Annotated in this window: 45 protein-coding genes (1 of these 45 running past the window's edge); 18 read left to right on the top strand and 27 right to left on the bottom strand. The window is 63.5% G+C overall.

Annotated elements, in window-relative coordinates; genetic code table 11:
- The 4 genes in view from JYP50_RS02710 to asnB are tightly spaced (at most 41 nt apart) and all read left to right on the top strand, a layout consistent with a single transcriptional unit that may run on beyond the window.
- On the top strand, nt 1-431 hold the 3' portion of the coding sequence (locus tag JYP50_RS02710; protein WP_206558939.1) for an ABC transporter ATP-binding protein. Its footprint begins 1,321 nt before the window's first position; the window shows 431 of its 1,752 coding nt (coding positions 1,322-1,752); its start codon lies beyond the left edge, outside the window; it ends in the stop codon at nt 429-431.
- A gap of 41 nt (nt 432-472) precedes the next feature.
- Nucleotides 473-904: an adenylyltransferase/cytidyltransferase family protein gene (locus JYP50_RS02705; RefSeq protein WP_206558938.1), complete on the top strand. Its 432-nt coding sequence runs from the start codon at nt 473-475 to the stop codon at nt 902-904.
- 4 nt (nt 905-908) lie between these two features.
- Nucleotides 909-2,342, top strand: coding sequence for a CDP-glycerol glycerophosphotransferase family protein (locus JYP50_RS02700; protein ID WP_206558936.1), 1,434 nt, complete (start codon nt 909-911; stop codon nt 2,340-2,342).
- A gap of 2 nt (nt 2,343-2,344) precedes the next feature.
- Nucleotides 2,345-4,276, top strand: a complete 1,932-nt coding sequence (gene asnB, locus JYP50_RS02695) for an asparagine synthase (glutamine-hydrolyzing) (RefSeq protein WP_206558935.1) — start codon at nt 2,345-2,347, stop codon at nt 4,274-4,276.
- A 50-nt stretch (nt 4,277-4,326) separates the two neighbouring features.
- Here the strand turns inward: asnB and JYP50_RS02690 are convergent, their stop codons facing one another.
- From JYP50_RS02690 to JYP50_RS02670, 5 genes are all read right to left on the bottom strand, one after another.
- Nucleotides 4,327-5,490: a CDP-glycerol glycerophosphotransferase family protein gene (locus tag JYP50_RS02690; RefSeq protein ID WP_206558933.1), complete on the bottom strand. Its 1,164-nt coding sequence runs from the start codon at nt 5,488-5,490 to the stop codon at nt 4,327-4,329.
- Nucleotides 5,491-5,499: 9 nt separating this feature from the next.
- On the bottom strand, nt 5,500-6,594 hold the full coding sequence (locus JYP50_RS02685) for a glycosyltransferase family 4 protein (protein ID WP_206558932.1): 1,095 nt from the start codon (nt 6,592-6,594) through the stop codon (nt 5,500-5,502).
- Nucleotides 6,595-6,667: 73 nt separating this feature from the next.
- On the bottom strand, nt 6,668-7,435 hold the full coding sequence (locus JYP50_RS02680; RefSeq protein ID WP_206558931.1) for a class I SAM-dependent methyltransferase: 768 nt from the start codon (nt 7,433-7,435) through the stop codon (nt 6,668-6,670).
- 11 nt (nt 7,436-7,446) lie between these two features.
- Nucleotides 7,447-9,456, bottom strand: a complete 2,010-nt coding sequence (dxs, locus tag JYP50_RS02675; RefSeq protein ID WP_206558930.1) for a 1-deoxy-D-xylulose-5-phosphate synthase — start codon at nt 9,454-9,456, stop codon at nt 7,447-7,449.
- 37 nt (nt 9,457-9,493) lie between these two features.
- On the bottom strand, nt 9,494-10,237 hold the full coding sequence (locus tag JYP50_RS02670) for a hypothetical protein (protein WP_206558929.1): 744 nt from the start codon (nt 10,235-10,237) through the stop codon (nt 9,494-9,496).
- Between the two features lie 143 nt (nt 10,238-10,380).
- On the opposite strand from JYP50_RS02670, the gene JYP50_RS02665 reads away from it, so the two are divergent.
- Nucleotides 10,381-11,610 carry a GGDEF domain-containing protein gene (locus tag JYP50_RS02665; RefSeq protein WP_206558928.1) on the top strand — a complete coding sequence of 410 codons (1,230 nt, stop codon included), beginning with the start codon at nt 10,381-10,383 and terminating at the stop codon, nt 11,608-11,610.
- A 56-nt stretch (nt 11,611-11,666) separates the two neighbouring features.
- Here JYP50_RS02665 and JYP50_RS02660 read toward each other — a convergent pair whose 3' ends face one another.
- Nucleotides 11,667-12,071: a S4 domain-containing protein gene (locus JYP50_RS02660; protein WP_206558927.1), complete on the bottom strand. Its 405-nt coding sequence runs from the start codon at nt 12,069-12,071 to the stop codon at nt 11,667-11,669.
- Nucleotides 12,068-12,742 carry a GMP/IMP nucleotidase gene (gene yrfG, locus JYP50_RS02655; RefSeq protein WP_206558925.1) on the bottom strand — a complete coding sequence of 225 codons (675 nt, stop codon included), beginning with the start codon at nt 12,740-12,742 and terminating at the stop codon, nt 12,068-12,070. The genes JYP50_RS02660 and yrfG overlap by 4 nt, the downstream gene beginning before the upstream one ends.
- A 125-nt stretch (nt 12,743-12,867) precedes the next feature.
- Here yrfG and cysQ point away from each other — a divergent pair, with 125 nt between their 5' ends.
- From cysQ to JYP50_RS02640, 3 genes are all read left to right on the top strand, one after another.
- The gene (gene cysQ / locus JYP50_RS02650) at nt 12,868-13,704 is read left to right on the top strand and encodes a 3'(2'),5'-bisphosphate nucleotidase CysQ (RefSeq protein ID WP_206558924.1); all 837 of its coding nucleotides are present in this window, start codon (nt 12,868-12,870) and stop codon (nt 13,702-13,704) included.
- A 101-nt stretch (nt 13,705-13,805) separates the two neighbouring features.
- Nucleotides 13,806-14,054: a YdcH family protein gene (locus JYP50_RS02645; RefSeq protein WP_206558923.1), complete on the top strand. Its 249-nt coding sequence runs from the start codon at nt 13,806-13,808 to the stop codon at nt 14,052-14,054.
- A 252-nt stretch (nt 14,055-14,306) separates the two neighbouring features.
- Nucleotides 14,307-15,215 carry an MBL fold metallo-hydrolase gene (locus JYP50_RS02640; RefSeq protein WP_206558922.1) on the top strand — a complete coding sequence of 303 codons (909 nt, stop codon included), beginning with the start codon at nt 14,307-14,309 and terminating at the stop codon, nt 15,213-15,215.
- A gap of 3 nt (nt 15,216-15,218) precedes the next feature.
- On the opposite strand, the gene JYP50_RS02635 is transcribed toward JYP50_RS02640, so the two are convergent.
- Together JYP50_RS02635 and JYP50_RS02630 are read right to left on the bottom strand one after the other, a co-directional pair.
- Complete coding sequence (locus JYP50_RS02635; protein ID WP_347136711.1) at nt 15,219-15,683, bottom strand: methylated-DNA--[protein]-cysteine S-methyltransferase; 465 nt, start codon at nt 15,681-15,683, stop codon at nt 15,219-15,221.
- The gene (locus tag JYP50_RS02630; RefSeq protein ID WP_206558921.1) at nt 15,680-17,086 is read right to left on the bottom strand and encodes an AlkA N-terminal domain-containing protein; all 1,407 of its coding nucleotides are present in this window, start codon (nt 17,084-17,086) and stop codon (nt 15,680-15,682) included. Before JYP50_RS02630 ends, JYP50_RS02635 begins: the two co-directional genes overlap by 4 nt.
- Before the next feature lie 192 nt (nt 17,087-17,278).
- Here JYP50_RS02630 and JYP50_RS02625 point away from each other — a divergent pair, with 192 nt between their 5' ends.
- A complete protein-coding gene (locus tag JYP50_RS02625) occupies nt 17,279-18,574 on the top strand; it encodes a sterol desaturase family protein (protein ID WP_206558920.1) in 1,296 nt (431 codons plus the stop codon).
- A gap of 8 nt (nt 18,575-18,582) precedes the next feature.
- On the opposite strand, the gene JYP50_RS02620 is transcribed toward JYP50_RS02625, so the two are convergent.
- The 4 genes from JYP50_RS02620 to JYP50_RS02605 all read right to left on the bottom strand — a co-directional run bounded on the left by JYP50_RS02620 (nt 18,583) and on the right by JYP50_RS02605 (nt 23,376).
- Nucleotides 18,583-19,125: a YaeQ family protein gene (locus tag JYP50_RS02620; RefSeq protein WP_206558919.1), complete on the bottom strand. Its 543-nt coding sequence runs from the start codon at nt 19,123-19,125 to the stop codon at nt 18,583-18,585.
- Nucleotides 19,126-19,379: 254 nt separating this feature from the next.
- The gene (fadA, locus tag JYP50_RS02615) at nt 19,380-20,555 is read right to left on the bottom strand and encodes an acetyl-CoA C-acyltransferase FadA (protein WP_206558918.1); all 1,176 of its coding nucleotides are present in this window, start codon (nt 20,553-20,555) and stop codon (nt 19,380-19,382) included.
- A 180-nt stretch (nt 20,556-20,735) separates the two neighbouring features.
- On the bottom strand, nt 20,736-22,883 hold the full coding sequence (gene fadB, locus JYP50_RS02610) for a fatty acid oxidation complex subunit alpha FadB (RefSeq protein ID WP_206558917.1): 2,148 nt from the start codon (nt 22,881-22,883) through the stop codon (nt 20,736-20,738).
- Between the two features lie 232 nt (nt 22,884-23,115).
- Nucleotides 23,116-23,376, bottom strand: a complete 261-nt coding sequence (locus tag JYP50_RS02605) for a hypothetical protein (RefSeq protein ID WP_206558916.1) — start codon at nt 23,374-23,376, stop codon at nt 23,116-23,118.
- 262 nt (nt 23,377-23,638) lie between these two features.
- On the opposite strand from JYP50_RS02605, the gene JYP50_RS02600 reads away from it, so the two are divergent.
- Nucleotides 23,639-25,876: a TonB-dependent receptor gene (locus JYP50_RS02600; protein ID WP_206558915.1), complete on the top strand. Its 2,238-nt coding sequence runs from the start codon at nt 23,639-23,641 to the stop codon at nt 25,874-25,876.
- Here JYP50_RS02600 and JYP50_RS02595 read toward each other — a convergent pair.
- A complete protein-coding gene (locus JYP50_RS02595; RefSeq protein ID WP_206558914.1) occupies nt 25,860-26,927 on the bottom strand; it encodes an AraC family transcriptional regulator in 1,068 nt (355 codons plus the stop codon). The two genes, JYP50_RS02600 and JYP50_RS02595, sit on opposite strands and share 17 nt — an antisense overlap.
- Before the next feature lie 201 nt (nt 26,928-27,128).
- Here JYP50_RS02595 and JYP50_RS02590 point away from each other — a divergent pair, with 201 nt between their 5' ends.
- Nucleotides 27,129-28,688, top strand: a complete 1,560-nt coding sequence (locus JYP50_RS02590) for a hypothetical protein (protein ID WP_206558913.1) — start codon at nt 27,129-27,131, stop codon at nt 28,686-28,688.
- Nucleotides 28,689-28,774: 86 nt separating this feature from the next.
- Here the strand turns inward: JYP50_RS02590 and JYP50_RS02585 are convergent, their stop codons facing one another.
- Complete coding sequence (locus JYP50_RS02585; protein ID WP_206558912.1) at nt 28,775-30,454, bottom strand: GMC family oxidoreductase; 1,680 nt, start codon at nt 30,452-30,454, stop codon at nt 28,775-28,777.
- 477 nt (nt 30,455-30,931) lie between these two features.
- Complete coding sequence (locus JYP50_RS02580) at nt 30,932-33,430, bottom strand: TonB-dependent receptor (protein ID WP_206558911.1); 2,499 nt, start codon at nt 33,428-33,430, stop codon at nt 30,932-30,934.
- 269 nt (nt 33,431-33,699) lie between these two features.
- Here JYP50_RS02580 and JYP50_RS02575 point away from each other — a divergent pair, with 269 nt between their 5' ends.
- The gene (locus JYP50_RS02575) at nt 33,700-35,451 is read left to right on the top strand and encodes an amidohydrolase family protein (RefSeq protein ID WP_206558910.1); all 1,752 of its coding nucleotides are present in this window, start codon (nt 33,700-33,702) and stop codon (nt 35,449-35,451) included.
- Nucleotides 35,452-35,457: 6 nt separating this feature from the next.
- Here the strand turns inward: JYP50_RS02575 and JYP50_RS02570 are convergent, their stop codons facing one another.
- From JYP50_RS02570 to JYP50_RS02560, 3 genes are all read right to left on the bottom strand, one after another.
- Nucleotides 35,458-37,032 carry an inorganic phosphate transporter gene (locus JYP50_RS02570; protein WP_206558909.1) on the bottom strand — a complete coding sequence of 525 codons (1,575 nt, stop codon included), beginning with the start codon at nt 37,030-37,032 and terminating at the stop codon, nt 35,458-35,460.
- Between the two features lie 150 nt (nt 37,033-37,182).
- Nucleotides 37,183-38,037 (bottom strand): PA2778 family cysteine peptidase, encoded by an 855-nt coding sequence (locus JYP50_RS02565; protein ID WP_206558908.1) that lies wholly within the window; start codon nt 38,035-38,037, stop codon nt 37,183-37,185.
- A gap of 138 nt (nt 38,038-38,175) precedes the next feature.
- Nucleotides 38,176-38,547: a PA2779 family protein gene (locus JYP50_RS02560; protein ID WP_206558907.1), complete on the bottom strand. Its 372-nt coding sequence runs from the start codon at nt 38,545-38,547 to the stop codon at nt 38,176-38,178.
- Nucleotides 38,548-38,713: 166 nt separating this feature from the next.
- On the opposite strand from JYP50_RS02560, the gene JYP50_RS02555 reads away from it, so the two are divergent.
- The 4 genes from JYP50_RS02555 (at nt 38,714) to JYP50_RS02540 (ending at nt 44,738) form a co-directional block, all read left to right on the top strand.
- Nucleotides 38,714-40,222 carry a thymidine phosphorylase family protein gene (locus JYP50_RS02555; protein ID WP_206558906.1) on the top strand — a complete coding sequence of 503 codons (1,509 nt, stop codon included), beginning with the start codon at nt 38,714-38,716 and terminating at the stop codon, nt 40,220-40,222.
- A 79-nt stretch (nt 40,223-40,301) separates the two neighbouring features.
- Nucleotides 40,302-41,495: a cation:proton antiporter gene (locus JYP50_RS02550; RefSeq protein WP_206558905.1), complete on the top strand. Its 1,194-nt coding sequence runs from the start codon at nt 40,302-40,304 to the stop codon at nt 41,493-41,495.
- Nucleotides 41,496-41,566: 71 nt separating this feature from the next.
- On the top strand, nt 41,567-43,984 hold the full coding sequence (locus tag JYP50_RS02545; protein ID WP_206558904.1) for a Lon protease family protein: 2,418 nt from the start codon (nt 41,567-41,569) through the stop codon (nt 43,982-43,984).
- Complete coding sequence (locus JYP50_RS02540) at nt 43,977-44,738, top strand: hypothetical protein (RefSeq protein WP_206558903.1); 762 nt, start codon at nt 43,977-43,979, stop codon at nt 44,736-44,738. The genes JYP50_RS02545 and JYP50_RS02540 overlap by 8 nt, the downstream gene beginning before the upstream one ends.
- Nucleotides 44,739-44,768: 30 nt before the next feature.
- Here JYP50_RS02540 and JYP50_RS02535 read toward each other — a convergent pair whose 3' ends face one another.
- From JYP50_RS02535 to JYP50_RS02525, 3 genes are all read right to left on the bottom strand, one after another.
- On the bottom strand, nt 44,769-46,181 hold the full coding sequence (locus tag JYP50_RS02535) for an MBL fold metallo-hydrolase RNA specificity domain-containing protein (RefSeq protein ID WP_206558902.1): 1,413 nt from the start codon (nt 46,179-46,181) through the stop codon (nt 44,769-44,771).
- 209 nt (nt 46,182-46,390) lie between these two features.
- On the bottom strand, nt 46,391-47,539 hold the full coding sequence (locus JYP50_RS02530; protein WP_206558901.1) for a GGDEF domain-containing protein: 1,149 nt from the start codon (nt 47,537-47,539) through the stop codon (nt 46,391-46,393).
- Between the two features lie 196 nt (nt 47,540-47,735).
- Nucleotides 47,736-49,028 carry a putative porin gene (locus tag JYP50_RS02525; RefSeq protein WP_206558900.1) on the bottom strand — a complete coding sequence of 431 codons (1,293 nt, stop codon included), beginning with the start codon at nt 49,026-49,028 and terminating at the stop codon, nt 47,736-47,738.
- Between the two features lie 282 nt (nt 49,029-49,310).
- On the opposite strand from JYP50_RS02525, the gene JYP50_RS21940 reads away from it, so the two are divergent.
- A complete protein-coding gene (locus tag JYP50_RS21940) occupies nt 49,311-49,442 on the top strand; it encodes a hypothetical protein (protein WP_277602409.1) in 132 nt (43 codons plus the stop codon).
- An 83-nt stretch (nt 49,443-49,525) separates the two neighbouring features.
- Here the strand turns inward: JYP50_RS21940 and JYP50_RS02520 are convergent, their stop codons facing one another.
- The 5 genes from JYP50_RS02520 to JYP50_RS02500 all read right to left on the bottom strand — a co-directional run bounded on the left by JYP50_RS02520 (nt 49,526) and on the right by JYP50_RS02500 (nt 56,846).
- Nucleotides 49,526-49,717: a hypothetical protein gene (locus tag JYP50_RS02520; RefSeq protein WP_206558899.1), complete on the bottom strand. Its 192-nt coding sequence runs from the start codon at nt 49,715-49,717 to the stop codon at nt 49,526-49,528.
- A 101-nt stretch (nt 49,718-49,818) separates the two neighbouring features.
- Nucleotides 49,819-51,111: a ribonucleotide-diphosphate reductase subunit beta gene (locus tag JYP50_RS02515; RefSeq protein ID WP_206558898.1), complete on the bottom strand. Its 1,293-nt coding sequence runs from the start codon at nt 51,109-51,111 to the stop codon at nt 49,819-49,821.
- A gap of 59 nt (nt 51,112-51,170) precedes the next feature.
- Nucleotides 51,171-54,065 carry a ribonucleoside-diphosphate reductase subunit alpha gene (locus tag JYP50_RS02510; protein WP_206558897.1) on the bottom strand — a complete coding sequence of 965 codons (2,895 nt, stop codon included), beginning with the start codon at nt 54,063-54,065 and terminating at the stop codon, nt 51,171-51,173.
- Nucleotides 54,066-54,756: 691 nt separating this feature from the next.
- Nucleotides 54,757-55,671, bottom strand: a complete 915-nt coding sequence (argF, locus tag JYP50_RS02505) for an ornithine carbamoyltransferase (RefSeq protein ID WP_206558896.1) — start codon at nt 55,669-55,671, stop codon at nt 54,757-54,759.
- A 20-nt stretch (nt 55,672-55,691) separates the two neighbouring features.
- Nucleotides 55,692-56,846 (bottom strand): aspartate aminotransferase family protein, encoded by a 1,155-nt coding sequence (locus tag JYP50_RS02500; RefSeq protein ID WP_206559100.1) that lies wholly within the window; start codon nt 56,844-56,846, stop codon nt 55,692-55,694.
- A 310-nt stretch (nt 56,847-57,156) separates the two neighbouring features.
- Here JYP50_RS02500 and grxD point away from each other — a divergent pair, with 310 nt between their 5' ends.
- Nucleotides 57,157-57,504 carry a Grx4 family monothiol glutaredoxin gene (gene grxD / locus JYP50_RS02495; RefSeq protein WP_206558895.1) on the top strand — a complete coding sequence of 116 codons (348 nt, stop codon included), beginning with the start codon at nt 57,157-57,159 and terminating at the stop codon, nt 57,502-57,504.
- The last annotated feature ends 167 nt before the right edge of the window (nt 57,505-57,671 follow it).

The following is a 57,671-nucleotide window of genomic DNA, read 5'->3' as shown; positions in this document are numbered from 1 at the left end:
ACCTGGCTGATGCAAGCATTAAGGAGAATATCGCATTCGGGGTCCCGCTGCCTGATATAAATATGCCACGCGTCGAGCGCGCCGCAAGAGCAGCCCAGCTACATGAATTTGTATTGAGTGAGCTTGAGGCCGGCTATGACACTATGGTTGGTGACCGAGGTGTACGCCTATCGGGAGGGCAGTGTCAAAGGGTAGGTATAGCTAGGGCTCTCTACCGGAATCCAGTGATATTGCTGTTAGATGAAGCGACTAGCGCGCTTGACGGAGAAACCGAAGATAGTCTGGGGGCCTCTGTGAGAGAACTGTATGGAATGAAAACGATAGTGTTGATAAGTCATCGTGAAGCTTCGCTAGTGCAATGTGATGAGCTAGTCGATATACAGTACGAAAGAAAGGGTAAAAGGCATCCTCTTATTACTCATCAGCGTTGAATTGAGTGTTTTCGAGAACTTGAATTTATCGGAGGAAAGAAATGATAGTTGGCTACACAACAGGGGTTTTTGACCTATTTCATATTGGGCACCTGAATATTCTCAGAAATGCCAAAGCAATGTGTGATCGACTAATTGTAGGTGTCACCGATGATGAGTTGTTGATGGCTTATAAGAAAAAAAAAGCTGTAATTCCCTTTGAGGAGAGAATGGAAATCGTTCGAAGCATTGATTGTGTCGATGTTGTTATTGCCCAAGAGCAGATGAATAAATTTGAGGCTTGGGAGAAGCTAAGGTTTGACGTTATGTTTGTCGGGGATGATTGGTATAGAACAGAGAAGTGGGAAGTGATTCAAAGAAAATTTGACTCAGTTGGCGTCAGGGTTGTGTACTTTCCGTACACAAAAACCACGTCCTCAACAAAGATAAATGAAATATTAGAGGAGCGTAGGGGGGGCGATAATAAGGAATAGAAAAGTGATCGTTAAGTGCTTTGGCAATAGGAAGTTTTTTCCGGCGTATAGTTCTATAGAGGAGCGAAAACTACTAGCTTCAAACTATGCTTGGCTTGCTGTCGTTGGTGCAATGTGTGGTTGCCTTGTTGCCAATGTTGTAGAGATCCCGATTTATTGGGGTGGCTTCTTGGGCTTTTTAGTATGTGTTCTGTTTATATTCGCCTATGGCGCGACGTCTTTGTATTTGTTGCGTGTGCCTGTAGCACTACTTAACTTGCCTCTATACTGCGTGTCGTATTTTGTGCCAAAAAATCAGCGTCTTTGGCTGTTTGGTTGTCGTCAAGGGGTTGCCTATGCTGAAAATTCGCGATATCTGTTTGAGTGGATTTGTCAGAGGAATGTGGGTATTGATGCATGTTGGGTTACAAAAAGTCGAATTGTTTTCGAGAAACTTCAAGAGCGAGATATGCCGGTTGTTATGGCTTATTCTCTACGTGGTTATTGGATGAGTATGAGAGCTTCATGCGTATTCATGTCTAATTTTCGGCGAGCAGAATCGGACTACAATGACTACGTGACTAGCCCATCTACAATTAAAATCCAGTTGTGGCATGGCTCTCCGTTGAAGCGAGTTGGTGTTCAGCGTCCTGTTTATATTCAAAGCTATTTATTGAGGCTGCTCGCAAAGCTCTACTACGTTGCTTTTCCGTTCTACAAAAATCGTACTTCGTGCCACAAGATGTTAGCCGCCTCACCTAAGGTGGCAGATAATTTAAGCGCCTCATTTAATCTTGAGGTAGAGAATATTTGGATATTAGGATATCCGAAAAACGATCTCTGGTTGCAGCGTGCAGCTTTGAAATCCAACGATCATATTTCTGCGACTAATGTCGTATATATGCCAACTTGGAGGCTTCAGGGTTTAAAGATTTTTTCAGAATATGGCTTTGATCCTGATGAGTTAAACACCCTATTCAGTAGAAATGGCGTCCATTTTTACTTCAAGCTACATCATTTCACTCTAGAAGAGATGGCGATATCTTTTTCTGAAATAGATCTATATTCGAACCTACATATACTTCGATCAGAGGATGTATATGAAGAGCTGGACAGATTTGATGTGCTAGTAACCGATTATAGTAGCGTTCTTTTTGATTATTTGTTGACTGATAGGCCGGTCGTGTTTGCGCCGTTTGATCTTGATAAATACTCCAATTCTGACCAGGGATTTTACGAAGATTATCTTTCACTCGTCCCAGGTCCTGTCGCGTATAATTGGAGATCTCTCGCGAAATCTATTGTTGAGATAGTAGAGGATGACCACTACTCAGAGAAAAGACAGGACATCTGTAAGCGCTACAATTTGTATTTAGATTCCGGTAGCAGCGAGCGTCTGGTGGGGGCAACTCGAGATCTAATAAGCCAAGAAAGAAAGCCCAAGGTGGCATATCACTAGCAATGTGCGGAATTCAGGGAATTGTTGATTTTTCTGGCTCAGAAAGTCAGTTGTTGAGTAGAGCGGTTTTCGATGAGGCACTTCAGATGCAGGCTCATCGAGGGCCGGATGGCTCGGGAATCTATCAGTCTAGCGAGTGTCTTTTAGGGCATCGTAGACTGAGTATTATCGATTTAGATCAACGATCTAACCAGCCAATGTGTTGTAATGATAGGTACATTATAGTTTTTAATGGCGAAATATATAATCACAAAGAACTGAGGTGTGATTTGGAAGCTCGTGGTGTATGTTTTACTACACAGAGCGATACTGAGGTGCTATTGCATGGGTTAAGAGTTGAGGGGGTTGATTTTGTTCAGAAGTGCATAGGAATGTTTGCTTTTTGCTATGTTGATAGAGAGCTAGGTGAGGCTCACATAGTAAGAGATCGTTTGGGCGTTAAGCCGCTGTACTATAATGTAGATGGTTTTCGGGTGAGCTTTTCATCCACGACTGCTTCTCTTCGTAGAATATGTGACGCTGGAAACCTTTCTGAAGAAGCCCTGTCTTCCTATTTGTCCTTTCGTTATCCCATCGGAGACAGAACTTTTTTTGGTCAGGTGAAATGCTTGCAGCCTGGCTATCGTCTTGTTGTCAAAAAAAACAAAGTCGAAAAAGTGTGTTATTGGGATCCTTTGTCGTTTGCTAGGGGGCGATTAGACGATAAAGGAGAGCGATACTATCGTGAGCATTTGGCACGTTTAATACAGAGTTCGGTTCGCTACCGATTGATATCTGATGTGGCTGTCGGAGCCTACCTTTCGGGTGGCGTTGATTCTAGCGGAGTCGTAGCTACTATGGCCGCACTTTCCGGTAGTAATATCAATACATTTACCATTGGATATGATGAGTCCGGGTTTAATGAATTTGAGTTTGCTCGTGATGTGGCTGAGAAGTATCAAACCAATCACCGCGAGATTATCCAGAGTTCTGATGATTTTGCGTCGAGTATGCGGGAACTTATTCGTCTTAAGGGAGCGCCTTTGTCCGTCCCCAACGAGGTGCCAATCTGGAAGCTTTCCACTGAACTTAAACAACACGTATCGGTTGTGCTTTCCGGGGAAGGGGCAGATGAGTTGTTTATGGGCTACGGCCGGCTATTTCGGTCTGCATTTGATTATGAGCGTATGTCGCCAACTTATAAGTGGTCTTGTCTGAAGAATCACACCACATTCATGCAAGCAGCAATGGCTTACTATGGTCGGGTCACTTTTGATGAAGAAGTAGATCATTTCTTATCTCGTTATAGCTACACTTCGTTCGCTGATAAGCAGAGATTTTTATCTTCCCAATTAGACATAGGGAAAATCGAGTCGTCTCTTAGGGAAGAGTTTGCTAGCTGCTTTAAAGAACTTGACGGTAAAGTTTCATATGAGGAAAAGATATCTTATGTATTTTTAAAACATCATTTGCCTGGACTACTTCAGCGTCTTGATAATGCAACTATGGCTGCAAGCGTGGAAGGTAGAGTGCCTTTTGTTGACCATAGAGTTGTAGAGTTTGCCCTAAATATCCCTGCACACTACAAACTTCGGTGGCGAAAAGGGTGGTCCAAGGAGGCGTGCGAGCCTTTCTTGTCGGATACGATTAGCGAGAAGTTTGATACTCCAAAGTACTTGCTCAAAAAGGTTTTTCAATCATCGCTAAGCGAATCTATTCTGTATCGACGTAAAGTTGGTTTTCCTGTGCCACTGCATAATTGGTTTCGCGGGGATTTCAGGCAATTCGCTAAAGACACATTACTTTCGAACGAGGCTAAGGGAAGGGGGATATATAACAGTAAAGAAATTGAGAAATGTGTTTCAAGCAGTGCGATCGAAAACGATCATCGTACGGCAATGAACATATGGATGCTTATGAACGTGGAAATCTTCTGTCAAGAGCATCTGAGCTGAGCCCTAGTGCTTACCAATAGCTGTAAACCTATAAGTTCGCAAATTGAGTATTAGTCTTGTAATAGCCGAATAAGTCGTGTTATCTGTCGTTGGCTTACATTGCCGTACGTGTTCTGTCCATAAACTGCAGCCAAAGCTTTGGAGTATGTTCGTCCGTATTTTTTGGTGAATTTTTTCGGTGAAGTTAGTAGCTTTCCTAGTTCAGTAGTCAGCTCTTTTGTACTTTTAACAATGCAGCCTACTCTAAATTCGTTGTTTAACGTGAACCCATTGCGAAATGGGTTGGGGATATCAAGAAAAACTGTTGGGCGTTCAAGCGCTAAATAATCAAATGCAATTGATGACCAATCACAAATCAGGGCGTCGCTCTGTAGTAACAGTTCTTCGGTATCTTCATAGTCTCTCATTGAGCAAAAAGCCACATTTTCAATGTGGTAAGGCTGTATACTAGTGTTCAGATGGCCCCGAATTACCAGTGTGGCATTGTGGTTTTTGCAGGTGTTTGCTAGCGCCCTATTAAACGAATTCTGGCTCTCCCCAAAAGGGAACAGTGTCCTACCTTTCTCATCTTGCTGCCAAGTGGGGGCGTAGAGAACAATGCGTCTGCCTTTCTGGATCCCTAAAAGAGTGTGAATGTCATCCTTTGGCGGATCGCGTCGAAACAGTTTGTCGGCACGAGCATAACCGAGTGGAATCACTTTCTTGGGGGGAAAGCCAAATTTTTCTATGTAAATTTTTTTCAGTAGTGGTGATGATACCCACACTTCGTCATATTGGTGTTGCAGTTTAAAATCCTTAGGGTCAAAGCCTTTAAACGGAATCCCATGCCATACGTCGATAAAGCGTATGTTAGTTAGTCGAAGAAGTGGTTGCATGGCATGCAGTCCATGATCGGTGATCATCGCCTGGCAACGTGTAGATCTGATCATGTCGATTAAGCGGTAACAGCGTAAAACGTTGACTTCATTCTTTTCCAGGCCCCGTGCATAAGAAGGATCTAATGCAAGAAAGAACATATCCATGCTTTCTTGATGGCTTTTTTTCCATTCTTCGTAAAGTGCAAGCAAATTTCCGGATAGCTGGTGGCCGTAGAGTATAACTAGTGGCTTATGATTTCGACGGGGGAGTTTTCTAGTGCTGACGCCGATCAGTGTATAAACGCCTTGCAGCGCAAGTAACAGCCAGTGTATGGGGTTTCGGGGGTTTATCTTCATATCGAGGTTTCAGCGCCCAGCTTTTCTTCCTCTAGTGCTTTCTACCTGGTTGCGAAGCTCTCTATTGAACTGTGCCCAGGTAGAGTGGCTGGAGTTTTCATTGCAGTTGTAGTGCTGTTTATCTGGGTCTCGCAGGGTGTCAGTTATGGCCCTTTTAAATGCGTTGTAATCTCCAGCCGCTACTAACTGTCCGTTTTGCTTGCCTACTGCATCTGATACTCCCCCAACGTCAAACGCCACGGTCGGAGTGCCATAAGAGGCAGCTTCAATCGCCACCATGCCAAACCCTTCCACGTCGCCTGGAATGTCCAGTACCGGAAAGATATGAACGCTGGCGGTGGCATAGCTGGTATTAAGCTCGTCGTCGCAGACCTGTCCAAGAAACTGCACCCGGCTTCGTTGTTCCGGTGTGAGTAAGTCAAGATTGTGTAATACCTTAGCTTTTTCTCCGGTACTGTTGAGGGCGTCGCTGGCGTCATCGCCGACTATTAGAAGAAGTGCCTCTGGATGTTCCTCTAGAATGCCAGGCAGGGCATTGGTGATGAATAGGGAAAGCCCTTTTCGCTCGGTCATGCGCCCGACAAACAGTAGACAGAGCTTGTCTCCCAGGCGGTGTTTTGTACGGAAGGCTTCCACGCGAGAATGTGCGGCCGGGTCGGGTGGGTGGCAGCCGGGGTTAATAACCGTCATTTTATTCTGTGGGATATCGCGTTCGGCAGCGAGTCGGCAGGTGTTCCGGCTATTGGCAAAAATACGGTCGGTCCGGCGAATGCTTGGAATGAATATTCCCTGGTAGATACGGCTAGGTGCGATCACGTCGAGCCCATGAAGAAATACCGCAGTACGTACCCTGAAGACTTTTTTCAGAAGGACAAGATTGGGGCCGACAAGACCACTGCCGCCAATAATGATACTGAATTTCTGCTCCCTGCAAATCCGGATAGCTTTAAGCGATGAGATTAGAAGAAATCCAAGCAGGGAACTCGGAGCTTCCCGCACGTTGACCGACTTGGGCAAATATTGGCTACAGCCTTGGGGTCCGATTACCGATACGTCCGCATACTCCGCAAGCCCGTGAACCACTTCGTGCATCATGCGTTCCATGCCGCCTACTAGTGGTGGTAAGTTGCGAGTAATCAGTAGCACATTGGGACGCTGTAAGAAATCTTTAGTCACATTAGGCCATGTTATTATTTTCGGGACGCTGTAAAAGCCAGATATGGGGCGTTGCCCACTTGGCTAAATTGGCAATGCTATTTGCTAGCCGCCACTTCAACGAGCGCGGCGTTAACATGTATTCGACGCCGAATACCTCGGGAGTTTCAATAACGCGTGCAGAATAGTCGTGCAAAACAAAGTTATCGCATAGTCGCTTTAGTGACCAGTAGCCGAGATGTTTTTCGTGGTAGTGGTAACCCTTGCCTGTGATCCGCATATAACGGTCAGCCAGCCATTGCGGTAAGAGCGAAAGGAAGGGCAGGCGATGATGTGGTTCCATCAGCATGATCTTGTTGTTACCCGAGAAATAACAGAATCCGCCGGGCTTTAGCACACGATATATTTCTTCGAACAAGGTGCCTGCGTCAGGTACATGTTCGTAAACGTGGGAGCACACTACCACGTCGAAGTGTGAGTCGGGGAATGCAAGGTTCATGGCGTCACCTTGCTGATAGACGAGATTGGGCTTGTTGAACTGCATCTGTGCGAAGGCCATGGCCGGATCGTCAATATCGATTCCGGTTACGTGGCCAAAGTAGTTCGCCAGGTGATTGTCGATGATACCACTGGAGCTGCCGACATCCAGCAGGCTAAGGTGGTCAAGTTTCTGGGTCTGCAAAAAGTGCTGGCAAACTTTAACGATCGTGTTGGCTTTGCGTTCACGGCCCTGGATGTCAAAAACGCTGGGTTTAAGCTGCGAATAGTTGTATTGGTAGGCCCGTTCCATGGGCTGTGTGACTAGGGACGATGGATTCCCGCATTCGCGGGAATGGCGTTGGCCGTCGAAGTGGGGCTGCTGACGGTTGGTGAATCCGGCGACAGGGGTGGCCGAATGAATTCGGCCCTACAGGACTGGCGTGGCATGCCGCGAAACTGGAGGATGGCCTGTTTGATGCCCTCTGCGCTCATTCCTGCATCGTTGTGTTGTTCTGTTTGCGAACTGTGGTCAATGAACTGGTCTGCAATGCCCATTGTCAGCAGGGGAGTGTCAAATCTTGCCTTGTGCAGGTATTCACCCACCGACGATCCTGCGCCGCCGGCGGTGGCATTGTCTTCGATCGACACCAGCAGTTCGTGCTGTGTGGCCAGCTCCATAATCAGGGCTTCGTCGAGTGGCTTCACCCACCGCATATCCACCACCGTGGCATTCAACGCCTCCGCCGCCTCCATGGCCGCGGGCAGCACGGTGCCAAAGCTGAGTATCGCCACCCGCTCCCCCCGCCTCACGGTCACCGCCTTGCCAATCTCCATCCCCGTCATCTCATTGGCGATAATCGCACCCGGCCCGGTTCCCCGTGGGTAGCGTACCGCGCTGGGGCCCTCGTGCCGGTAGGCGGCGTAGAGCATCTGCCGGCACTCGTTCTCGTCGGAGGGCGCGCCGATGACCATGTTGGGTATGCAGCGCAGGTAGCTGAGGTCGAAGGCGCCGTGGTGGGTGGGGCCGTCCTGGCCCACCAGGCCGGCGCGGTCGATGGCGAAGGTGACGTCGAGGTTCTGCAGGGCGACGTCGTGGATGAGTTGGTCGTAGCCGCGTTGCAGGAAGGTGGAGTAGATGGCGACCACCGGCTTGAGGCCGTCGCAGGCCATGCCGGCGGCCAGGGTGACGGCGTGCTGCTCGGCGATGGCTACGTCGTAGTAGCGATCCGGGAAGCGCTTGGCGAAGTCGACCATGCCGGAGCCCTCGCACATGGCGGGGGTGATGCCCACCAGGCGCGGCTCTTGTTCGGCCATGTCGCACAGCCAGCGGCCGAACACGTCCTGGTATTTGAGCTTTTTGGGCGCCGCGGGTGGCAGGGCGGGTTGCGGGCCCTTGGGCTTGGCTTCGATTTTGTTGATGGCGTGGTAGCCCACCGGATCGCGCTCGGCGGGAGCGAAACCCTTGCCCTTCATGGTGCGGATGTGGAGGAACTGGGGGCCCTCCAGGTCTTTCATGTTTTCCAGGGTATGGATCAGCTGGGGCAGGTCGTGGCCGTCCAGGGGGCCGATGTAGTGCCAGCCCAGCTCCTCGAACAGGGTGCCGGGGGCGACCATGCCCTTCATGTGTTCCTCGGTGCGCTTGGCCAGTTCCCAGGCGGGGCGGATTTTCTCCAGTACCCGCTTGGAGCCCTCGCGCAGGGCGATGTAGGTCTTGCTGGCCCAGATCTTGGCGAAGTAGGTGGCCAGCCCGCCGCGGTTGTGGCCGATGGACATCTGGTTGTCGTTGAGGATCACCAGCATGTTGGGTCGCTCGTGGCCGCCGTGGGCCAGGGCCTCAATGGCCATGCCGCCGGTGATGGCGCCGTCGCCAATCACCGCCACCACCTTGCGGTTCACGCCCTGCTGCCGCGCGGCCAGGGCCATGCCCATGGCGGCGGAAATGCTGGTCGAGGAGTGTCCCACGCCAAAGGTGTCGTACGCGCTCTCGCTGCGTTTGGGGAAGCCCGCCAGTCCGCCCGCCTGGCGCATGGTGTGCATCTGCCCCATGCGCCCGGTGAGGATCTTGTGGGGGTAGGTCTGGTGACCCACGTCCCATACGATGCGATCCTCGGGGGTGTTGAAGACGTGGTGCAGCGCCACGGTGAGTTCCACCACTCCCAACCCGGCACCGAAATGGCCGCCGGTCTGGCCCACGGTGTAGAGCAGGAAGGCCCGCAGTTCCTCGGTGAGAACCTGCAACTGGTGCTCGCTGAGTTCGCGCAGGGAGCGGCCCTGGTCGATGGCATCCAGGAGGGGAGTCTGGGGCCGGATGATGGGAATGTCGGATATCATGCCGGGATTCTAGCGCAAAATTGCCCCCGGGTGGGTGTTAGCGAGCCGTGGAAATCGGGTAATCCTGCGGAAAATCGGCCGCCAGTTGCCGTTCCAGCAGCAGGCTCAGGCGCAGGTAGCCGGCGTTGTTGAGGTTTACCCCGTCGCTGCGGAAGTTGGCCGGGTCGGGGGTGCCGTCGGGGCCCGCGAGCAGGGGGTTGGCGTCGAGCAGGCGCAGGCCGGGCTGCTCACCGGCCCAGGCGCGTAAACGGCGGCCAACTTCGTCGATCTTGTCATGGTCCGCGGGGTAGAGGGTGGTTTTAATCGGGCTGAACACGTAGAACAGGCGCTGGCCGTCGTGGCGGCTGTCGAGGGCGACCAGCTCCCCGATGGCCCGCGCCAGTTCACCGGCGGACTTGGCGTCCCTGACCTGGAATTCGCTGTTGCCGGGTAGTAGCACCACGACCGCCGGCCGGTAGAAGCCCACGAGTCGCTCGTGGTAGTGGGTGAGGTCGTTCACGGTGGCATCGCCGAGCGCGCGCACCAGCACCGGCCGGTGGGCGCTGAGGGTCTGCAGGTCCCGCCATAGCGCCACCCGGCGACCGCCGATCACCACGATGGGGTTTTTGGGCAGGGACGCGCGTTCATCCTGCTCGATATAGGCGTCCATTTCGCCCTGCCAGGCGGTCGGGGAGCTGTTCAGGGTGGCCGCGGTTTCCCGGGAGACCAGGATCACCAGGTGTATCAACGGCAAAATCAGTAACACCACACAGAAAGTGCGGATGGTTTTCCAGGAGTACATCTCCGGGCCCCGGTCTGGTTCTTGGCCGCAGTGTGTCGGAATTGGCGAACCCTGGCAATTGCGCTGGCGCCGCCACTGTGACCGGGTTCTCACCTTTTCGGGGGTGCATGGGCTCATTCTCGACATCGGTGTAGCATTGGCAGATGATCTACCAGCGCCACATACCGGCCGAAGAGCTGTTTGCCTCCCAGTTGGAGATGCTCATGCTCAACGGCCGCATCGCCACCATCAGCGCCAATATGCTGGGGGTGCTGGCGACCATCGCGCTGTTTTGGCAGTTCATCCCGGTCACCTACCTGCTGCTGTGGGCCTGCCTGGTATTGATCATGCTGCTGTTCCGCTCCCTGTACATGAGCAATGCCCTGGTGGAGCGGCGCTTCCTCGACCGGCCGCGCCGGGTCTACTGGCAGCTCCTGCTGGGCGCGGCGGTGACCGGGGCGGTCTGGTCCTCGGCCTACGTCGTCGCCACATATCTGGTGCCCGAGACCCTGCAGTACGTGTTCCTGCTGCTGATATTCATGGTGATCACCCTGTCGATGGGGGTGACGCTCGCGCTGCGCGAGTATTTTATCGCCCACCTGTTCACCTCCCTGTGGCCCATCGCCTGGTGGTGCCTGGCTCACTATTGGGAGCAGGAGCACAATCTGCTGGTGGGTTTGTTTACCCTGGGCGTGTGTGCGGTATTACTGGCGGTGAGCAACCGGGTGTACCTGTCCTTTCGCAGCATGATCGCCCTCAACTGGGAGCGCGAGACCATGGCCCGCGAGCTGGGGGATATCACCAGTTCCCTGCGCGACCGCAACCGCCAGCTGCGGGACGCCCGGCGCCAGCTGACCGATCTCGCCAACGTCGACGAGCTGACCGGCCTAGGCAACCGCCGCGTGGTCAACAAGGTGCTGCGCGAGGAGATCAATCGCGCCCGCCGCAATAACAGCCAGCTGTCGGTGGTGATGCTCGACGTGGATTACTTCAAGAACTACAACGACACCTACGGCCACCCCGCCGGGGATGTGGTGTTGCAGAAGCTGGCGGACCTGATGCAGCGCGCCACGGCCCGGGCCGGCGAGGTGGTGGCGCGCTACGGCGGCGAGGAATTCATCATTATCCTGCCGGGGGCGAACGAGCATGCGGTTCTGCGCACCGCCGAACGCCTCAAGGACACAGTGCTGGAGGAGCGGATCGAGCACAGCACCTCGCAGATTGCCCAGTGCATCACCATCAGCCAGGGAGTGGTGACGCTGCATCCCGGCAGCCAGCTGGAGCCGGCAGACCTGATTATTATGGCCGACCGCGCGCTCTACCAGGCCAAGGATGCCGGCCGGAATGCCATCGCTCACTACACGCCGGAAACCGACGACGCCCGCGCCGGCTGACGCGCCGGGCATTGCCACGCCGCGAATAGCGGCCCACCCGCCCCGGTGGGCGCGGCTCAATCCCCGGGGGATTCCTTGAAGCGGTGGATTTGCCGCCGTTGTTTTTTGCTGGGCCGGCGCGCGGGGCGCTCTATCATGCCCCCGGCGGCCTTCCTGGCGGCGGCTTCGGACTCCCGGCGCGCCACTGAATCCTCTGTTTCCCGGTACAGGGCCTGCGCCTCGGGGGCGCCCCGGCGCTGGTCCGACAGGGCCTCCACCCGCACCTCCTTGAGTTCCCAGCCCTGGCGGATCTGCAGGTGGTCGCCGACGGCGATTTCCCTGGAGACCTTGACCCGCTGGCCCGCCAGCTGCACCTTGCCCCCCTCGATAGCGGCCTTGGCCAGGCTGCGGGTCTTGAAAAACCGCGCCGCCCACAGCCATTTGTCCAGGCGCAGGCGGGCGAGTGGCGCGGCCTCGTTCACGTTGCCATCCGGCGGGGGGCGCCCGGCATGATTTCGTCGAAGTGGTGAATGCCGGGGAAACGCGTGTCGATGCGCTTTTGGCGCTGGCTGTCGGGCTGCAGCAGGGTGAGGAGGTGGGCGATGCCGTAGGTATGGGCCGAATCGAGCACCGACTCGGTGTCGTCGATCAGTAATGTGCGCGACGGGTCGAAGGGATGAAGCGCCTGCAGGGCGTGCCAGAAGGCCTGCTCTTCCTTCGGCGCCCGCAGCTCGTGGGAAACCACGATGCGGTGGAACCAGTCGGTGATGTCCACCTGTTCCATCTTGATGTCCAGGGTCTTGCGGTGGGCGTTGGTGACCATTACCACATCGCGCGGTCCCTCGCGCAGGGCCTTGAGGAAATCCAGGGCGTGGGGCCGCAGGCTGACCATGTGCCGCAGTTCGCGCTTCAGCGCGGGCAGGTCCATGTCCAGCTGCGCGGTCCAGTAGTCGAGGCTGTACCAGTCCAGGGTGCCGGTGTTGTCGCTGATGCGCGCCAGCAGTGCCTCGCTCGCCTCCTGCTCCGGGATGTTATTGCGGCGCGCGTACTCCCGCGGCACGTGCTCCATCCAGAAAAAGTTGTCGAAATGGAGGTCGAGCAGGGTGCCGTCCATATCCAGCAGTACGGTGTCGATGCTGTCCCAGTTGATCATGGCGGGGCTCGGGAGGTAGTGATCAGGTGGCGTATTATGCCGTTTTTTGCCGCCGGCTGCAGCGTGGGGCCAGCGGGCCGGCAGGGGGAGTGGTATAGTGTGGACTCTATTCGACAGGACCGCCCGTGCAGCCATTGAGATCACTGATTCCCCCTCTCGTCGCGCTGTGCCACGAGGCCGGCGAGGCCATCTGCGGGCACTACCACGCGCCCGGCGAAGTGAAGGTCAAGGCCAAGCAGGACGATTCGCCCCTGACCCGGGCCGATCTCGATTCCCATCACATTCTGCTCGACGGGCTGCGGCGGCTGACCGGCGATGTCCCCGTGCTGTCGGAGGAGTCCACTCCGGAGCACAAGGCGCGGCGGCACGAGTGGCGGCGCTACTGGCTGGTCGATCCGCTCGATGGCACCAAGGAGTTCGTGGCGGGCACCGGCGAATTCACTGTCAATGTCGCCCTGATCGACGATCATCGGCCGGTGCTGGGCTTGCTGTACCTGCCGCTGCAGCGTTTGGCCTATGCGGGCCTGCCCGGAACCGGCGCGTGGCGCTATGCCCGGGGTGACAACGGTGAGTGGCGCGCGACCACGATGACTACCCGCGCGCTGTGCGAGGGCGCGCCGTTGGTCGTGCTGGCCAGCCGCCGCCATCGCGGCCGTGAGCTGCAGGGCTGTCTCGAATGGCTGCAATCCCACTGGGGGCCGATCGAGCGCCTGAACAGTGGCAGCGCGCTAAAATTCTGCCAGCTCGTCGAGGGGGCCGGGGACTTCTATCCCCGCTTTTCCCCCTGCTGCGAATGGGACGTGGCGGCGGGGCAGGCCCTGCTGGAGGCCGCGGGCGGGACCCTGCTGGGCCTGGATGGCCAGCCCCCGCGCTACAATACCCGGGACACCCTGCTGAGCCCGCATTTTCTCGCCATCGGCGATGCCGGGCACCCCCTTTGGCGGCGCTACCTGGCCGCCTAGCGCGGCCGGCCCGGCCCGCGGGCGTCGCTTGTGCCGGTAATCCAACTGGGTATAGAGTGTCGCCTTGGCCTTAACGGTCGATCACTGGAGTCGTGATGAACATGAGAGAGCCCCCCGGAAGCGATAGTCCTGACGATCGCGAGGAGGCTGCCAACGAAGTGATAAGCCCCGCCATGCGCCTGCAGGACCTCGTCGCCCGGCATCGCGCACTGGACAACAGGATCACCGAGATGTACAGCCACCGGTCGCAGAACCAGATCCTGTTGCAACGCCTGAAAAAGGAAAAGCTGCGGCTCAAAGACGCGATCGAGCGGCTCAAGGACGAACTCATTCCGGATCTCAACGCCTAGTGGACAGTTGAAAAACACCCTGCGAGACGGCGCGCATCCGTTATACACCGCTGCTCGCTAATTCCCCCATTACCGCGCGGGCGGTGGTCCCCTATGCTGGAGTTCATCGCCGTCAACGGCAAAATGCAGCCCCACCCTTCGCGGGGTCGAGGCGGCACTTTCCCGCCTGGACGGACGCTGGCTAGGCAGGGCCGGCGGGTGGCGGTATCCTTCCGGCTTGGCCCGCCGACAAATCGAACAAAGGGAACAGCCATGCGCAACATCCTTTCCGCGCCGTGCGCGACGCTCGCCGCCGTGCTCGCGGCCGCCAGTCCGGCTTTCGCTGAAACCGCCAGCACGCCGGAGGTGGCGATGTCCAAACTGCCCGCGCCCCTGCACCTGTTGCAGGGCAAGGGAGGCAACGTGGTGGCCTCGGTGGGCGAGGACGGCGTACTGATCGTCGACGACGACTATACCGAGTACGCGCCGGCCTACGACCGGGCCCTCAACGGGTTGGCCGGCGAGGGCGAGGGCACCCCCCGCTTCGTGATCAATACCCACTGGCATTTCGACCACACCGGCGGCAACACCTACTGGGGCGAGCGCGGCGCGGTGATCGTCGCCCACGACAACGTCTACCGGCGCATGTCCACCCGCCAGGAAATGAAGGCCCTGGATCGGGTGATCGAACCCAGCCCGCGGCCGGCGCTGCCGGTGGTGACCTACGGCGATTCGGTGGCCCTGCGCTTCAACGGTGGCGCGGTGGAAGTCCAGCACTACCCCCGCGGGCACACCGACGGCGACAGTGTGGTGTATTTCGTGGAGCAGAACGTGGTGCACATGGGCGACCACTTCTTCAAGGATCGCTTCCCCTTTATCGACCTCGGTTCCGGCGGCAGCGTTCGCGGCTATTTGAACAACGTGACCGCGGTACTGCAGCGCATCGACAACGACACCGTAGTGGTGCCCGGTCACGGTAGCCTGGCCAACAAGGCCGACCTGGAGCGTTACGCGGGCATGCTCGAGGCCACCGCCACCCTGGTGGTCGAGCGCCTGGAGGACGGCGCCAGCGTGGACGATATCGTCGCCCGGGGACTGGGGCAGCGCTGGTCCAGCTGGGGCGCGGGCTTCATCGACGAGGCCACCTGGATCCGTACCGTCGCCTCGAGCGTGAAAAAATAAGCGCTACAGGGCGCCCTCCATCGTCAGCAGTTGCCGCTTGATGGCCAGCCCGCCGGCAAAACCGGTGAGGGTGCCGTCGCTGCCCACCACCCGGTGGCAGGGCACCACAATGGGCAGGGGGTTGCGGCCGTTGGCGGCGCCCACCGCCCGCACCGCGCGCTCGCGCCCGATGTGCACGGCAATGTCCCGGTAGCTGCGCGTTTCGCCGAAGGGGATTGCCTCAAGCGCCCGCCACACCTGTTGCTGGAAAGCGGTGCCGCCGGCCGCCAGGGGCAGGTCGAAGTGGCGGCGCCGGCCGGCGAAGTACTCCGCCAACTGTCGGGCGCCGGCGCTCAGGGCGGGGTCTTCCCCGGTAGCGGGGGGCGCGGCCCCGCGGTGCATGCCGGGGAAGCGGATCTCTAGCAGGGCCGTGCCGTTGGAAACCAATTGCAGGGGGCCGATGGGGCTGTCTACGGTCAGGGTATTCACAGGCTTCTCCACAACAGGTTGGCGGCGTAGGCGCGAAAGGGGTGCCACTGGGAAGTCGCGGTTTCCAGCGACTCCCCGGCAGTTTCCAGTGCCTCCCAGGCGCGGACCAGGCCCAGGTCGCGCCGGGGAAAAACATCCGGGTCGCCGAGGCCGCGCATGGCCACCATGGCCAGGGTCCATGGTCCGATCCCCGGCAGCTGGCCGAGGGCCTCCAGCAGGGCCGGGGGCTCGCCATTGGCCAGCAGGCGACAGGCGGCGCGCAGGCTGTCGCGACGCCGGCCGGGCATGGCGAAGTGGGTATCGTCGAGGGCGGCGATGGCTGCTGGCGGCGGGAAAGCGCCGGTATTGCCGCAGGCGACCGCCAGGCGCGCGCACACGGTACGGGCGGCCTGGATACTCACCTGCTGGCCGATGATGGCGCGGATGGCGGCCTCGGTGGCGGACCAACACAGGGGGGAGCGAACCCCCGGAAACCGGCTCACCAGTGGCGCCAGGGCATCACTGCGCCGCAGGGTTTCGGCAATGACTTCCGGGTTGGCGTCCAGGTCGAACATGCGCCTGACCCGGGCCACGACGGGCATGAGGTTGGCCGCGCGCGGCAGGTCCAGGTTCAGGGTCAGGGCGTGCTTGTTGGGCAGTGGACTCACGGTGAGTTCGCCGCTCGCGCCATCGCAGTCGATCCGCCGGCGATAGGCGCCGGCGCTCACTTCCTCCACGCCGCCCACCGCGTGGCGGGCAAAGAAGTCAATGACACCCTCCCAGTCGTAGGGCGGCCGGTATTGCAGCTGCAAGGTGATCCCGCCGGCCGGTGCGACGCGCTGGCGTCGCAGCGCCGAGGGCGGTACCCCGAAGCTGCCGCGCACCGCGCTGTTGAAGCGGCGCACACTGCCGTAGCCCGCGGCAAAGGCGATATCGGTCATGTCGAGATCGGTCTCCACCAGTAATTGTTTGGCAAACAGCAGGCGCCGGTTTTGCGCCACCGCCAGCGGCGATATCCCCAGTTCGCGCTGGAACAGCTTGCGCAGGTAGCGCTCGCCGACGCCGAGCCGGGCGGCGAGCTCCCCCAGCCCGGCTTCGTTCAGGGCCCCGGCGTTGATCAGGGCAAGGGCCCGGTTCAATGTGGTGCTACTGCCCTGCCAGGCGGGGCTGCCGGGGGCCGCCTCGGGCCGGCAGCGCAGGCAGGGTCGAAACCCCGCTGCCGCGGCCTGGCTGGCCTCGCGGAAGTAGCGCACGTTTTTCTCCGCCGGCTGCCTGGCGGGGCACACCGGGCGGCAATAGATGCCGGTGGTGCGCACCGCCAGGAAGAATTCGCCGTCGAAGCGCGGGTCTCGCGACAGGCGCGCCCGGCGGCAGGTTTCGGGGTCGGGCAGTTGCTGGTCGGTGTTGGTTGCTGCGCTGTTCATGGGGCCACTATAGTCCCGGCCCGGGGCCGGCACTAGCCAAAATCGGCCCTCAATGGCGGCCCTTAACCGGCTGTTGAAAAACACTCTGCCAGAGCGACGCCTTCAGTTTGCGTTCATCCCGGTCAGCCACGATACTGGGTGGACCAATTGCAAGGAGCTGGGTGGGCGAGTCGCCGTCCGCCGCACTGTGCCGTGAATCTTGTTGTCTACGCTGTACCGTTTTTTATCCTGGCCATGCTGCTGGAGCTGGGCTACGGCATTGCCCGCAAGCGCAATACCTACCGCCTCAACGACGGGATCAGCAGCCTGTTCCTGGGTACCCTGAGCCAGGCGCGGCGCTTTGTCACCCTGGGGGTGGGCGGCTATTTCTACTACCTGGTCACCGAGTACTTCTCCCTGCCGCTGATGGACGCGAGCCACTGGTTCACCTGGGTGCTGGCCATGGTGCTCTATGATTTCTGCTACTACTGGCTGCACCGGCTGGGTCACGAGCGCACGATCCTGTGGGCGGCCCACGTGGCGCATCACCAGAGCGAGGACTACAACCTCACTACCGCCCTGCGCCAGACCAGTACCGGTTTCCTGCTGGGCTGGGTGTTCTACATTCCCATGTACCTGTTGGGGATTCCCGCCGAGGTGGTGGTGACCGTGGGCTCGCTGAACCTGATCTACCAGTTCTGGGTGCACACCGAGCACGTGCCCAAGCTGGGCTGGTACGAGTGGATCTTCGTCACGCCCTCCAATCACAGGGTGCACCACGCGCAGAATGACATCTACATGGATCGCAACTACGGCGGCCTGTTTATCATTTGGGACCGGTTGTTCGGCACTTTCCAGGAAGAGTTGGACGAGGAGCCGCCGGTCTACGGCATTCGCGGTCCCCTGCGCAGCTGGAACCCGTTGCGCGCGCTGACCCATGTCTACACCGACATGGCCCGCGACAGTTGGCGCGCCCGCGACTGGCGCGACAAGGCGCGGGTGTGGTGGGCGCGCACCGGCTGGCGCCCGGCGGACGTGGCGGCGCGCTATCCCCGGGAGAAGCCCGACCTGAGCCGTTTCAGCAAGTACGATCCCGCGATTGCGCCCGCCGTGGCCTGGTACGCCTTCTTCCAGTTACTGGCAGTGGTGGCGCTGCTGCACTTTATGCAAAACAGCGAATTCAGCTATCCGCAGGGCGTGGTGTTGTGGGCGTTAATGCTGGCCACCACCGTCACCACAGCCTGGTGGCTGGAGGGTTCTGAGGGGGCGCGACGCAGGGATTGGCTGCGCCTGGCCGCGACAGCCGGCATCCTGCTGCTGGGCTGGCACGGCGGCTTCGATCCGGGGGCCCTGCTCGCGGGCCTTGGCTACCTGGTGCTGAACGCCCTGTTCATGCCCTGGCTCCGTGCTCCCCGGCCGCAAGCGCCCGATAAGGGGTCAGAGCCCTTTTCGGCGGACAGTGAACCGCTTTCCCCGGCGGACCTGGGGCGGCCGCCGCACACTGCCTGATTCCGCGCTCAGTCCCCGGGCACCAGCACCTGCGGTGTCGCCACCGCGGAGTGATCGCCGTTGTCGAGGTAAAGCGTCCCCCCGGCGATGCTGAGGGTCAGCGCGGTATTGCGCTCCATCAAAGCGGATGCCGCTTGAATTTCCTCCCAGGGCAGTTGTATGACCCGTAGCCGGGGCAGGGCGGCGATATCACTCCCCTGTTTGTCCCACCAGGTGCTTGCACTCTTGCCGTAGGCCAGCACACTCACTCGCCCCGCCCGCCCACAGGCTTTGCGCAGGCGCGCCTCTTCCGGCTGGCCGACCTCAATCCAATGTGTGATTTCACCACTGTCACTGTGTTGCCACAGGTCGGGTTCGTCGGTGCTCGAAAGGCCGCGGGTAAAGGCCAGCCCCGGTTCGGCATGCAAGCCGAAGGCCAGTACCCGGGCGGTGAGCCGCTCCAGGGTCTCCGAGGGGTGACGGGCCAGGGTCAGCGGGTAGCTGTCGTAATGATCGCGATCGCTGTCCGCAAGGGTGAGCTGGATCTTGTAGATAGTGGGCTTGAGGGCCATAACGAGGGGGCACCACGGGAAAAAGCGGTATTGTACCAGTGCCTGTTGGAATGGGGTCAGAGCCGAATGGCACTTGCTTAAGTCAAAAACAGGGTATTTTGCCCGCTGTAGGGTCGAATTTATTCGACCAAAAGAGGCGCTCACGGCATCAATGGCCGAATAAATTCGGCCCTACAACGGTTAAGTAAGTGCCATTCGGGTCAGAGCCCTTTTCCGTGATAAGAGGAAAAGGGCTCTGACCCCTTATTGGCGGGTTATACCCGTTCGATGACGGTGGTGATGCCCTGGCCCAGGCCGATGCACATGGTGGATACGCCCAGGGTCAGGTCGCGGTCCTGCATCACGGTGAGCAGGGAGCCGGTGATGCGGGTGCCGGAGCAGCCGAAGGGGTGGCCCAGGGCGATGGCGCCGCCGTGGACGTTGACCTTGTTGTCCATGTCGTCCAGCAGCTCGAGGTCCTTGAGCACCGGCAGGGCCTGGGCGGCGAAGGCCTCGTTCAGCTCCACCATCTCGATGTCCTTGATACCCAGGCCGAGTTTCTTCAGGGCCTTCTGAGTGGAGGGCACCGGGCCGTAACCCATGATGGACGGGTCCACGCCCGCCAGCGCCATGCCCTTCACCCGCGCGATCGGGGTCAGGCCCAGGGCCTGGGCTTTTTCCGCGGACATCATCAGCATGGCGGAAGCGCCGTCGGTGATCTGCGAGGACGTGCCGGCGGTGACCGTGCCGCCCTTGGGGTTGAAGGACGGCGTGAGCTGCGCCAGGCCTTCCAGGGTGGTGTCCGGGCGAATGGTTTCGTCCCGCTCCACCAGGGTCAGTGCGCCGCTGGCGTCGTGGCCTTCAACGCCGATGATTTCGCGGTCGAACTTGCCGGCCTCGGCGGCCTTGTGCGCCAGCTGGTGGGAGCGCATGCCGAACTGGTCCTGCTGCTCGCGGCCGATGCCGTGCAGCAGCGCCAGGTACTCGGCGGTCATGCCCATCATGCCCGCGGCCTTGGCCACGTTCAGGCCCAGGCGCGGGTTGATGTCGACATCGCCCATCATTGGCACGTGGCCCATGTGCTCAACACCGCCCACCAGGTACACATCGCCGACACCCGCCTGGATATTGGCGGCGGCGGTGTGCAGTGCGCTCATGGAGGAACCGCACAGGCGGTTCACGGTCTGGGCCGGAATGGTGAAGGGCAGGTCGGCGCGCAGCACCAGCAGGCGCGCCAGGTTCATGCCCTGCTCGCCGCGCTGCAGTACGCAGCCCCAGATCAGGTCGTCGATCTCGGCGGGGTCCAGTTGCTCGTTGCGCCCCAGCAGGCCCTTGATCACGGCCGCGGACAGGTCGTCGGCGCGCACGTTGCGGAAGCAGCCGTTCTTGGAGCGGCCCATGGCGCTGCGGGCGTAGTCGACGATAACGGCGTCTCTTGGATTCAGACTCACGGTAGTTCTCCTCTCGGTGCGAAGGGTTCGCTCGTTCCCCTCGTCATTCCCGCTTAGGCGGCGGCCGGTCTTCCGGTAGTCCGCCATTGCGGGATCCAGTGTCTTGTAGTGTGCCCCGCAGTGTCATTCCCGCACAGGCGGTGGTTCGCCATTGCGGAAGGACACTGCGGGCGCGATCCCTTAGTAGTACGTTTCGCCGGCGGCGAGCTTGGCCTTCATGCCCTCGGTCAGCTCGTACACCTTGCCCAGCTGCGCGAATTTCTCGCTGGCATCACTGATGTAGTTCAAGCCCACCGTATCCATCCAGCGGAAGACGCCGCCGCGGAAGGGGGGGAAGCCCAGGCCGTAGAGCAGCGCCAGGTCGGCTTCCGCCGGCGTGCCAACGATGCCTTCCTCGAGGCAGCGGGCCATCTCGGTGGCCATCGGCAGCATCATGCGGGCGACGATGTCCTCCTCCGAAAACTCCGTGCGCTCGGCCACGTGGGGCTTGATCAGCTCGTAGGTGGTCTCGGTGACGGTCTTGCGGGGCTTGCCGCGCTTGTCCTCTACGTATTCATAGAAGCCGATGCCGTTCTTCTGCCCCAGGCGCTCATTCTCGAACATGACTTCGGTGGCCGTCTTGAAGTCCAGCTTCATGCGGTCGGGGAAACCCTCGGCCATCACCCCGGCGGCGTGCACACCGGTGTCGATGCCCACCACGTCCATCAGGTAGGCGGGACCCATGGGCCAGCCCCAGCGCTCCATGACCTTGTCCACGGCCTGGAAGTCGGCACCATCGCGCAGCAGCTTGGAGAAACCGTCGAAGTAGGGGAACAGTACCCGGTTGACCAGGAAGCCGGGGCAGTCCTGCACCACTACGGCTTTCTTGCCCATCCTGTTGGCATAGGCCACGGTGCGGGCCACGGCCTTGTCGGAAGTCTTCTCGCCGCGGATCACTTCCACCAGCGGCATCGCGTGCACCGGGTTGAAGAAGTGCATGCCACAGAAGTTTTCCGGGCGCTTCAGGGCTTCGGCCAGGTGGGTGATGGAGATGGTGGAGGTGTTGGAGGCGAGGATGGTGTCCTCGCTGATCTGGCCCTCGGTCTCCGCCAGCACGGCGTGCTTGACCTTGGGGTTCTCCACCACCGCCTCGACCACGATGTCCACGTTGTCGAAGCCGCCGTAGGTCAGGGTGGGGTCGATGCTGTTGAGCACTTCGCCCATCTTGACCGGGGTCATGCGGCCGCGGTCGACGCGCTTGGCCAGCAGCTTGTTGGCCTCCTTCAGGCCCAAATCCAGGCCCTTCTGGTCGATGTCCTTCATCTTGATGGGCACGCCCTTGTAGGCGCTCTGGTAGGCGATGCCGCCGCCCATGATGCCGGCGCCGAGCACCGCCGCCTGGGCGACTTTCTTGTCGGCCTTCTTCTCCCAGTCCCGGGCCTTCTTGCCCAGCAGCTGGTCGTTGAGGAAGACGCCCACCAGGGCCGCGGCAACGTCGGTGACCGCCAGCTCGGCAAAGCCGGCGGCCTCCACTTCCAGGGCCTCTTCCAGCCCCATGCCCCGGGCCTGCTCGATCACTTCCACCGCCTTCACCGGCGCCGGGTAGTGTTTGCCGGCCTGCTGTTGCACCATCTGCTTGGTGGTGAAGAAGGCCATCATCGCCTCGGTGTCGTTCATCGGCAGCGGGCTGCTTTTCTGCGCGCGGCGGCCGGCGTAGTCCAGCTTGCCGTCGATGGCGCTTTGCAGGGTGGACAGGGCCACTTCGCGCAACTCGTCCGGTCCCGCCACCGCGTCCACCGCGCGGGCCTTGAGGGCGGCGTCGGGCCGCTGCTCGGCGGCGGAGGCGATCCAGGTGACCGCCTCGTCCACGCCGATGATGCGCGGCAGGCGCACGGTGCCGCCCCAGCCCGGCAGGATGCCCAGCTTGGTCTCCGGCAGGCCGACCTTGGCCGCGGTGCTCATCACCCGGAAGTCGCAGGCCAGGCAGATTTCGAAGCCGCCGCCCAGGGCGTAGCCGTTGATGGCCACGCAGCTGGGGAAGGGCAGGTTTTGCAGGCGGTTGAAGTTGGCGTTGTTGACGGCGGTAAAGCCCTTGAGCTCGTCCGCGCCCGCGCCAAACAGCCCGGTGAATTCGGTGATATCGGCGCCGACGATAAAGACCGGCTTGGCGCTGGTTACCAGCAGGCCCTTGAGGCCGGTCTCCGCCTCCAGGGCGTCCAGGGCCCCGGTCAGGTGGCGGACCGTCGCCTGGTCGAACTTGTTGACCGATTCGCCCTGCAGGTCGAATCGGAGTTCGGCGATATCGCCGTCCATGCGCTCGACGGTGAGAGCATCACTCTGATAAATCATGTCGCGTTCCTGTTTGGGTATCTCTGGAATAACCGTTGATGGTGCCCGCCCTCCAGGCTGGCCGGGCGGGGGACCGTATTGTATCGGCCCATCCGGGGTGCGTGAACCACCGATGTTGACAGTGAATACAGCGCGGTGCAAAGCAGCCCAGCGAATAGTGGTTATAGATGGCGGGAATGCCCCCTGCAAGGTAGGCGGGGGCTTGCTGTCACTGCCGTCGTGCCGGTCCTGTTCAGTGGCCGCGCTTGTAGGGCGGACGCCCCCGGGGAGCGCTTTGCTCGCGGTTGTCCGTGCTGGCCACCGGCTCACGGGTATCGCTTGCGGAGACATTGGCCAGGCGGCGCTTGTAGGGGGGCTTGCCCTTCATGTCGACCACCATCTCGCGTCCGGATTGTGGCGCTTTGGCGTCGGTGGTGTCTGCGGGGTCGGCGGCCAGTGTAGACGCCGTTGTGGCGATGACAATGCCGGCCAGGACAGTCAGAATGCGTCGCATGTAATTTGGCTCAATCTCGCTTGCGGGGTTGGCCGGCGATCATAAGGTAAGTGCACCCTATTTGCACTATTCGCTCTATTTTGGTGCGATCTTCCCGCTCGGGTCTGGCCGGTGTCTTGACCGCTTGCCCCTGGCTGTCCCGTGCCGTCGCGACACGACGGCCACTGCCATCAATACGTTGGCCACCCGTGTCATACGCCCGCCGGCAGCGCATTGTTAATCTGGCCCGCGTTTCCATTTCGAGCAACCCGAGGTCCGCAGTATGTCTATCCCAGCCAACTTCCGTTTGCACTCCCGGCTCGCGCTGGCTGTGGCCGGTGCCGTGATGGCCTCGGCCGCCGCTGGCCAGGAGGCCGCGCCACGGCTAGTGATGGAGGAGATTACAGTTACCGCCCAGAAGCGGGAGCAGAGCGCCGCCGAGATTCCCATATCCATGACGGTGATGAGCAGTGACGATCTGCGGGAAAAGCGGATTCAGGATTTTGCCGATCTCGGCGTGAATACGCCGGCGCTCGACGTCGCCCGGGGCAACAGCACCAACAACCCCGTGATCGCCATCCGCGGCATCGGTTCGACCGATCCCTGGATCAATAACAACCCCTCGGTATCGGCCTATATGGATGGCGTGTACCTGCCCTTTGGTTCCTATTTGAGCATGCCGCTGTACGATTTGCAGCGGGTGGAGGTACTCAAGGGCCCCCAAGCGGGCCTGTACGGTCGCAACAGCATAGCCGGGGCGATCAACTTCGTGTCCACCGAGCCGGGAGACGGTGTCGGCGGTTACCTGGATTTGAGTTACGGGCGCTACGGAGAAACCAACCTGCAGGGCGCCGTCGATACGCCGCTGAGCGACACCTTGCTGCTGCGCTTTGCCGGTTACGCCGCCCAGGGTGGCGGCTACATGGAGCGGGCGGGCACCGCCGACAGCACGGCGGGGTTTACCCGGGTGCCCGGTGTTATCCCCGGCATATCCTCGCGGGCCTCGAGTTCCGACTACGGTGACAAAGATGTGGCGGCCGGCCGTATCTCCGCCCTGTGGCGGGCCAGTGATCGCCTGCAGGTGGATCTGCGGGTGCATTACGGCACTGACGGCTCGGAGATCGTGAACTCCACTAACCTCACCGGCGACCCCTTGGGGGTGTTCCAGCCGGAGGCGGGCGCGGTGCATGTGGATTACGATGACGTGGCCGGGGAAATGGATGCGCGCAACGGCGGTATCTCCCTGGAGGTGAACTGGGAGGGGGACCTGTTCACCCTGACCTCGTTGACCGGGTTCGAGTCCCTCTCGCGGGATTACACGGTGGGGGATTTCGCGCCTCTGCGCCTGGCGCAGCCCACCTACGACGAGTCGGTCGACAGCCTCAGCCAGGAGTTCCGCATTTCCGGCGACACCGGCTCGACCTACTGGCTGGCGGGCGTCAACGCGACGCGCGACCGCATCGATTACCACCGCAGCCTGTCCAGTTGGGATTACCTGCTGGGCGAGCTGGTGTCGGGCTACGACCAGGATGACGAGAGCTGGTCGGTGTTCGGTCAGATCGACTGGCAGCTGACCGACAGCCTGCAGCTGTCCACCGGGCTGCGCTATACCGATGAGGAGAAGCACTACGAGGGAGGGTCCTGGGAGAACGATCCTTTCGGCACTTCCATCGTCACCGCGGTGTATCCGGCGGTGGCCGGCGGCCTGTACGGCGAGTCCGATTACGACGACCAGGACGTGTCCGGCCAGGTCAAGCTGTCCTGGACCGCCTTCGACAACACTCTGGTCTACGGCGCCATCAGCCGCGGCTTCAAGAGCGGCGGATTCGACGGCTCGGGCATTGTCGACGAGGCCGGCTTCATCCCCTATGACGCGGAAGAGCTAGTGGCCTATGAGATCGGCGTGAAGTCGCGCCTGCTGGACAACACCCTGGACCTGTCCGCGGCGGTGTACTACTACGACTACTCCGACAAGCAGGTGCTGGCGATCCTGGACCTCGGTGGCGGTATTACCGAGGCCGTCACCCAGAACGCGGCGGTGTCCGAGGTCACCGGGGTCGATCTGGACCTCAAGTACCTGGTGGACGAGCACTGGTCGTTGGGCCTGTCGGCGACCTTGCTGGACTCCGAGATCACCGAGTGGAACAGCGACGACCCGGCCGAGGCCGCGGCCCGCATCGGCAATGAGCTGCCCGGCACGCCGGGCAGCAACGTCACCGGCGATATCACCTGGGAGGGCAGTGCCGGTGATTTCGATCTGCGCGCCTCGGTGTGGGCCACCTATACCGAGTCCACCTATCGGGATATCGAGAACACGCCCAGCCTCGAATCCGACAGTTACACCCTGGTCAATGCCCGACTCAGCCTGGGGCAGCCGGCCCAGGGCTGGTCGGTCTACCTCTACGGCAAGAACCTGGCGGATGAGGAGTACCGCAGCAGTGTGCGCACGCTGGTGGGGATGGAGGGCGCCTACTTCGGGCCGCCGCGGATGTACGGTGTGGGCGTTAACTGGCAGTTTTGAGCGGCGCACCCAGGGCGGGGGTGTGGGTGCGGAATTGCGCGGGCGTCACCCCGTGGTAGGCCTTGAAGGCGCGGTGGTAACTCACCACGTCGGCGTAGCCCAGGCTCAGGGCAATGTCCTTGATGCTGCGGGTGCCGGCGGCCTGGTGGCTCGCGGCCACTTCCATCCGCGCCTCGAGCAGCAGTCGCTTGTAACTGGTGCCGAGGTCCGCGAGCCGGCGTCGCAGTGTGCGCTCGCTGATGTTCAGGCGCCGCGCCAGTTCGGTCGGGGTGGGGAAGTCGCCCGCCGCATCCACCAGCAGCGCCTTGACGGTGCCGTCAAGGGCATGGGGCCGGGAGAGCTGGGTCAGGGCCCGGTAGCACTCCTGGGCACACAGTCGATGCACGTTCTCACAGGCGAATTTCAGGCGGCTGCGGGTGATCTCGCGATTGAGTACCACCAGGGGAGCCGGCTGGTCGAACAGCAGTTCGCAGTGAAACTGCTGGGCCAGGCGGTCGCTGTGGAGCGGTTCCGGGTAGGGAAAGCTGATCGAGCGGAACAGGGCCTCGGGTTCCGCCACGAGGTCGTACAGGGCGGTCAGGGTCAGCAGCCAGTTTTCAAGTTGGTAGCGTTTCAGGGGGCTGTCCGGCAGCGCGATATCGGCGGTCAGGGCGAGTTGCCCGCGCAGTTCCAGCGCCCGCACCGGGAAGGTGGAGCCGAAGGCGGGGCGGAAGCGGAGATATGTCTGGATGGATTGAGTGACGTGCTCGCTACTGAGCATGGCGTGGCCGAGGACGCCCAGGTCGCCGAGGCTGAAGGAGGTGCCGGAGCGAAAACCGAGGTCGGGCATGTCCAGCGCTTCGATCAGCGCATTGGCCACCGACAGGTATTGGTGGCGATCGATGGGGCGCCCCTTGATCCACAGTAAGCCGGCGTCGATACCGCAGCGGTCGAACAGGTCGGCGGCCCGGAGTCCCTCCGACGCCGCGATGGCCAGCAACCGGTTCAGCGGGGTGCGCGCCATGCCCTGGGGGTTGCTTGCCCCGGGTGTGTCGAATGCCTGTGGATGCATGTGCGTGAGGCCTTGTTCCCGGTATTTCAGGGGCGCCCGGCTCCCGGTGCCGACCGGGTTGCGGCGCCGGAGAGCAGTTTGATATTCACAGGGCCATTGCCGGCAACCGCCGGCACGGTCGCGAGGAAGCAGTATATGTACCGTGTTGTTATGTGGGCCCGGGCCACCATAGTACTTTACACCGCAGTTGTTTGCATTTTTGTGACGCCAACCGCCGCCGGCGCGGGAGCGGAGTGCCTGCGGCAATTTTGTCCCGGCCTGGCTGTATCGCGGGAGCAGGTACTCGACTGGCACCGCCACAAGGATGCCGGCGGCCCGACCTTTGCCGGCACCGCCAATTGGCAAAACTACATGGATCTCATTGAGCGCGAGGCGCGCGCCTTGGGGATGGTGGATGTGCGCCGGCATCCATTCCACTACACGCGCTGGTGGACCTCCGAGTGGCCCGATCGCAGCGGTTGGTCACTGCGTATCGGCGGGCGTGACATCGACGTGGCGCACTACGGCGCCAATTCGGGAAACACGGGTTCCGGGGGCGTCACCGCGCCGGTGGTGGTCCTGACCGGGGCCGAGCTTGCCGCGCTGCCGGACCCGGCGGTACTGGCGGGCAAGATCGTTGCCCTGCGGATCGCCGCCACCGACTTCCAGCGACAGGAGCCGGACTGGTGGTACGCACCGCCCGACTATCCCTACGCGGTGGGCCAGTGGCTGGAGGTGGAGCAGACCGTGGCCGCCAGTACCGCCTCGCAGTTGTTCGCCGCCAACCTGCAGGGCCGGCTGCCCTTCCCGGAGCCGCATTTTCTCAAATTGATCAAGCAGTCGCGGGCGGCGGGGGTGGCGCTGATCTTCGATATGGCCGACGCGCGGGTGCGCGGCCTGTACAGTTTTCCGGTGCCCGGCATCTACGATGTGCCGACGCTGTACCTCGGCCGGGAGGCGGGGCGCGAGCTGTTGGCGGCCGCGCGCGAGCACGCCGCCGCCACCCTCACTCTCGATGCACGGCAGGAGCTGACCGAGGCGTACCAGCTGGCGGCGGTGCTGCCCGGGCGCCACTACGGCAGTGACCGCGACGAAATTATCCTGATGATTTCCCACACCGACGGGCCCTCGATCTCGCAGGAGAACGGTCCGCTGGGGCTGCTGGCGATGCTGCGCTATTTCGCCGCGATCGATCGCGGCGACCGCGACAAGAGCTTGATGCTGTTCCTGGACAGCCGGCATTTCATCCCCGACCGCGAACACGCGCTGCCGGCCTACGACATCGAGCGCGTGTTGGGGCCGGGTGGCGCGTTGGCGCCGGCCCATGGCCGCCTGGTCGCCAGTGTGCACCTGGAGCACTTGGGGCAGCGGGAATACGCGGAGCGCGACGGGCGGTACCTGCCCACTGGAAGCCCGGAACGGGGCGCTTACTACGTCACCGGCTACCGCGACCTGATCGACATCGCCGAAACGGCGCTAAGGCGGCACCAGCCGAGTCGGCAGGTGTTGCGTTCCACCGACATTGCCGGTATCCACGGCCGGTCCCAGGGCCATTGGTTCGGTCTCGGCCACCACCCGCGGCGGTTGGGCATTGAGGCCATCGCCGCCAATATGGTTTCCATGGGGGCCTATTGGTCCACGGCCGCGGGTCTGGACTATCTCGACCCCGACCAGTTTCTTCGCCAGGTCAATACGATGACGGATGTTGCCGCGGGGCTGATGCGAGGCGATATCGATAAAATCCTGTCGGAACCGATAAAGGCGGCGACGCTGGGGGATTAGGCCGCGTCGCGGGTCAGCGCTTGATCTGGCCGGCGAGCAGTTTGGCCACCTTTGATCGTCCAGGGCCTCGTGGCCGGCCGGTGCGCTCATCCTGCGGTCACCTCGTACTCTCGGCTGGGTGTCCCCGCCGCGGCGGTGCTGTCCAGTGGCACGCCGGTGTCCCGCAGCAGCAGGTCGGCGCACTTTTCGGCGATCATGATGGTGGGGGCATTGGTGTTGCCCGAGACCAGGGTCGGCATGATCGAGGCGTCCGCCACCCGCAAGCCGGCGACGCCGCGCACCCGCAGGCGCTCGTCCACCACCGAGCCGGCATCCGAGCCCATGCGGCAGGTGCCCACCGGGTGGTACACCGATTCCGCCTGTTCGCGTATGTATTGCAGGATCTGCTCATCCGACTGCCGGGCTGGTCCGGGGAGGTACTCCGGGCCCCGGTGCGGATCCAGCGCCGGGGCGGCAAAGCAGGCGCGCACGCGACGCACGGCGGCCACCAGCGCGCGTTCGTCGCCCTCGCGGGCGAGGTAGTTGGCGCGGATCGCCGGCGCCAGGCTCGGGTCGGAGCAGTGGATGTGGATACTGCCGCGGCTTTCCGGTCGCAGGTGGCAGACCGTGGCGGTGGTGCCGGGGCGGGATTTCATGTTGCCGGCGCTGTCGTACTCGCTGGCGGCGGGGGCGAAGTGCACCTGGGCGTCGGGTCGATCGATGCCCTCGCCGCTGCGGAAGAACACCCCGACCTGGGCCGCGGGATGGGCCAGCAGGCCCTCGCCGCGCAGGGCGTAGCGGCCGAGGTTTTTCAGCAGGGCGAGGGGGCGACTCTCCTCGTAGAAAGTGGGCACGCCGTGTAGGCCCTGTATCACGTTCACCGTCAGGTGGTCCTGGAGGTTCTCGCCCACCGCGGGCAGATCCCGCACCACCTCGATGCCGAGCCTGGAGAGGTGTTCGCCGTCGCCGATACCTGACAACTCCAGTACCTGCGGCGAATTGACCGTGCCGCCGCAGAGCACGATTTCGCGGCGCGCGCGGGCTCGCTGGGGTTTCCCGGCGGCTGTCCCGCGACGGCGGTATTCCACCGCCACCGCGCGCCCGTCCTCGATCACCACCCGGCTGACCAGGGCGCGGGTGAGTACGGTGAGGTTGGGCCGCCCGCGCACCGGATCGAGGTAGCAGCGCTTGGCGCTCTGGCGCCGTCCGCGGCGGATATTTTTTTGGTAGTAGCCGACGCCCTCCTGCCGCGCGCCGTTGAAGTCGGCGTTGTAGGGCAGGCCGGTTTCCATCGCCGCCTGCACGAAGATATCCGCCAGGGCCATGCGTTCTTCGGGCCTGAATTCCTCCACCCACAGGGGGCCGCCGCGGCCGTGGAAGGCGTCGGCTCCCTCGGCCTTGTGTTCGCCGCGCTTGAAATAGGGCAACACGCTGTCGTAGTCCCAGCCGTTGCAGCCCAGGTCTGCCCAGTGGTCGTAGTCCTGCCGCTGGCCGCGGATGTAGACCATGCCGTTGATGGCGCTGGTGCCCCCCAGTACCTTGCCCCGGGGCCACTTGATGCGCCGCCCCGCCAGCTGCGGCTCCGCCTCGGTCCGGTAGCACCAGTTGAGGGTCTTGTGGTTCATCAGGAAGGCAAAGCCGAGTGGAATGTGGATCATCGGGTGGCGGCCCTCGCCCCCGGCCTCGATCAGCAATACCCGCCGGTTGGGCTCCCGGGACAGGCGGTTGGCCAGGGCGCAGCCGGCGGATCCGGCGCCGACGATGATGTAGTCGTAGTCGTCGCTCATTGGGCCGCCCGCGCCGCGTCAGTCGCCGATCGGTTCACGATGGGTGCGCCGGGCCGTTCCAGGACCGCGATCAGCGGCCGTTCGGCGGTCACCTCTTTCACGACGTCGCATTCGCCCCGGGCGCCGGCCACCGCGTCCACGACCCGGTGGGCGTGCCAGGTCGTCGTAGGGCATGCCGGCGGTGTGGCTGGCGGAATCCAGCGGGTTGGTAAAGGGGCAGCTGTTCATGGCTCACTCCGCTCGCCGCTAATTTATTATTAGGTGCCGGGTGGCAGGTCTTGCCCGTGGGGTGACCGGCATATTCGCTCTGCGAGTGTATAGCTGCCCTGGCGCTCGCGCAGGGGCAATTGCCGGCCGCGGATACCGCGGCGCAAATTGGTTTAGCAGGGCAAACCGGCGGCGCGGTTGGCGGGAGATACTGGCAATGGCGGGCCCGGCTACAGGGCGCGGTCGGGCCCGCCAGGGGAGGTCGACGGGCTAGAAGTGGTAGGTCGCGCTGAGTCCCAGGGTGCGCGGCTGCGCGATCATCTGGCGATTGCCGTTGCCATACCAGTTCTCGAATACCCCGGTATCGTAGCTCCAGTCGGTGGCGGGGAAGGCCCCGGTGACACCTTCCTCGTTACCGAGGTTCTTGCCGTAGAGCGTAATGTTCCAGTTGTCGGTATTCAAAGCCACCGAGGCGCCGAGTAACCAGAAGGCGTCGTGCACCTGGCTGACCGCGGCCGTGTCGCTGATGTAGTTCTTGGCCTCGGACTGGTAGTAGGCATTGATCCGCGGGGTCAGGTACACACCGTCGCGCAACTGCCAGGGATAATCCAGCGAGGCGCTGAAGACATTTTCGGGTGTGCCGGGGAGAGTGGTGCCCGACGCTGCGATCACGGCGCCGTTTTGCGGGCTGATGAAATTGGCTTCCAGCTCGGCTTCCACGTAGGTATAGCCGATACGGTAGTGCAGGGTGTCGCCGAGGTAGCCATCGACCTCCAGTTCCACGCCGATGGTGGAAGCCTCGTCGCCATTGAGCGCGACGTAGAAGCCGTAGAGCTCGGTGGTGGCGTTGAGCTGGGGGTCCCGCCAATCGACATAGAAGGCGGACGCGGTGAACGACAGGTTGTCGAGCCTTCCCTTGATGCCCAGCTCGTGGTTGAGCACGGTGTCCTTCTCGTAGCTGCGCAGGGACTCGGCGTTGGGCTCGCCGAAGGGGTCGCCGTTCTCGGCGCTGGGGACCGCGCTGGCGCCGCCGCGCCGGTAGCCCTCGGACACGGTGCCGTAGAGCATGAGTTGCGGGTTGATATCCCAGGACAGGTTGAGTTTGAGCAGGATATCGCTGTCGCTGTCCTGCGAGCGCGGTACCGGTGAGGCGGTCCAGCCCTCCACCAGGGGGAAGCCCATCAGGGTGTCGTTCACCGTGTCGTTGTCGAACCACCGCAGCCCACCGGTCAGGCGCAGGGACTCGGAGAAGTTGTAGGTGAGTTCGCCGTACAGGGCGAGCTCTTCAAAGCTGACCTCGCGCAGGTACTCGTAGTCGATCTCTGTCAGGCCGTCGTAAAAGCGCGGCCAGAAGTTGTCGCACACCGCATCGCCGGTGGCGCGGCAGGCGTCGTTGAATACGTCCATGCCCGGGTTGTAGCTGTTCTGGTAGACCTCCTGTTCCTGGTCCAGGTAAAACGCGCCCGCCAGCCAGTCGAAGCCGGCAACCTGTTCGTTGGAGACCAGCCGCAGTTCCTGTACCAGGGTTTTGTCGCGGTAGCCGCGTTCCGCACGCTGCGCCGGCCGCGGCCAACCGGAATAGCCAAAGGCGGTGATCCAGTCGCGACTTTCGTCCGCCCCGGCCTCGCCGCCGCTGACCCACAGCGCGCCGTTGTCGCTTTCGCCCACGCCCTCGTTGTCGAAGTAGGAGGTATTGGAGGTCAACGTGGCAAAACCCAGGTCCCATTCCAGATCGAGGCTGTACAGGTCCACCTCCCTGGATGAGGGCTCCAGCAACACCTGCCCGGATTCCAGCTCGTCGTAGTCGAAGCGCAGCGGCGAGCCCTGCGGTTGATTGTTGTCCCCGAGGGTGACCGCCCGGCGGCCGCCGACCTCGTCCTCCTGGTGCTGGACAGTGGCCAGCAGGCTCAGCCGATCGGTGATATCCCAGCGCAGGGCGGCGCGGGCGTAGTCGATCGCCACATCGTCGGCGTCCTCGCGATTGCCGTAGCAGGCGCCGTTGTGCAGCACCTGCTGGTCGGTGGCGTCCCGGGGGTCGACGCAGTCGCCGTCCACCGCGATCAGGGGTTCGCGATGGCTGTTGAGGCGGTAGGCGTTGACGTAGTCGACGACGCCGTCATTGTCGAGGCGGCCGGCGCTGGCGCGCAGCGCCAGGGACTCCGCAAGCGGCACGTTGATCATGCCGAAGAGGTGGGTGTTGTGGCCGTTGGAACCGGTGGTCTGGCTGTAGTCCACGTCCACCTGGCCCTCGAGGGCCTCCGTGTGCGGCTTGTTGGAGATGTAGCGCACGGTGCCGCCCAGTGAGCCGGAACCGTACAGCGTGCCCTGGGGGCCGCGCAGGACTTCCACCCGCGCGATGTCCTTGAGCACGAAATTGGCGAACAGGGGGGTGTTGTCGACATAGGTGGAGACCGTGGGCACGGCGTTGAGCGCAATATCGCCAGTGAGTCCGCTGTCCACGTTGAGGCCGCGTATGATGATGCTGTTCACCATGCCGGAATTGCGATAACCGCGGTCCATGACCGATACCCCGGAAATGGAGCGCAGCAGCTCGGCCTGGTCGGTGATTTGCTGCGCGGCGATTTCGCCGCCATCCATGGCGGAAATGTTGTAGGGAATGTCCTGCACGCTCTGTTCGCGCGCCGAGGCGGTGACCACGATCTCCTCCAGCCTGGGGCGCTCCTGCGCCACGGCCGGCAACGTCACCGCCAGGGACGCTGCCACGGCGGAGAAGAGAAATTTGTGCTGGAATCGCACTGGATGTTGCATAGTACCTCCCGATCAATCGCTTATTATTCAGCTGGCGGCCCCGCGTGCGGCCTGTCGCCGTTGCGGGGTGCGCTGCTTCTGCAGGTGCGATTCTAGATGGGTTGGCCCTCCCGTCCCCGGTGCCAAATCTCCTGTTTGCGGTGAGCCGGGCTCACCACGCGCGGCGACCCTGGGTCACCATGCCGTGCGCACAATGCAACACCATGGGCCGGTGCGCTGCTTTACCATCGCCCTTGATCGATCCGCGACGCGAATAGACGGGAGTGCATGTGCTGGGTATATCAATGTACAGCCGGTGGCTGGTGATCTGCGGCTGCCTGTTAACACTGCCGGCGCTGGCGGTCGAAGCGGATTATGTGTTGCGCGGCGGGGCCGTCTACACGGTGGATGAGGCCCGACCCTGGGCCAGCGCCGTGGCGGTGGCGGGCAAGCGGATCGTCTATGTCGGCGATGACACCGGCGCCGCGGACTACATCGGTCCCGCCACCGAAGTGATCGACGCCGCCGGCAAGATGGTTTTGCCGGGTTTTATCGATTCGCATGTCCACCCCATCTGGGGCGGCAAGACCTTTACCGAAGTGAATCTCGGCGAGGCCGGCAGCGCGGCGGACGTGGGAGGGGCCCTGCGCCGCTACCGCGAGGCGAACCCCGGGGCGCGGTATATTACCGGGGGCGGCTGGGTGAGGGAGAACTTTGGCGAGTCGAGCCCGCGCCGGGAATGGATCGATGCGGCGGTCGGCGATATCCCGGTATTGTTGCACGATCATTTTGGCCATACCGCGCTCGCCAATTCGGCGGCCCTGAGCCTGGCGGGCGTGGACGCGAGTACCCCGGACCCCGCCGGAGGCCACTTTGAGCGCGATCCCCGCACTGGTGAGCCGACCGGATTGATACACGAAGACGCAGCGATCGGCCTGGTCGCGGACCGCATCGTGCGCGACCCGGAGGCGGCCTACGCGAATGCCCTGAAGCAGGCCCTCGCCTACCTGAACAGCAATGGCATCACGTCGTTCCTCACCGCCTACGCGGTGGGCGATCCCCTGGGCCAGGCCTTTGTCGACCTGTACGAGCGCGGCGAGCTGAGCGCGCGCACTACCTTGTCGTTCAAGGTCTCCGGCGAGGTGCCGGTCGACGCCTTGATTCCCGCGCTGCGGAAACGGCGGGCGGAGCTTGAGCGATACGATCCGGCCTTTATCCGCGCCGACCGGGCGAAGTTGTTCCTCGATGGCGTGGTGCTCAGCCACACGGCGGCCATGTTGGCGCCCTACGCGGGCGAATTTGGCGCCTACGACAGCGAGGGCTACCTGTTCGACGGCGATCAACTGCGCCGCTATTGCGCCGCATTGAACGAAGCGGATTTCGGCCTGCATTTCCACACCGTGGGCGACGGCGCGGCCCGCCAGGCGCTGGATGCGGTGGCCTATCTCCGGGAAAACCAGGGCGAATTGGCGCGCCGCCCGACGATATCCCACCTGACCGTTGTATCGCCACGGGACTACGCGCGTTTCGCGACTCTCGGCGTGGTCGCCAATGCCCAGCTGTTCTGGGGCAAGCACCAGGAGATTATCGCCAGGGTCGAGGACTACCTGGGGCCGCGGCGCAAGGGGCATATCTACCCCTACGGCAGTATCGCCCGGGCGGGAGGGACGCTGGCGGCGGGCAGTGATTGGCCGGTGTCCACGGCCAATCCCTTTTGGGCGATGGCGGTCGCCGCGACGCGCCCCTATGTCGGTCTCAACGCCGGCGGCGACAACCCGCTGGCCGGGTGGGATCCCGCCACCGACGCGGCCTGGCTGCCGGAACACCGGGTGGATGTGGCGACCATGATCCGCGCCTACACGATTGAAGGCGCCCGTTTGCAGTTGCGGGACGACCAGGTGGGTTCCCTGGAAGTGGGCAAGCTGGCCGATCTGGTCGTGGTCGACCGCAACATCCTCGACATCCCCGTGGCGCAACTACCGCGTACCCGGGTGTTGTTGACGATGGTGGACGGCCGGATCGTTTACCCGCGCCCTCGTTAAACCGCCTCAGAATACCGCGCGCAGGATCAGGAAGCAGGTACAGCTCAGTAGCGCCGCGGCGGGCAGGGTGATCACCCAGGCGGCGGCGATGGGCTTCATCAGGTTCCAGTTGGTGGAGCGGTTGACCAGGCCGATGCCGAGCACCGCGCCCACCAGGATGTGGGTGCTGGAAACCGGCAGGCCCATGGTGGAGGCGATGAGTACCACGCTCGCGGCGGACAGCTCGGCGGTAAAGCCGGAAGCCGGATGCATGCGGGTGAGTTCGGTGCCCACCGTGCGGATCACTTCCTTGCCGATAAACCACAGCCCGGCCACCAGGGCGATGCCGAAGGTGAGCATGGCGGCGGTGGGCACCGGCGCCTTGGGGTTGATCTCGCCGCTGTGGAGCACGTCGAGAATGGCCGCGAAGGGGCCGATCGCGTTGGCGATGTCGTTGGAGCCGTGGCTGAAGGCGAAGCCGGCGGCGGTGAACACCTGCATCCAGCTGAACAGCAGGAAGGTGGATTTTTCCAGGGAGCCGCCGCGCTGGGTGCGGGCCAGGATGTAGATCGCCATCCACACCGCCGCGGCCACCATCAACACGATCAAGCCGTTTTGCAGGTCCGAGGATTCCAGCTTCAGGTTCTTCAGGCCCTTGTACAGCAGCATCATGGTGATGATCATCGAGCCCCCCGCGGCCAGCAGCGGCGTATAGACCACCAGCGCCTTGTGGGCGTCGACCTCCTGCTTTTCCTTCTCCAACTGGTACAGCTGCTTGTAATAGTCCGATTCGAAATCGTCCTCGCTGGCCTCTTCCATGGCGTTGGCGCTGGCCGCGTCCCGGGCCAGCGCCCCGGTGTAGGCGATTTGCTGGATCTCGGTCATGCGCTCGGTGATGGTCTTGTGTTCCTTGCGCAGCGCTTTCTTGCGCTGCTTGATTACCTGCAGCTGTTCCTGGGCCGCGTCGTTGTAGGAGAGGATGTGCTTCTTGATGTAGAAATAAATGACGTAGGAGCCGAGCCCGCCCAGCACCGGCGACAGCACCCAGGAGATGGCGATGGTGCCGATCTGGCTCCAGTGGACCAGGCTCAGGGCCTGGTCCATGCCCGCGCCCACCCAGCCCAGGGTGATGGAGCTGCCGACGATGCCGCCGATGATGGAGTGGGTGGTGGACACCGGCCAGCCCCGGTTGGTGGCGATCAGCAGCCACAGGGCGGCGGCCAGCAGGGCGGACATCATGATGTACACGAAATCCATGATCTCGAACTCGGGCTCCCCGGTCAGGGTGCCCAGGTCGACGATGCCCTTGCGGATGGTGTCGGTGACCGCGCCGCCGGCGATCATCGCGCCGCTGACCTCGAAGATGGCGGCCACGATCAGGGCCTGCTTGATGGTCAGGGTGCCGGCGCCGACGCTGGTGCCGAAGGAGTTGGCCACGTCATTGCCGCCGATATTGAAGGCCATGAACATGCCGAAGGCGGTGGCCAGCAGGAAGATCAGCAGGCTGCCGTTACCGGTGTAGCCGACGCCCCACCAGGTGAAAAAACCAGCTGCGGTTACCAGGAGGATGAAAAAACCCAGGCTGATTTTGTCATTGAGCATGCAGTGGTCGTCCCCGGTTTGTCTGTGAAAGACGTTGGTTCTCGTCAATGTATGAATTCGTCGGGCAACCGGGCCGCGCGCGAACAGCCCGGACGGGGCATGATGGCGGATTTATGTGACGAAATTATTGCAGTTTGGCGACGCTCGCCATCAGTCGCCAAGGGGGCAGGGGGAAATGGCCGGGGCGGAGGCCGCCGCGCGGGAGATTGCCCGGGCCGTGTCGCGCAGGGCGGCGCCCAGTCCGGGCGAGGCGGGCGACTGTTCCAGGGCGGGGGCGATCACCGTGCTGGCGCGGTGATGACAGCCCCGTGCGAGCAGCAAGTCGGCGTAGTTGTTGCGCGCGGCGAGGTGCGCCGGGCGCTGGTCGAGCAACTGCCGATAGAGGGTGGCGGCGCGGCCGTCGCGACCGGCCCGTCGCGCGGCGTTGGCGGTGGCAAAACGGATGTCGCCGTGATCGGGCCAGCGCGACAACGAGGTTTCCCAGGCGGCGAGGGCAGCCTCGGGGCGCAACAGTCCCTCGGCGTCGGCGAGCGCGCGCAGGGCCTCGTCCGGGGTGACGGTGGCGGGTAGTTCGCCGGGGCGCGCGGTGACAATGGCCCAGCGCTCGGCCCGCGACCAGCCCAGCAGGAACAGGGCGTGGGATTCCCGCCGCCGGCCCTCGGTTCCCGAGCGCAGCACCCATTGCCCCCGGTGGGCGTCGTAGGCGACCACCACCGCATAGTGCCAGCGCGGCAGCGCGGCGAAGCCCTGGTTTTGCAGCACCAGAACGGGGCGCCCCGCCGTCAGTTCCTCCAGCAGCGCGTCCACGGTCCCGGGGATGCGGTAGGGGACGCGGCCGTGACGCCGCACCGCGGCCAGCAACTCGGGTTGCAGGCTGCCCTCGCGCGCCGGCAGGTAAACCGCGGGCGCCAGGGCCTCGGCATCCACGTCGACCCCGCTGTGCCACAAGGTGGTGGCCAGCGCCGCCGGCCCGCACTGGTAGCGCGACTGCGGGAAAAACGGCACTCCGGGGACGCTCGCGCTGTCGGCCGCCGGCGGTGCCGGCAGGGGCGAGCCGGCACATGCGACCAGGCCCAGCGCAGCGACGAGCGGCGCCAACCGCGGCAGTTTTCGTCCCCGGCCCGGATAGGGCACGGCGGGCCGTCAGATCTTGCTGAACACGTCGGTGACGCCGACGATTTCCAGGATCAACAGCACGATGAACACCGCGCCGATCAGGCCGAGGATACCGCCGGCGGGCATCTCGTCCATGCGTGCATTGAGTTGTTGCAGTTCGGCGGGGCTGAGCGCGGCAATGCGGGCCTCGGCCTGCGCCGGGGACACGCCCAGGGCGACCAGCTGCTGGCGCACGTCATCGCGGGCCAGGGCGGCCTCGACGCGGGCCAAATGGGTTCCGTGATCGGCCTGGGACAGGTAATCCGCGGTGGAGAACACGGCGGCCTGGGCGGAGGAGAAGGTGGTGGCACAGACAAGCACCAGGGCATGTACCAACATCACTGCCCTTGAAGTAATCATAATTGCGTTCCTTAATAGCTGGAGATTATGTTGCCGATCTTAAAGTACGCGGCCACGCAATTGAAGGGCGCGGCGGTGCTTGCACAGTGGCCGATCCCGCGACATAGTCCGCTGGTGTCGGCTGAAACCGGGCCGATTGAACTTTCTCTGTACAGGGCTGAGACTGATGGCGGATGACGGACTTTTCCCCCGGCGGCTGGGTATCGATACCTACCAGGAGCCGGTGGCCTACCTGCGCCAGGACAGTCCGGTGTGCCGCGCCGAGGGCTTTAACGCCCAGTCCAGGGTGCGGGTGTCCTGCGGTGGTCGCTCGGTCATCGCCACCCTGAACACCATCCGCTCGGACTTGCTGGCGCCGACCGAGGCCGGCCTGTCGGAGGCCGCCTGGCGCCTGCTGCGGCCCGCCCCCGACGAGCGCCTGTGCTTCAGCCACCCGCGTCCGGTGGAGTCGATGAGCGACGTGCGCGGCAAGCTCTACGGCCGGCCCCTGGAAGAGGCGGCGGCGCGGCGGATCATCCGCGATATCCACGAGGGGCGCTACGCTGATATCGAGCTGGCGGCCTACGTCACCGCGTGTGCCGGCAGCAGGCTCGATCTCGCGGAGATTACCGCGCTGACCCGGGCCATGGTCGACGCCGGAGATCGCCTCGACTGGGGCCGGCCCCGGGTGATGGACAAGCACTGTGTCGGCGGCCTGCCCGGCAACCGCACCACGCCTATTGTCGTCCCCATTGTGGCCAGCGCCGGGCTGTTGATGCCCAAGACCTCCTCCCGGGCCATCACCTCGCCGGCCGGCACCGCCGACACCATGGCGACCCTGGCGCCGGTGGACCTGGACACCCGTGGCATGCGCCGGGTGGTGGAGCAGGAGGGCGGCTGCATCGTGTGGGGCGGATCGGTCAGCCTGAGTCCGGTGGACGATACCATTATCCGCGTGGAGCGCGCCCTGGATCTCGACAGCGAGGGACAGTTGGTGGCGTCGATTCTCAGCAAGAAAGTCGCGGCGGGCTCGACCCACGTGCTGGTGGATATGCCGGTGGGACCCACCGCCAAAGTGCGCAACCCGGAGATGGCGCAGCGCCTGGAGCACCACCTGGTGGCCACCGGGGAGGCGATGGGGCTGGCGGTTCGGGTGCACACCAGCGACGGCGTGCAGGCGGTCGGCCGCGGTATCGGGCCCGCGCTGGAGGCCCGCGACATCCTCGCGGTGTTGCAGAACCGGGAGGACGCGCCCGGCGACCTGCGCGAACGCGCATTGGTCCTGGCTGGTGAAATCCTCGAACTCGGCGGCGTGGCCGCGCCCGGGGAGGGGCTGGCGCAAGCGGGCGAATCCCTGGCCAGCGGTCGCGCCTGGGACAAGTTTCGCGCCATCTGCGAGGCCCAGGGCGGGCTGCGCGAACCCCCGGTGGCCCGTCACCGGCACACGGTGGTGGCCATGCATCACGGGACCGTCGCGCACATGAATACCCGCAGTATCGCCAAGCTGGCCAAATTGGCCGGCGCGCCGGCGGACCCGGCGGCCGGCCTGGTCCTCGCGGTGCGCCTCGGGGACCGGGTCGAACCCGGCGCGCCCCTGTTTACGGTACACGCCGAATCCCGCGGGTCGTTGGAGTACGCCCTGGATTTCCTGGCCAATCACCCGGAGTGCCTGTCGGTGGAAGAGGATTTGATCTAGTGGCCGCCGGCGGCGCCGGGGGATGGTGCAAGCGCTGTCGCGCCATCGGGGGTGGCCCACTGGCGCGTGACCACTGGCGATGAACCACCTGCCCCTCGAACTGATCACCCTCGGCGGCTTGATGCTGTTGGCCCTCCTGGCCGAAGCGCTGGGGCGCCACACGCGGCTGCCGCGCATCTCCCTGTTGATATTGCTCGGCTTCCTGTTGGGGCCTTCGGTTGCCGGCGTGTTGGATCCGCGCTCCGCGCGCAGCTTCGATTTCGTGTCGGTGCTGGCCCTGTCCATGGTGGGATTCCTGGTGGGCGGTAAGTTGTCCGCCGACGTGCTGCGCCAGTTGGGCAAGGTGATCCTGTGGGTATCGCTGTGGGAGGCGCTGGTGACCTATGCGGTGGTGGCCCTGGGCCTGGCCTTGCTGGGGGTGGCGCTGGAGCCGGCCCTGCTGCTGGCGGCGATTGCCACCGCCACCGATCCCGCCGCCACCTTTGAGGCGATTCGCGAGATGAAGCGCCGCAGCGCCTTCGCCGACGTACTGGCGGGGGTGGTGGCGGTGGACGACGCCTGGGGTCTGATCCTGTTCAGTCTCACGGTGCTGGCGCTGCGCGCGGTGAATGCGGAGGAGGCGGGTGTGTCCGCCGTCGAAATTCTGGGCGACACGGCGGTGGAATTGGTGGGCGCGGTGCTGCTCGGGATAGCTCTCGGCCTGCCCATGGCCCTGCTGTCCGGGCGCATTCGCCGCGGCGAACCCACGCTGCTCGAAGCCCTGGGCATGGTGTTGCTCTGCGCCGGCCTGGCCCAGTGGTTGCACCTGTCCCACCTGCTGGCTTGCGTGGCCCTGGGGGCAACCGTGGTCAACCGGGCGCGACACCACCTGCGCCCGTTTCACGCGGTGGAGGAGATCGAGTGGCCCTTCCTGGCGTTGTTTTTCATTTTTTGTGGTGCCTACCTGACCGTGGACGCCCTCACCGGGATGGGCGGATTGCTGCTGGCCTACCTGGCGATGCGCGTCGCGGGCCGCCTGTTGGGCGGTTGGCTGGCGGCCCTGCCCGCCTGGGTGGATAGCGGCCTGTCGCGCTGGATGGGCCTGGCGCTGCTGCCCCAGGCCGGGGTCGCCCTGGCGATGGCCTTCGTTGCCGCCGAGCTGTACCCGGGGTTGGAGGACCAATTGTTGCCGGTGGTGATCGCCGCCACGGTGCTGTTCGAGCTGGTGGGGCCGCTGGTGTCGCGGGCAGTCCTGGACCGGTCCGGTCAGGGGAACCACCAGCCCGTTTGCTGATCTGGATCAGGTGATGGCCGCGCGCCGTGGTCTATGCTTGCAACAACTGGAAAAACTGGCGATTACTAAATATGCCCGATTCGATGCCCCCTCTGCTACCGGCCCCGGCCTACCCGCCCCTGGCGCCGGAGCGTTTGTATCGACACTGTGACCCGGCGGAGCTCAACTTCGACAGTACCGCGGAACTGGAACCGCTGGCGCGCCAGCTGGGCCAGGAGCGGGCGGTGGAGGCGTTGACTTTCGGCCTCGCCATCGGGCATCCCGGTTACAACCTCTACCTGATGGGCAGCAGTGGTGTCGGCAAGCGCGAGTTGTTGCAGGGAATTCTGGCGGAGGCCGCGCAACGCGACCACCACGCGGTGTACGACTGGTGTTACGTCAACAACTTCGAGTCCCCCGACAGTCCCCTGGTCCTGCAGTTGCCCAGGGGGCTGGGCTGCGAACTGCGCCGGGATATGGCCCAGGCCGTGGAGGACCTGCTGGCGACGTTGCCGGCAACCTTCCAGAGCGACGAGTACCAGGCCAGGGTGGAGGAGCTTAGCGAGAATTACCGGGAGCAGGAGCGCGCCATGCTCCAGGACTTGAGCGAGCGGGCGGCGCAGCACAATATCGCCATGATCCAGACGCCCTCGGGCTACACCCTCGCGCCCACTCGCGAGGGCGAAGTGCTGTCGCCGCAGGATTTCGAGGCGCTGCCCGAGGCGGAAAAGAAAGACACCATGGCGCTGATCGAGCAGCTCAAGGACGAACTGAAGGGCGTGGTGCGAGCCCTGCCCGGCCAGCGCAAGGAGAGCCGCGAGCGCTTCCGCCAGCTCAACCGCGAATTCAGCCAGATGGCGATCGACCCCCTGTTCGCCGAGCTCAAGCGCAAGTACCGGGAGCACGAGGCAGTGGCGGCCTACCTGGAGGCGGTGCACAACGATGTGCTGGAGGAAGCGGAGGCCTTTACCGAGACGCGGGAGGAATCCGCCATCCCCGAGAACCTCAAGGACCGGGTGCGCGAGTTCCCCCGCTACAGCGTCAATGTGCTGGTCGACAACAGGGATTCGAGCGGCGCGCCGGTGGTGTACGAGGACAACCCGACTTTTGCCAATCTGTTGGGGCGCTCGGAACACCTGTCGCAGATGGGCGCCCTGGTCACCGATTTTACCCTGATCAAACCCGGCGCCCTGCACCGGGCCAACGGCGGGTACCTGGTGCTGGACGCGGACAAGGTGCTCACCAACCCCTTCGCCTGGACCGGCCTGAAACGGGCCCTGATGGCGCGGGAGTTGCGCATCCAGTCGCTGGACGCGCAGTTCAGCCTTGTCGCCACGGTGCAGCTGGATCCGGAACCGGTGCCGCTGGATATCAAGGTGCTGCTGGTGGGCGACCGCAACCTGTTTTACTTGCTGCAGGAGTACGACCCGGAGTTCGCGGCGCTGTTCAAGGTCGTGGCCGACATGGCGGAGGACGTCGATCGGGGCCCCGAGAGTACGCTGCTGTTCGCGCGCATGTTGCACACGCTCGCGGCGGAAAACAACCTGCTGGAACTGGACCGCTCCGCGGTGGCGCGGGTGATCGAGCACGCCGCCCGGCGGATGGAGGACAGTGCCAAGCTCAGCTTGCACCGGGGCCGGCTGCAGAACCTGCTGGCCGAGAGCGATTTCCTGGCGCGGCGGGCGGGCGCCGGCCGCATCGCCGCGAGCCACGTTGACGCGGCGATCGAGGCGGCCATTCGCCGCCTCGACCAGCTCCGGGAGCGCTCCCAGGAGGGGATTCTCCGGGACATCATGCTGGTGGCGACCGAGGGCAGTGTCGTGGGCCAGGTCAACGGGCTGTCGGTCTACCTGCTGGGGGATTACGCCTTCGGCAAGCCCACCCGCATCACCGCCACCGCGCGACTGGGGGCGGGCAGGGTGCTGGATATCGAGCGGGAAGTGGACCTGGGCGGCAAGATCCACTCCAAGGCGGTGATGATCATCAGCGCCCTGCTGGCCGATCGCTATGCCCGGGAGCGGCCCCTGCCGCTGTCGGCGAGCCTGGTGTTCGAGCAGTCCTACGGCGGCATCGAGGGCGACAGTGCCTCGGTGGCGGAACTGGTTGCCCTGGTCTCGGCCATCGCCGCCATCCCGGTGCGCCAGGACCTGGCCGTCACCGGTTCGCTGAACCAGCACGGCACCGTGCAGGCCATCGGCGGTGTCAACGAGAAGATCGAGGGCTTTTTCGATATCTGCCGGGTGCGGGGGCTCAGCGGCAGCCAGGGCGTGGTCGTGCCCCGCGCCAACGAGGTGCACCTGATGCTGCGCCGGGACGTGCGCGAGGCGGTGAGCGCGGGCCAGTTCCACATCTACAGCGCGGCGACGATCGACCAGGCCCTGGAATTGATGACCGGGTACAGCGTGGCCTCCATCGATGCCCGGGTCTCGGCGCGGGTCGATGCCCTGCAGCGGCTGGCGCGCCGCTACGCCTTGAAGCCGCAAGACAGTGAGCGCGACCACCGTGAGTGACCGACAGCCGGCCAACACTATTGTCTTGCCGATAGACCTTTACGGTGTCAGGCGGCCGGTACTCGAGGCTTTGGTGCGCATCGCCGGCCAGCTCGATTGCCGGCTGCTCGGCCTGATTGTCGACGATCCGCGATTGCAGCGGGTGGCCGATCTGCCTTTCACCACCGAAATCGTGCTCGCCGGCGGTACCGAGCGAGAATTTCTACCGCAGCAGGTGCGCGCCCGTTTCGCGCGGATTAGCCGGCAGACTCAGCGCCTGCTCGACGAACTGGCCACCCATAACCGGGTGGGCCTGAGCTACGAGGCGGTCAGCGGCGCCGGGCTGCAGGCGGTGTTGCAGCGGGGGGAACGGCTCAACCTGTTTTTGCCGGGACGGGTGGGTGGTCCGGCGCGGCCGGCCGGCGCCGCCCGGGTGGCGATCCCCCGGCTGGGCCTGCTGCTGGGGGTGGCCGGCTACGACGCCGCCATCGTGGCAATGGCGCGGGCACTGGTTGGCGCGGCGATGGTGGGGGCTGTCTATGTGCTGTCGCCGCGGGCGCCGGAGCCCTCGCGGTTGCAGGGTCTCGGCCAGCGGGGTATTCGCCCGCATCTGCTGCACCAGGACGATTTGAGCCCGGCGGGGGTGCTGGCGCTGATTCGCCGTTCGGGCTACGACCTGTTGATTTTACCCCGCGCGGCCCTGGAGGGGATTTCCCCGGATGCCTTTGAACACGCGCTGGCCAGCGCCCGGGGGCAGCTGCTGGTGGTCAGCTGAACGGGCCGGGGAGGACCCGTGGGGCCAGATTTACACTTCGATGCGATCGCCCTTGTCGGGGATGGTGACCGACAGTCCGTGCTCCTGTCGCAGGCGTCCCGCCAGTACCTCCTGGGCCTCTTCCTCGCCGTGCACCAGGGCGATCCGCGGCGGGGGCTGGAAATGCGCGGCCCAGTCAATCAACTCGCCCTGGCCGGCGTGGGCCGAGAAGCAACCCAGGGTCTCGATTTCCGCCTTGACCACGTAGGGTTCGCCGAACATGCGGATCTCGCGGGCGCCGTCCACCAGCAGCCGGCCCAGGGTGCCGCGGGCCTGGAAGCCGGCAAAGATGATGGTGTTGCGGCTGTCCCAGATGCGTTGCTTGAAGTGATGCCGGATGCGGCCGCCGGTGCACATACCGCTGCCGGCGATGATGATGGCGCCGCTCTTGATGCGGTTGATCGCCATTGATTCCTCGGTGTCCTCGGCGAGCTTGAGAGTGGGCAGGAACTTGGCCAGCGAGGTCCGGTGGACATCGCTGAGCTGCTTGATGTCCGCGTCGTCCAGGGCCTGCAGCCAGCGGTCGTAGACCCGGGTCACGGCGATCGCCATGGGGCTGTCGAGAAAGACCTGCCAGCCGTCCAGCTCGCCGCTGTGGTAGAGCGCCCCGAGGTGGAACAGCAGTTCCTGGGTACGGCCGACGGCGAAGGCGGGGATCATGACATTGCCGCCGCGGCGCCAGGTGCGCCGCAGGATGTCGCCCAGCTCCTGCAGGGTGTCCGCCTCGCCCCGGTGCTCGCGGTCACCGTAGGTACTCTCCAGCAACAGCAGGTCGGCCCGCTCGGGTCGGGCCGGGTCGTTCATCAGCACCGAGCCCTTGCGCCCCAGGTCGCCGGAGAACACGAGGGTACGCTCGTCGCCGTCGCTGGACAGGCGCAGCTCGACGATGGCGGAGCCCAGGATGTGGCCGGCGTCGTGGAACCGCAGCCGGCACCCCGGGAACAGCTCGACGGTGTCGCCGTAGGCCTGCCCGCTGCACGCGCGCAGGACCCGCTCGACATCGCGCCGCTCGTAGGCTGGCTCCACGGGCTTGCGTCCGCGCCGGGCCCGGCGCAGGTTCTCTTTTTCCAGATCGCGAAGGTAGAGGCCGGCCGAATCGTGCAGCATGATGTCGAGCAGGTCCGCGGTGGCGCGAGTGCAGTGGATGGGGCCGGAAAAACCACGGCGTACCAGCAACGGCAGCAGGCCGGAGTGATCCAGGTGCGCATGGGACAGCACCACGGCGTCGATGGCCGCGGGATCGAAGGGAAATTTTTCATCCTGGATGCGATCGACCGCGTCGCCGCCCTGGTGCATGCCGCAGTCCAGCAGCAGGTGTCGGCCGTCGGCGGTCTCCAGCAGGTGGCAGGAGCCGGTGACCTCGCGGGCGGCGCCGTGGAAGGTGATTGTGGCGGTATTGGGCATGGGCATTCCGCGCGGCATCCAGACAGAGCCTCATTATAAACACGCATTCCCCGTGCGAGCGATAGCCGGTCGCCGAACGCCGGGCGGGCCATTGTGGGCCATTGCGGGGTTGGCGGCGCGGGTGGCCGCGGCGCCCAAAAAGCACACGGGAATACAGGCGGGGCCCGGGGGCACGGCCGGGGGCTACATGCCAGTGGGGGATTGGCGGGTCAGGTTCGCGTCGCCGCCGGGTGCGCCATGCTGACCCTGGCCGGGGCGGGCTCCTCGATCACATCATGGGCGACCACAAAGCGGTCGCGACCGGCGCTTTTGGCCTGGTACAGGGCCTCGTCGGCCTCTGCCAGGACATGCTCGAAGCTTTCACTGTGCTGGGAAAACCCGGCCACGCCGGCGCTGGCGGTCACATCCGTCCGGGTTTTGGTGGTGGCCAGTATGCGCTCGGCGATGCGCGCGGCATCCGGCAGCGCGGTCTGCGGCAGCACCACAAGAAATTCCTCGCCGCCGTAGCGGACCACCAGGTCCTGCTCGCGCGAACAGGATCGCAGGGTATCCGCCACCTCTGTCAGCACACGGTCGCCGGCCGCGTGACCGTGGGTGTCGTTGTAAATCTTGAAGTCGTCGATATCGAGGATGATCAGGCAGAAGGGCTCTCCGCTGCGCCGGGCCGCGGGAACCAGCTTTTCGGTGTGCAGGGCCAGTCGGCGGCGGTTGGCGAGCTGGGTCAGCGGGTCGACCAGGGAGGAGTTCTTGTTCTCGATCTTCAGCGAGATATTCTCGATCAGTATGCGGTGTTGGCGGATGGTGAGCTTCAGGATCTGCAGGTACCCGAACAGGAGGATTATCGCGAGGATGGAATAGATCGTTTCCGGCAGGAACAGGAAGCGGACGACAATGGCAAAAATCACCAGGCTCAGATAGCTCAGGATTTGGGGCATGGAGGTACTGACTACCAGCACGCCGCCCGTGGAGAGGGTCATGAAGGCAAAGGCGCACAGCACGGTGGCGGTGCCGGCATGCTCGCCATAGGGTAGAAAAATGGCCGCGGCGAAACCGGCATAGGCGAAAACGCTACTGATCGACATGCAGACATCCCAGTAGCGAATGTTGCCGGGCGTTATGCGCCCGGCCCGCTTGCGCCGGCCGAACAGAAAGGAGACGACGCCGCGGGGTATGTTGGCGACCGCAACGGCGAGCAACCAGTACCTCGCCATCTGCGGTGAGGCGTATTCGGCGGCGATGAAGTACAGCATGGCGATGGCCGAGGCCACGCCGATATAGCCCGCCTTGACATATGCGAACAGAATCTGGATGCGCTCGAATTCCAGTTCCGGGTTTTTTTTGCCGATGAATCCGTTCATCTCACTTCCCAGAAGAGCAACAGTTTGCCCGATTAGGCCTTAGGATTCCCCGCCGTGTCTAGTATTTATTCTGCGATACTCCACAATATTGGATAAAGTTCCATCACCCGGGATTCGGGGCGCCGCGACCATTCGCGCTGGAGCCGCGGGAATGGTTGCGCGGATGTCGTGGCCGTCAGTTGCCCTGGCCCTTGTCTCAGAATCGGAAGGATACGTTCATTCGCAGCCGGGTGATCCAGCTCCCCCAGTCGTCGCCATACCCGGGCTGAAAGCGGTTTCGGGTGTAGTGAAAGGCGGTGAGATTGAGTACCACATCCTCCACCGGCAGGTATTCGAGCGTCAAGCCGTGCATGCGGTAGTTGCTGGAGTAGGTGATATTGTCCTGGGAAAAGGCCGCCAGCACAGCGTCTATGTCATTGCGGGCATAGGTATAGCCGGCGCGCCAGTCCCCCGCGTGTTGGCTGTCCCCCAGGCTGAAATCCAGCTGGTAACCGCTGTCCTGGCTGTCAAAGGCGCCGAGATTGGTGACATAGTCCAGCGATATTCGCACCGGCAGATGCTCCCCCAAACCGCGATATTCCGCGCTGGCCACGCTGTCCCACAAGTTGAAATCGGACAGGTAGGCCGAGCTGTCGGCGGTAAGGCGATTGTCGCGAATATCGCCGCGATCCGCCGCGGCCAGGCTGCCGATCTCGTAATCGTAATAGGCACTGGCCAGTGCCAGCGTCCAGTCGTGGTGCGGTTGCAGTGTCAGCTCGAGCTGTGCGCCGCGCAGGGTACTGTCGTCGGCGTCGATCTGTTCGTCGATGGGGGAGAGCAGGGCGGTTGCCTGGAGTCGCGCCCGCTGCGAGCGCAGCAGCGCCATGCTGGCGGCGACACCCTGGGGATTGACGTCCCCGTCCCAAACCAACTCGCGGGTGGTAAAGGGATTGGCAAATTTCCCCCCGAGCGCGGTGCCTCTCGAGCCGCGATAGCGCGCGTAGGCACGGTCGAGGCTGACTTCCAGGTCGTCGACGAAATTGCCCAGAGTGATATCGCTGGAGTTGGGGTCACCGGCGTCGCCGGTGGTGAGCCGGGCACCGATGTCGATGCGATCGTCCAGCCTGTACTCGGCTGCCAGGCGGGCCCTGAGCACCCCCCGGTTGCGGTGTCGGTCACCGTCGCCAGTGTACTCATAGCGCAGGCGGGCGTCTCCGGACAGGCTCAGAGCGCTTGGCACAGCCGGTGTGGAGGCGGGGGAAGCCGGCCGCTCCGGACCACCAGGCGCGGCCCGACCGTCCTGGCTCCGCAGCTGTCGTAGTTGCGCCTGTAGCGAGGTCAGTTGTTGTTCCAACCGGGCGATTTTTTGCGACATCGCCCGCAGGCGCCTTTCACTTGGTGGCGCCGTATGCGCGGCGCTGTGCGTCGGCAGTGCTCCCGCCAGCGCGGTGAGCGCGACACAGCACCAGGTTGCGCGTGTTGGAATCAGGCGTGTCGGCTGTCTGCTCATCGGTTTCTCCGGTGTCGTCCGCGCTATCGAGTGTAAAGCCCGGCGGCGTGCCGGCGCAGTTGCCAATTGCGCAAGAGCCGGTGGCGTGGGCGCACCGCCCGGCCTTTGGTGGTGATGGTGGTGATAGGGGGGCGACGCGGCGCGCGCGATAGGCATCTCCCGGACCGCCCGGCCTGTGATTTCAGTGGTCCGCGGGGTCTGCAGCGCGCGGTCGACAAGGCGTAAAGCGGCGATACCCTGCGCCTGACCGACAGCCAATTCGTCGGCAATGACTCCGCCGGCGTGGCGGCCTACCAGCAGTCCCGCGTGTGGATCACGGCCAGCCTGTTCGAGCGCAACGAGGACGACGGGGTCTACGCCGGCGCGAAACTCGACGCTCCGGAGAGCGCGGTGAGCCGCGGCCGGGGGGAGTGAGAGAGGTTAATACGGGAGGGAAGCGTGGCGTCGGCACCGGGTGGCCCGGTGCCGGGGCGTCGTGATGGGGCGTATGGCCCGGGTCAGTGCAGCACGCGATCCGGGTGCATTTCCTCCTGCAGGTCGGGCGTTTTGCCGCCGCCCGTGGCCTCCTGCTGCATATAGGTGCGCAGGCGGCCGACCACGCTGGTCATCACGTCGATGGTCTGGCTGATCTGGTCCAGGGCCATCAGTACGGTTTCGGTATCCTTTGGCGTTTTATCGCGGTCGTCCATTTCGGTTCCCTCGTTCTTGCCGATTGGCTGCCTGTTATTGGATACGGCTGTTTTGCTGTGGTCTTGAGCCCGGCGCCGCGCGCCGGGCCGCTGAAGACCGGTCAGTCCCAGCTCAGGGCGCCGCCGGTCTGGTACTCGATCACCCGGGTCTCGAAGAAGTTCTTCTCCTTGCGCAGGTCCATGATCTCGCTCATCCACGGGAAGGGGTTTTGCGCCCCGGGGAATTGCTCCGGCAGGCCCAGCTGGGACAGGCGGCGGTTGGCGATGAAGTGCAGGTACTCCTCCATCATGCTCGCGTTCATGCCCAGCACGCCCCGGGGCATGGTGTCCCGGGCGTATTCGATTTCCAGCTGGGTGCCCTCCAGGATCATCTGGGTGACTTCCTTCTGGAAGGCCTCGGTCCACAGGTGCGGGTTTTCCAGCTTGATCTGGTTGATCACGTCGATGCCGAAGTTCAGGTGCATGGACTCGTCGCGCAGGATGTACTGGAACTGCTCCGCCACCCCGGTCATCTTGTTGCGCCGGCCCATGGACAGGATCTGGGTAAAGCCGCAGTAGAAGAAGATACCCTCGGTCACCGCGTAGAAACCGATCAGGTTGCGCAGCAGGGTCTGGTCCGCCTCCGGGGTGCCGGTGCGGAAGTTGGGGTCCGAGAGGTGATGGGTATGGCTCAGGCTCCAGGTGGCCTTCTTGGCCACCGAGGGCACCTCCCGGTACATGTTGAACACCTCGCCCTCGTCCATGCCCAGTGACTCGATGCAGTACTGGTAGGCGTGGGTGTGGATGGCCTCCTCGAAGGCCTGGCGCAGCAGGTACTGGCGGCACTCGGGGTTGGTGATCAGGCGGTAGATGCCCAGCACCAGGTTGTTGGCCACCAGCGAGTCGGCGGTGGAGAAGTAGCCCAGGCTGCGCTTGACGATGCGGCGCTCGTCCTCGGACAGGCCCTCCGGGCTCTTCCAGGTGGCCACGTCGGCGGTCATGTTGATTTCCTGGGGCATCCAGTGGTTGGCGCAGCCGTCCAGGTATTTCTGCCAGGCCCAGTCGTACTTGAAGGGCACCAGCTGGTTGAGGTCGGCGCGGCAGTTGATCATCGCCTTCTCGTCGACGGAAACCCGCGCGGCGCCCATTTCCAGCTCTTCCAGGCCCGGCGCCACGTCCATGTTCTCCAGGGCGCGGGCGGCCTCGGCAATATTGTCCGCGGCCACTTCCGGCGCGACGGCGGCGCCCCCGGTTTCCGCCGCCGCATCCTCCCGCGAGGGCGCGGCGGTTTGCGCGGCGGCTGGTTGAGCCGCGCTGGATGGCGCCGCCTCGGGTTCCGCCGGCTGCGGCGCGGCGGCCGCCACCGGGCTGGCCGGCGCGGTGTCTTCCTTGTGGTAGTCGTCCCAATTCAACATCTAGGTATTCCCCTGAGTTCTCTGTGTGCGTTTATCGATGGGCGTCGGTTCAGTCGGGCCTACTGACAGGCCTCGCAATCCGGGTCGTCCAGCGAACAGGCCGCGGGCACCGGCGCCGGTTGCGCGACCGCCCCGTTTTGCTCGCCCGCCGACACGGCGTTCAGGTTGCCGGTGCTGATGGTGGACTTCTCGGTCCCGGTGGCCGCCAGGGAGCGCAGGTAGTAGGTGGTCTTGAGCCCCGAGAACCAGGCCATGCGGTAGGTGATGTCGAGCTTCTTGCCGCTGGCGTTGTTGATGTACAGGTTCAGGGACTGGGCCTGGTCGATCCACTTCTGGCGGCGGCTGGCGGCGTCCACCAGCCAGCGCGGCTCCACCTCGAAGGCGGTGGCGTAGATCGCCTTCAGGTCGGCCGGCACCCGGTCGATCTGCTGCACGCTGCCGTCGTAGTACTTGAGGTCGTTGACCATCACCCCGTCCCACAGGTTGCGCGCCTTGAGGTCGTTCACCAGGTAGGGGTTGACCACCGTGAACTCGCCGGACAGGTTCGATTTCACATACAGGTTCTGGTAGGTCGGCTCGATGGACTGCGACACGCCGGTGATGTTGGCGATGGTCGCGGTGGGCGCGATCGCCATCACGTTGGAGTTGCGCATGCCCTGGGCCTTGACCTTGCCGCGCAGACTGTCCCAGTCCAGGCTCTGGTCGCGGTTGATCTTGATGTAATCGGCGCCGCGCTGCTGCTCGAGGATGTCCAGCGAGTCGATCGGGAACACGCCCTGGCTCCACAGGGAGCCCTCATAGCTGGAGTAGCTGCCGCGCTCCGCCGCCAGTTCCGAGGACGCCTCGATGGCGAAGTAGCTGATCGCCTCCATGGAACGGTCGGCAAAGGTCACCGCGTCATCGGAGCCGTAGGCGATGTGCTGCTTGTACAGGGCGTCCTGGAAGCCCATCAGGCCCAGGCCCACCGGGCGGTGCTTGAAGTTGGAGTTCTGCGCGGTGTCGACGGAGTAGTAGTTGATGTCGATCACGTTATCCAGCATGCGCACGGCGGTGCGCACGGTTTTCTCCAGTTTCTCCAGGTTCAGGCCCTTGTCGTCGATGTGCTGGGGCAGGTTGATGGAGCCCAGGTTGCACACCGCGATCTCCTCGTTGGCCTTGGTGTTCAGGGTGATCTCGGTGCACAGGTTGGAGGAGTGCACCACGCCCACGTGCTGCTGCGGCGAGCGCAGGTTGCAGGGGTCCTTGAAGGTCATCCAGGGGTGACCGGTCTCGAACAGCATGCCCAGCATCTTGCGCCACAGGTTCTGGGCGCGCACGGTTTTGTGCAGCTTCAGCTTACCGGCCCTGGCCTGCTCCTCGTAGTGGGTGTAGCGCTCTTCGAAGGCGGTGCCGTAGAGGTCGTGCAGGTCGGGCACGTCGTTGGGCGAGAACAGGGTCCACTCGCCATCGTCGAACACCCGCTTCATGAACAGGTCGGGAATCCAGTTGGCGGTGTTCATGTCGTGGGTGCGGCGGCGGTCGTCGCCGGTGTTCTTGCGCAGCTCCACGAACTCCTCGATATCCATGTGCCAGGTCTCGAGGTAGGCGCACACGGCGCCCTTGCGCTTGCCGCCCTGGTTCACCGCCACCGCGGTGTCGTTTACCACTTTCAGGAAGGGCACGACGCCCTGTGACTTGCCGTTGGTGCCCTTGATGTAGCTGCCCAGGCCTCTTACCGGTGTCCAGTCGTTGCCCAGGCCGCCGGCGAACTTGCTCAGCATGGCGTTGTCCTGGATCGCGCCGTAGATGCCGCGCAGGTCGTCCGGCACGGTGGTCAAATAGCAGGAAGACAGCTGCGGGCGCAGGGTGCCGGCGTTGAACAGGGTGGGGGTGGAGCTCATGTAGTCGAAGGAGGACAGCAGCTCGTAGAACTCGATGGCGCGGGCGTTCTTGTCGTCTTCCTCCACCGCCAGGCCCATGGCCACGCGCATGAAGAAAATCTGCGGCAGCTCGAAGCGCACCTCGTCACTGTGGATGAAGTAGCGGTCGTACAGGGTCTGCAGGCCCAGGTAGGTGAATTGCAGGTCGCGCTCGGGCAGCAGGGCCTGGCCCAGGCGCTCCAGGTCATAACCCTTGAGTTCCGGGGATACCAGCTCCAGGGCCGCGCCGCGCTCGACGTAGGCGGGCAGGGCCTCGGCGTAGAGGCGGTCCATGTCCGACTGTGTGGCGGATTCCGCCACGCCCAGGAAGGACAGGGCTTCCGCGCGCAGGTTGTCGCACAGCAGGCGCGCCGCGACGTAGCTGTAATTGGGTTCCTTTTCAATCAGGGTGCGGGCGGTGATTACCAGCGAGGTAGACAGCTCCTTGGCGGTCACCCCGTCGTAGAGGTTGCGCAGGGCCTCGTCGAGGATGTGGGTCTCGCTGACATCGGACAGGCCGGCGCAGGCCTCGGAGACGATGGTGTGCAGGCGCTCGATATCCAGCGGCGTGCGGCTGCCGTCGGGCTGCACTACGGTGATGTTGCCGGCGGCCTCCTGGGTGGCCGGGGACAGGGCCTGGCGGGCGGCGCGCTTGCGCGACTGCTCCTCGCGGTAGATCACGTAGTCGCGGGCGATCTTGTGCTCGCCGGCGCGCATCAAGGCCAGCTCCACCTGGTCCTGGATGTCCTCGATATGCACCGTGCCGCCGGAGGGCATGCGGCGCTGGAAGGTGCCGGTGACCTGCTCGGTGAGCTTGGCCACGGTCTCGTGGATGCGACTGGAGGCGGCCGCGGTGCCGCCCTCCACCGCCAGGAAGGCCTTGGTGATGGCCACCGAAATCTTGCTCGCCTCGAAGGACACCACGGTGCCGTTGCGCTTGATGACCCGCAACTGCCCCGGGGCCGTGGCGGCGATATTGGCGCTGACCCCGCTGTCTTCATGGGGGGCGGTGGTGGCTTCGGCTGTACGGCCTGGCTGGTTGGTCTCTGTTTGCATAGGTAAGTTCTGCTCCGCTGTGGGTGGGGCTGCTGGGCCTTCTTGTTTTCGGGTTACCGCTGTTTTTGGGCTGCCAATAGGTCGGCGCCGTGGCGCCCGAAAAATCCGGGAAAAGGGGTGGAAATGACGTGATCGTCCGCCATCTGAGGCGGGCGGCCACGCGAACGATCCCGAGGCCCGGGTCGTCGACTGCTCCCCCCGTCTGGCTCACCCGGCCGATGCCGCGGTAGGCCAGTTCCTGTGTTTCAGTTTCACTTCGTGTCTGGTGTGGTCCGCCCGCTAGGAGAGGAACCCGGTGGCGGCTGTTTGCCAGCCGCCGCGCATTTCTTACCCGCCGTGATGGATCACGGCCCAACGCCCCGGCCGGTTGTTGCCGGGCGGGCGATGCGGGGTAAATGTGGTGCTTTTTTCAACAGTTGTTCTCAACAGTACACCCTATATATTGGGGTCATTTGCTGAACTGGATACAAGATAATGCGAGGGGCGGGTCAATGCAAGGGCATGGAGCTGGGTTTATGCTGTGGATAAGTTGTGGGCAGTGAGTGGGTCTGCGCCCACTAACCCGGCAGGCCACGGGATACAGGCTTGGGCGAAAACCGTGGCCGACGGGAGGTGGCTGATGTCTATCTATTTATTTTTTATTAAAAGGAAGATTGATATAGAGCTGAGTTATTGAATGCGGAGCACCTGCTCAGGCGCACGCCTTGAGCAGGAATTCCATCAGCGCCTTCTGGGCGTGCAGGCGGTTCTCCGCCTCGTCCCACACCACGGTGTCGGGGGCGTCCATCAGCTCGGCGCTGATTTCCTCTCCGCGGTGCGCGGGCAGGCAGTGCATGTACAGGGCGTCGGGGGCGGCCAGCGCCAGCAGCTCGCGGTTGAGCTGGTAGGGGGCGAAGGCTCGCTCGCGCTCGCGCTGTTCCTCCTCCTGGCCCATGGAGGCCCACACATCGGTGACCAGCAGGTCGGCGCCCTCGGCGGCGGCTTTCGGGTCTCGCACCACGCTGACCCGGTCGCCGTGGGCCTTCAACAGGCCCGCATCCGGTTCGTAGCCCTCGGGGCAGGCGATGCGTAGCTGGAAGTCGAACTGGGCCGCGGCGTTGATGTAGGACTGGCACATGTTGTTGCCGTCCCCCACCCAGCACACCGTGCGCCCGGCGATGGGGCCGCGGTGCTCGAGGTAGGTCTGCATATCCGCGAGCAGCTGGCAGGGATGGTAGTCGTCGGTCAGCGCGTTGATTACCGGCACGCTGGAGTGGGCCGCGAAGCGCTCCACGATGTCGTGCCCGAAGGTGCGAATCATCACGATATCCACCATCGAGGAGATCACCCGCGCGCTGTCCTCCACCGGCTCGCCGCGGCCCAATTGGGTGTCCTGCGGCGACAGGAACATCGCGTGGCCGCCGAGCTGGGCCATACCCGCCTCGAAGGACACCCGGGTGCGGGTGGAGGACTTGGCGAAGATCATCGCCAGCACGGCGCCCGGGAACTGGCGTTGTTCGCGGCCTGCGCGGTGTTCGCGCTTCATTTCGATGGCGCGCTCGAGCAGCCCCTGCAGCTCCTGGGGGTTGAGGTCCTTGAGGGTGAGGAAATGCCGTGGATTGGCCATGTTGTTGCCCCGGGTGTTCGTCAGTGTAGGGATTGGATCAGGGCCGCGACGCCCTCGGCCAGTTCGGCGGCCTCCGCTTCGCTGATTACCAGCGGCGGCAGCAGGCGCAGGGTATTGCCGGCGGTCACGTTGATCAGCAGGCCCCGCTCCAGTGCGCGAGCCACCAGCTCGCCGCAGTCCGCGCGCAGTTCGATGCCGATCATCAGGCCGTGGCCACGGATTTCGACCAGGCGCTCGTCGCCCGCGAGCAAGTTGGAAAGGGTGTCGCGGATCTGCTCTCCGCGGGCCAGTGCCCGGGCCGGGAGGTCCTCGCCGAGAATGGTGTCGACCACTGCGCTGGCGGCGCTGCAAACCAGCGGATTGCCGCCGTAGGTGGAGCCGTGGTGGCCCGCGGCAAACACTCGCGCGGCCTCGCCCCGGGCCAGGCAGGCGCCGATGGGCACGCCGTTGCCCAGGCCCTTGGCGGTGGTCACCACGTCGGGGGTGAAGCCCAGCTGCTGGTAGTGGAAGTAACTGCCGGTGCGGCCGTTGCCGGTCTGCACCTCGTCGAGCATCAGCAGCCATTGTTTGCGGTCGCACAGCTCACGTAATGCCTGGAGGTAGGCGGGCGCCAGCGGGCGCACGCCGCCCTCGCCCTGGATCGGTTCGGCCAGCACCGCGACCACGTCGGGGTTCTGCGCGGCGATTTTTTCCACCGCGGCAATGTCGTCGACCGGAGCCCGGACAAAGCCGCTGACCAGCGGCTCAAAGCCCGCCTGTATCTTGCGGTTGCCGGTGGCGCTCAGGGTGGCCAGGGTGCGGCCGTGGAAGGCGCCTTCGAGGACCACCACCGTCGGCTTCTCGACACCGCGTTGGTGCCCGTACAGGCGCGCCAGCTTGATCGCGGCCTCGTTGGCCTCGGCGCCGGAATTGCCGAAAAAGCAGCTCTCCATGCCCGCCACCGCGGTCAGGCTCGCCGCCAGGGCTTCCTGTTCGGCGATGCGGTAGAGATTGGAGGTGTGCACCAGGCGCCCGGCCTGCTCGCGGATCGCCGCGGTGACGGCGGGGTGGGCGTGGCCCAGGCCGTTGACACCGATGCCCGCGATGCCGTCCAGGTAGCGTCGGCCCTCGGTGTTGAACAGGTAGACACCTTCCCCGCGACTGAAAGTCAGCGGGAGTCTGGCGTACGTGGACATCAAGGGGGATTGCGCGTCGACGGCGGGCGCTGGATTGGGCAGGGCCAAGGTCTGTGTTCCTCACTCCATAAAGTAAAACGGCAGCGCTGTGCTGCCGGGGGAAGCCATCAACTATAGACACAAAGCCAGGGGCTGGCAATTGCCGTATTGGCACGGGAACGGGGGGCGGTCAATCGGGGTCATAATCATGTAAACTGCGCTGCCTCAATTGAAGGAAAACCGCTCGTGCAGCGGCGGACATTCACGGCAGGCCGCTTGTGCGGCGGCAGGCAATCAACGGCGGGCGCGGCCCGACAGGACAGGCAATTGTATGAGTAGTGACACCCAGACCGGCGATATCATGGATACCATCCGGGAGCAGATCGAGAACAACAGCATCCTGCTGTATATGAAAGGTTCGCCCAACCAGCCCCAGTGCGGGTTTTCGGCGCAGACCGTCCAGGCGGTAATGGCCTGCGGCGAGCGCTTCGCCTACGTGGATGTGTTGAGCAACCCCGATATCCGCTCCAATCTGCCGAAGTACGCCAACTGGCCCACCTTTCCCCAGCTCTGGGTCAATGGCGAGCTGGTTGGCGGTTGCGATATCGTGATGGAGATGGCCGAGAGCGGCGAGTTGCAGACCCTGATCAAAGAGACCGCGACAGGCTCCGAGGCCTGAAGTGAGGCCGCGCCTGCCGCTGGACGGGAGGCGCGGTGTTGTTCCAGCCTAGTACAAAAGGGAGACCCCCCAGCTTTGCTGGGGAGGCAAGCGAAGTTTGACAGTTCCAGAAGTCTCATAGTAACCCCCAAGTGTGAGCCGCCAAGCACCACACAAGGGAGTAACCA

Origin of the sequence: Parahaliea mediterranea, from assembly GCF_017255185.1 — a bacterium.
Lineage (GTDB): Bacteria > Pseudomonadota > Gammaproteobacteria > Pseudomonadales > Halieaceae > JAFKCZ01.
The sequence above is the reverse complement of the archived record's forward strand: the minus strand, read 5'-3'. Positions and strand labels throughout refer to the sequence as shown.

Excerpts from the sequence above, each read along its gene's own strand:
- JYP50_RS02705 (WP_206558938.1), top strand. The coding sequence starts at position 473 with ATGATAGTTGGCTACACAACAGGGGTTTTTGACCTATTTCATATTGGG.
- asnB (WP_206558935.1), top strand. The coding sequence starts at position 2,345 with ATGTGCGGAATTCAGGGAATTGTTGATTTTTCTGGCTCAGAAAGTCAG.
- JYP50_RS02690 (WP_206558933.1), bottom strand. The coding sequence starts at position 5,490 with ATGAAGATAAACCCCCGAAACCCCATACACTGGCTGTTACTTGCGCTG.
- JYP50_RS02685 (WP_206558932.1), bottom strand. The coding sequence starts at position 6,594 with ATGGAACGCATGATGCACGAAGTGGTTCACGGGCTTGCGGAGTATGCG.
- JYP50_RS02680 (WP_206558931.1), bottom strand. The coding sequence starts at position 7,435 with ATGGAACGGGCCTACCAATACAACTATTCGCAGCTTAAACCCAGCGTT.
- dxs (WP_206558930.1), bottom strand. The coding sequence starts at position 9,456 with ATGATATCCGACATTCCCATCATCCGGCCCCAGACTCCCCTCCTGGAT.
- JYP50_RS02670 (WP_206558929.1), bottom strand. The coding sequence starts at position 10,237 with ATGTACTCCTGGAAAACCATCCGCACTTTCTGTGTGGTGTTACTGATT.
- JYP50_RS02665 (WP_206558928.1), top strand. The coding sequence starts at position 10,381 with ATGATCTACCAGCGCCACATACCGGCCGAAGAGCTGTTTGCCTCCCAG.
- yrfG (WP_206558925.1), bottom strand. The coding sequence starts at position 12,742 with ATGATCAACTGGGACAGCATCGACACCGTACTGCTGGATATGGACGGC.
- JYP50_RS02645 (WP_206558923.1), top strand. The coding sequence starts at position 13,806 with ATGAGAGAGCCCCCCGGAAGCGATAGTCCTGACGATCGCGAGGAGGCT.
- JYP50_RS02640 (WP_206558922.1), top strand. The coding sequence starts at position 14,307 with ATGCGCAACATCCTTTCCGCGCCGTGCGCGACGCTCGCCGCCGTGCTC.
- JYP50_RS02630 (WP_206558921.1), bottom strand. The coding sequence starts at position 17,086 with ATGAACAGCGCAGCAACCAACACCGACCAGCAACTGCCCGACCCCGAA.
- JYP50_RS02620 (WP_206558919.1), bottom strand. The coding sequence starts at position 19,125 with ATGGCCCTCAAGCCCACTATCTACAAGATCCAGCTCACCCTTGCGGAC.
- fadB (WP_206558917.1), bottom strand. The coding sequence starts at position 22,883 with ATGATTTATCAGAGTGATGCTCTCACCGTCGAGCGCATGGACGGCGAT.
- JYP50_RS02605 (WP_206558916.1), bottom strand. The coding sequence starts at position 23,376 with ATGCGACGCATTCTGACTGTCCTGGCCGGCATTGTCATCGCCACAACG.
- JYP50_RS02600 (WP_206558915.1), top strand. The coding sequence starts at position 23,639 with ATGTCTATCCCAGCCAACTTCCGTTTGCACTCCCGGCTCGCGCTGGCT.
- JYP50_RS02595 (WP_206558914.1), bottom strand. The coding sequence starts at position 26,927 with ATGCATCCACAGGCATTCGACACACCCGGGGCAAGCAACCCCCAGGGC.
- JYP50_RS02585 (WP_206558912.1), bottom strand. The coding sequence starts at position 30,454 with ATGAGCGACGACTACGACTACATCATCGTCGGCGCCGGATCCGCCGGC.
- JYP50_RS02580 (WP_206558911.1), bottom strand. The coding sequence starts at position 33,430 with ATGCAACATCCAGTGCGATTCCAGCACAAATTTCTCTTCTCCGCCGTG.
- JYP50_RS02570 (WP_206558909.1), bottom strand. The coding sequence starts at position 37,032 with ATGCTCAATGACAAAATCAGCCTGGGTTTTTTCATCCTCCTGGTAACC.
- JYP50_RS02560 (WP_206558907.1), bottom strand. The coding sequence starts at position 38,547 with ATGATTACTTCAAGGGCAGTGATGTTGGTACATGCCCTGGTGCTTGTC.
- JYP50_RS02555 (WP_206558906.1), top strand. The coding sequence starts at position 38,714 with ATGGCGGATGACGGACTTTTCCCCCGGCGGCTGGGTATCGATACCTAC.
- JYP50_RS02550 (WP_206558905.1), top strand. The coding sequence starts at position 40,302 with ATGAACCACCTGCCCCTCGAACTGATCACCCTCGGCGGCTTGATGCTG.
- JYP50_RS02545 (WP_206558904.1), top strand. The coding sequence starts at position 41,567 with ATGCCCGATTCGATGCCCCCTCTGCTACCGGCCCCGGCCTACCCGCCC.
- JYP50_RS02535 (WP_206558902.1), bottom strand. The coding sequence starts at position 46,181 with ATGCCCAATACCGCCACAATCACCTTCCACGGCGCCGCCCGCGAGGTC.
- JYP50_RS02530 (WP_206558901.1), bottom strand. The coding sequence starts at position 47,539 with ATGAACGGATTCATCGGCAAAAAAAACCCGGAACTGGAATTCGAGCGC.
- JYP50_RS02525 (WP_206558900.1), bottom strand. The coding sequence starts at position 49,028 with ATGAGCAGACAGCCGACACGCCTGATTCCAACACGCGCAACCTGGTGC.
- JYP50_RS02520 (WP_206558899.1), bottom strand. The coding sequence starts at position 49,717 with ATGGACGACCGCGATAAAACGCCAAAGGATACCGAAACCGTACTGATG.
- JYP50_RS02515 (WP_206558898.1), bottom strand. The coding sequence starts at position 51,111 with ATGTTGAATTGGGACGACTACCACAAGGAAGACACCGCGCCGGCCAGC.
- JYP50_RS02510 (WP_206558897.1), bottom strand. The coding sequence starts at position 54,065 with ATGCAAACAGAGACCAACCAGCCAGGCCGTACAGCCGAAGCCACCACC.
- argF (WP_206558896.1), bottom strand. The coding sequence starts at position 55,671 with ATGGCCAATCCACGGCATTTCCTCACCCTCAAGGACCTCAACCCCCAG.
- JYP50_RS02500 (WP_206559100.1), bottom strand. The coding sequence starts at position 56,846 with ATGTCCACGTACGCCAGACTCCCGCTGACTTTCAGTCGCGGGGAAGGT.
- grxD (WP_206558895.1), top strand. The coding sequence starts at position 57,157 with ATGAGTAGTGACACCCAGACCGGCGATATCATGGATACCATCCGGGAG.